Genomic DNA, 57,671 nt, shown 5'->3' on the forward strand with positions numbered 1-57,671 from the left:
TTTCTATCTTTCTGAACTCGATAAAGAAATTGCTGATAGTGATATATGTATTAACACCATTCCATACCCTATCTTAACGGCTAAGACATTATCTAATGTCCCGACCCACGCGCTCATTATTGATTTAGCTTCAAAGCCTGGAGGAACCGATTTCCGCTATGCAGAAAAACGAGGAATTAAAGCTATTTTAGCACCTGGTCTTCCAGGGATTGTGGCTCCAAAAACAGCAGGTCAGATTGTCGCTAATGTATTAGTGAATTTATTAAAAGACGCTGCGGATGCGAGAGAGGAGAAAAAATAATGTCATTAAAAGGTAAAAGAATAGGATTCGGCTTGACCGGATCTCACTGTACGTATGATGCGGTTATGCCGGAAATTGAAAAGCTTGTTAATTTGGGAGCAGAAGTGTTACCGGTTGTTTCTTACACTGTACAATCCACAAATACTCGTTTTGGAGATGGAGAAGACTGGGTGAAGAAAATTGAGGAATTAACAGGTCATGCCGTCATCAATACAATTGTAAAAGCAGAGCCTCTAGGACCAAAGATTCCGCTTGATTGTATGGTAGTTGCCCCAATCACTGGGAATACGATGAGTAAGTTTGCGAATGCAATGACTGAATCTCCGGTACTCATGGCAGCTAAAGCAACGCTTCGTAATAATAAGCCAGTGGTACTGGGAATTTCGACTAATGACGCACTAGGGCTAAATGGTGTAAACTTAATGAGGCTAATGGCGACTAAAAATATTTATTTTATTCCATTTGGTCAAGATGACCCGGTGCTTAAACCAAATTCAATGGTAGCGCGTATGACGATGTTATCAGACACGGTGTACGCAGCGCTTGAAGATAAACAGATTCAGCCTGTTATTGTCGAAAGGTTCCGCGACGGTCAAGAGTCATAGGACATATATGCCTCTTGCTGTTGTATGAATCTGTTCAATACTGCGGCTGTAAGAGAACTCTCAATCTCAAAGAAGAGAAGATTTTAAAAATCTTCTCTTCTTTGACGCAATGAAGCATAATAATATGTTAAAATAGTCAGTATATGCAGATAAATGTTGAGTAGTTGAAAATTGTTGGAGGCGGTATTAAAATGACAAGAGAATTACATGTAGCAGTAGTAGGAGCAACAGGTGCAGTAGGACAACAAATGATTAAAACCCTACAGGAGCGTAATTTTCCAGTTGGTAAATTAACGTTATTATCTTCAGCTCGTTCAGCTGGTAAAAAAGTGTTGTTTAACGGAGAAGAAGTTGTTGTGCAAGAAGCAACTCCTGATAGCTTTGAAGGCGTAGACATTGCTTTATTCAGTGCAGGCGGCAGCATTTCAAAAGCACTTGCACCAGAGGCAGTAAAACGCGGAGCAATCGTTGTAGACAACACAAGCGCTTATCGAATGGATGAAAATGTCCCGTTAGTTGTGCCGGAAGTGAACGAAGATGCATTACACGCACATAACGGAATCATTGCTAATCCAAACTGCTCTACAATTCAAATGGTAGCAGCATTACAGCCATTACGCGAAACATACGGCTTATCTAAAGTGCTAGTATCAACGTATCAAGCCGTTTCTGGAGCAGGCGCTGCTGCAATTAATGAATTAAAAGAACAAGCTAAAGCTATTTTAGAAGAAAAAGAGTTTACACCGGAAATTTTACCGGTTGGTGGAGATAAAAAACATTATCAAATTGCTTTTAATGCCATTCCGCAAATTGATAAATTTCAAGATAACGGTTTTACATTTGAAGAAATGAAAATGATTAATGAAACGAAAAAAATTATGAGCATGCCTGAATTGCCAGTAGCTGCTACTTGTGTTCGTCTACCGGTTGTAACAGGTCATTCAGAGTCAGTGTACATTGAAATTGAAAAAGACGGTGTAACGGTAGCTGATGTGAAAAATTTATTGGCTGATGCACCTGGTATCGTATTGCAAGATGATCCAGAAAATCAAGTATATCCAATGCCAGCAGACTGTGTAGGTAAACGAGATGTGTTTGTCGGCCGTATTCGTAAAGATTTAGATCGCGATAACGGTTTCCATATGTGGATCGTTTCTGATAACTTGTTAAAAGGTGCAGCTTGGAATTCTGTACAAATTGCAGAATCACTTATTAAGCTTAGCTTAGTAAAATAAGCGCAACCAGAGTGTCTCGGAACATGATGAGGTGTAAGTATGAAAATAATCGTCCAAAAATTTGGAGGAACTTCCGTTCGTAACGAAGAAGGAAGAGCAAGAGCAATCTATCATTTAAATAATGCATTAAGTGAGGGTTACAAAGTAGTCGTTGTTGTATCGGCAATGGGACGAAAAGGTGAACCGTATGCAACGGATACATTGCTTTCACTTGTTGATGGAAATAAAGCGTCTCTTAACAAACGTGAGCTTGATATGCTTATGGCATGCGGAGAATTAATTTCATCGGTTGTATTTACAAATTTATTAAACGAAAATGGGATTAAAGCTACAGCATTAAACGGTGCACAGGCAGGGTTTGTGACGAATGATGATTTTACCAATGCCAAGATACTAGAAATGAAATGCGACCGTTTGTTAAAAGAATTAGAAGAATATGATGTCGTTGTCGTAACAGGCTTTCAAGGGGCAACTGCTGAAGGTGATACAACAACGCTTGGACGCGGAGGTAGCGATACATCTGCTTCAGCGTTAGGTGCAGCCCTTATGGCTGATTACATTGACATTTTCACGGATGTAGAAGGTGTGATGACAGCGGACCCGCGTATTGTAGAAGATGCAAGACCGCTATCCGTTGTCACATATAACGAAATATGCAACATGGCTTATCAAGGTGCAAAAGTAGTTCACCCACGTGCCGTAGAGATCGCCATGCAAGCAAAAGTACCGATGCGCGTCCGTTCCACGTATGCTGATTCAGAAGGTACGCTCGTTACATCTCAAGGTGAAGCACAGCAGCGTGGAAGCGATGTGCAAGAACGCCTTGTAACAGGAATCGCCCACGTATCTAACGTGACTCAAATTAAAGTTTTTAGTAAAGAAGGCCATTATGATACGCAAGCAGAGGTATTCAAAGCAATGGCACAAGAAAAAATCAGCGTAGATTTTATCAATATTTCACCGAAGGGTGTTGTATATACGGTAACAGATGAAGCAACTGACAAAGCAATTGATGTGCTTCATGCGCTAGGGTATGAGCCGGCTGTTATTCGCAACTGTGCCAAAGTATCAACGGTTGGAGCAGGAATTGCAGGGGTGCCTGGTGTTACATCTAAAATTGTTACAGCTCTTTCTAGCGAAGGTATTCAGATTTTACAATCTGCTGACAGCCATACGACGATTTGGGTGCTTGTAAAAGAAGAGGATTTAAAGAAAGCCGTTAATGCTCTTCATGGTGCCTTTGACTTGTCAAAAGCACCGCAAAAAAGATAAACTACATGTTCCGTTAGCTATAAGCTAACGGTTCATTACATGAATAGGGATAATGCAATTTCAAGGAGTGAAAACATGATTGATTTTGGGAAAGTCGCAACAGCGATGGTAACGCCTTTTGATCATAAAGGAAATATTGATTTTGAAAAAACAACGCAGCTTATTAACTATTTAATCAGCAACGGTTCAGATGCGTTGGTTATTGCAGGAACAACGGGTGAATCTCCTACGCTTTCAACAGAAGAAAAGCTGGCGCTGTTCCGCCACTCAGTAAAGGTAGTAGATGGCCGTGTACCTGTTGTTGCAGGTACAGGAAGCAATAATACGTATGCATCAATTGAATTAACGAAAAAGGCAGAAGAAATCGGCGTAGATGCGATTATGATTGTAGCACCTTATTATAACAAGCCGAATCAGGAAGGCTTATATCAGCACTTTAAAACAATTGCTGAAAGTACAGAGCTGCCTGTCATGTTATACAATATTCCAGGGCGATCCGTGATCAATATGTCTGTGGATACAATTGTACGCCTAGCTGAACTGCCAAATGTTGTAGCGTTAAAAGATGCAAGCGGCGACCTTGACGCAATGACAGCTATTATCGCACAAACAAGCGATGATTTTGCTTTATACAGCGGTGATGATGGCTTAACACTGCCGGTATTAGCAATTGGAGGAACTGGGATTATTTCTGTTGCCTCTCACGTTATTGGAAATGAAATGCAAGAGATGGTTAAGTTGTATGAGTCAGGAAATCCGAAAGAAGCAGCAAAAATTCATCAGCGTATTGTACCTGTGATGAAATCTCTTTTTGCGGCTCCAAGTCCAACGCCTGTTAAAACAGCTTTACAGCTAAAAGGGTTAGACGTAGGATCGGTACGATTACCTTTAGTTCCGTTAACGGAAGAAGAACGCCAAACGTTAGTCAGCACATTAAATACGCTATAAGCTATAAGTATGTTTTTTAAACGTCTCTTCATTGACCGTATATACGAGTTGATGAAGAGACGTTTTTTTCTTATAAGATAATAGAAGAGCACATGACGGAAATAGACGAATGAAATTTCTTGTATTCCAATTCTTACTTCAGTTATAATGTAAGCAAATGAAATTGTACGGGTGAAAGTAAGTAGGAGGAACTTATGGTACTAGAAAAGACAGAAAATATTAAAATTTCAGCCTTGGGTGGAGTCGGAGAACTTGGAAAAAACATGTATGTGGTGGAAATCAATGAAAACATATATGTGTTAGATGCAGGGTCAAAGTTTCCGGGAGGGGAAATGTTAGGAATTGATATTGTCATTCCTGACATTACATATTTAGTAGAAAATCAGCAGAACGTAAAAGGCATTTTTGTTACTCATGGACATGAAGAGCAAATTGGGGCTATTCCCTTTATACTTCAAAAATTGGACGTGCCGGTATATGGTACAGAATTAACGCTAGCACTTATCAAAGAAAAGTTAAAAGAGTATGGAATTAAAAAATATGAGGCTTTACATCCTATCACTTCGTCAACGGTTTTATCGTTTGAAGGAGTGGATATTTCATTTTTTAGAACGCAGCACAGTATACAAGATTCAGTCGGCATTTGTTTACAAACCAATCAAGGTGCGATTGTATATACAGGTGATTTTAAATTTGATCAAAACTCAGTCAGCATTCAAAGCGCTGATATTGGAAAAATGGCTGCCATTGGGGAAAAAGGCGTCCTGTGTTTGCTTTCAGACAGTACAAATGCGGATAAGCCAGGCTATACAGTTTCCGAGGCCGTCATCGGACAAAATATTACCGACGCTTTTTATAAAAGCAAAGGTCGAATCATTGTTGCTGCATACAGTTCCAATCTGCACCGTATTCAGCAAGTTATTCATGCCGCATATCAGCATGGCCGTAACCTGATCGTTATGGAAAAGAGTATGCTGAAAATCATTGATATTGCAGCAAAACTTGGACATTTGCAGCTGCCTGAGGATTTAATTGTTCCTGTGCAAAAGCTAAAGGATCTTTCAGAACATGAAACGGTTATTTTAACAACAGGTCATCACGGAGAGCCGATTTCAGGTCTTACTCGAATGGCTAAACAGTCCCATAAATTTATTCAAATCAAACAAGATGACACGGTCCTGCTGGCTGCTACACCCGTGGCGGGGCACGAAACGACCTTTTCAAAAACAATTGACGTCATCTTTCGTTTAGGAGCAAGCGTAGTGTTTGCTCAGAAGAAAGTACAGGCTTCCGGACACGGCAGTCAAGAAGAATTAAAATTTATGATTAACTTAACAAAGCCGAAATATGTCATGCCTGTGAATGGAGAGTATCGAAAACAAAAAGCTTATGCAAAGCTAGCCGGTCAATTAGGAATATCAGAAGATCATATTTGTTTGCTTGAAAAAGGTGAGCGAGTTGAGTTTAAAGATGCTCGCATGTACCCTAGCGGTTCTATTCAAGCGGGAAATACGCTCATTGATGGACTAGGCGTCGGCGATATTGGGAATATCGTTCTGAGGGATCGCAGGCTGCTGTCACAGGACGGAATCTTAACGGTAGTAGTTACGATTAATAAACGTCAAAAAACAGTAGTAGCGGGGCCAGAAATCATCTCCCGCGGATTCGTCTATGTAAGAGAATCAGAAAAGCTTTTAGAAGAAGCAACGAAGATTGTTCAGCAAATTTTAGAAAAGTGTATGGAAGACAAAGTGATCGAGTGGTCTTCATTAAAATTAAAAATGAGAGAAAGTTTAAATCAATTTTTATATGAAAAAACCCGTCGTAAACCGATGATTTTACCGATTATCATGGAAATCTAATGTGAAGCCTTCCCGCTGGGAAGGCTTTTTATTTGCAGCTGATGGGGATGTAATAACTATGAGAAGTTCATACTACTACTATCAATAAGTGAAAGGAGCTAGAATATGTTTGAAAATAACGAAAGATTACATTCTGATGAAGCGCCTCAGCAGCCTAATAAAAATGAAGAAAGCAAGGGCGGAATATTAGATAAAATTCAACAATTGGGACAGACCAACGTGGCTCAGCTTCCTCAGGATTCTAATATTCACTGTTTAACGATTGTAGGACAAATCGAAGGGCACATGCAGCTGCCTCCTCAAAATAAAACGACAAAATATGAGCATGTCATCCCGCAAATTGTGGCGATTGAACAAAATCCAAAAATTGAAGGATTGCTTATTATTTTGAATACAGTAGGTGGAGATGTAGAAGCAGGTCTTGCCATTGCGGAAATGATTGCTTCGTTATCCAAGCCTTCTGTGTCCATTGTGCTAGGAGGCGGACATTCAATCGGTGTTCCAATTGCGGTTTCAACTGATTATTCGTATATTGCCGGTACAGCGACCATGACCATTCATCCCATTCGCTTAACGGGTCTTGTTATTGGTGTACCGCAAACATTCGAATACTTAGATAAAATGCAAGAGCGCGTGATTAACTTTGTGAGAGAACACTCTCATATTTCAGAAGAAAAGTTTAAAGAACTTATGTTTTCAAAAGGGAACTTAACGCGTGATATCGGGACAAATGTAGTTGGCGGAGATGCTGTTTCATACGGGTTAATTAACGAAGTAGGCGGAGTTGCTCAAGCAATCAAAAAATTGAATGAACTGATTGAGCAAGGACGTCAGAATGAGGAGCAGCTGCTGCAATGATTTTATATACAATGATGCCACAAGAACTGATTTTTCAGCAGTCTTATCATCAAGAACAATCTCAGCCAAAGCTTATTAATCATAATGGAATCCCGGTTATCGTTGAAGAAAATGAACAAAAACAACAGCAAATTGTGAGGGTTTTAAGCACGAATCCTCAAGATTATTTGAATGAAAATTATTATCCTGGTCAAATTTTGTCGTAAGGATTTCAGTATAATTATGGTGAATATGGTATAATGAATATGACGAAGAAGGCAGCCGCTGTATTGGCTGCTTTTTTATTCAACTGATAAAAGAAACAAAATCAACATAGGGTGTTGGACGTTGATTGGAGTGGAAAAATGGCAAAGAAAAAACGAAGAGGTCAAATAAAAAAGGATGAATGGAAACGCATATTGCGCTTTGAGCTTATTGGCTTATTTTTATTAGCGTTAACGTTAATTGCCATGGCAGGACTCGGTGCTGTAGGACAGGCTCTTGTACTCGTGGTCCGCTTATTTATTGGCGAATGGTATATGCTGTGTTTAATCGGAATGGTTATTCTATCTGTTTATATCATTTGGAAAAGAGAAATGCCTCCTTTAGTGACGCGGCAGCTTATCGGTACATACCTCATTATTTTATCTATTTTACTGTTTAGTCACGTGACGTTATTTGAAAATTTATCGAAAAACGGAACGTTTACAGATCCATCTGTCATTATGAATACGTGGGATTTGTATATGCTCGAAGCAACGGGACAATCGAATCACAGTGATTTAGGGGGAGGGATGATAGGAGCTATTATGTTTGCCATGTTCTACTATCTGTTTGATAGCTTAGGAACAGAACTTATCGCTGCCTTGCTTATTGTGATTGGGGTACTGCTCATTACCGGACGTTCGCTTCACGAAACGGTATTAAAACTTCTGTCACCTCTAGTTAATTTTTTAACAACGGAGTTAAAAGAAGGCTGGCAAGATATTCAGACGTGGAAACATAAGAAGAAAAAAGCCCCTAAAACAACAAAAAAGAGACGCCAAGAAAAAGCTGTTCAAGAACCTGAAGAAAGCGTGGAAATAGAAGTGGAAGCACCTTCGCCTCCAATTATTGAACACTTTGATTATGGAGAGGAAGAGTCTAGTCAATCTTCTGCTGCTCCTGTAGCTCCGGTGCCTCCGGTTATGGAATCGAAGCCTGTAGCTGCTGCACCGCAACAGCCAAGGCCGCAAAAGGAACAGGAAGAAGAAAAAGCTCCTATGATTACCTTTACTGAAACGGAAAATAAAGAGTATGAGCTTCCTCCTATCAAGCTATTGACGATGCCAAAGAAAAGTAACCAGGCAAAAGAGCATAAAAACATTTATAAAAATGCCGAAAAGCTTGAAAAAACGTTTCAAAGTTTCGGCGTAAAAGCAAAAGTGGCAAAAGTTCACCTTGGACCAGCTGTTACAAAATATGAAGTATATCCTGATGTAGGAGTAAAAGTAAGTAAGATTGTCAATTTAAGTGATGATTTAGCACTTGCATTAGCTGCCAAAGATATTCGGATTGAAGCTCCAATTCCCGGGAAATCAGCGGTAGGAATTGAAGTGCCGAACGAAGAAGTAGCGATGGTTTCGCTTAGAGAAGTACTTGAAGCGACTGAAAATAACCGACCTGATAAAAAGCTATTAGTTGGTTTAGGAAGAGATATTTCAGGCGAAGCTGTGCTAGCAGAGCTTAATAAAATGCCTCATATGCTTGTAGCAGGGGCAACAGGAAGCGGAAAAAGTGTGTGTATCAACGGTATTATTATTAGTATTTTAATGAGAACAAAGCCTCATGAAGTAAAATTAATGATGATTGACCCTAAGATGGTTGAGTTGAATATGTACAATGGTATTCCGCATTTATTGGCTCCTGTCGTAACAGATCCGAAAAAAGCTTCTCAAGCATTAAAGAAAGTTGTAAGTGAGATGGAGCGACGTTATGAGTTGTTCTCACACAGCGGAACGAGAAACATTGAAGGATATAACGATTTAGTAAAACGTATGAATGATGATGGAGACGCCGATGCAAAACAGCCGACTCTTCCTTATATTGTGGTGATTGTTGATGAGTTGGCTGACTTGATGATGGTTGCTTCATCTGACGTCGAAGATTCGATCACACGTCTTGCTCAAATGGCTCGTGCTGCCGGCATTCATTTGATTATTGCTACACAGCGACCATCAGTAGATGTTATTACTGGAGTTATTAAAGCAAACATTCCTTCCCGAATCGCTTTTAGTGTATCTTCACAAACTGACTCTCGTACGATCCTAGATATGGGAGGAGCTGAGAAGCTTCTAGGAAGAGGAGATATGCTGTTCATGCCTGTTGGAGCTTCAAAACCTGTGCGTGTGCAAGGTGCCTTTTTATCAGATGAAGAAGTAGAAGAGATTGTTGATTTTGTAATTGCACAGCAAAAAGCACAGTATCAAGAAGAAATGATTCCAACAGATGCCCCTGAACAAGTCGATGATTTTGCAGATGAGCTATATGACGAAGCGGTTCAGCTTGTGGCAGAAATGCAAACAGCTTCTGTTTCTATGCTGCAGCGACGCTTTCGAATTGGCTATAACCGGGCTGCACGTTTAATCGATGCGATGGAAGATCGTGGAGTGGTTGGGCCTTACGAAGGAAGTAAGCCGCGTTCGGTGCTGATTTCTCAGCAAAATGAAGATGTTGGATCTTAATAAGGTTATTAGAAAAGATGGAGCTGGGACAAAAGTATTTTAGCCTAAGTGAAAAACGAATCACTAATCAACATGTCTGATTAGCGGTTCGTTTTTTTTGTTAGGGTGAATATAGGTTTCATCCGTTTCGTTCCTTCTAGCAGTTGACTGAAAGACAAGGTGAAGACTCCTGCGGGAAAAGCGTAAGCGACGAGGAGGCCCATCGCCCGCCCGTGGAAACCGAAGTCTTGCACGGAAATCAACTGCGGTGTCGCAAGCGTTTCAGCTCATGTATCTTATTTGTTTGTCTTTAGATTGGATTTATTTCGTTATGTCTCAACCTCATTTTTTTATGGAAGAAGAGACGGTAAGAATAGTATTACACAAAAATATGTCATGCTAAATAAATAAAATAAAAACGAATATTAAAAAATTTAATGACTAAAATGTTTGGTTTTTATCTAATATTAGAAGAAAAGTAGGTTGTTAGGTATGCTGACATTAAAAAATAACAAAAATTCATTTTTTTAAAAAAATATTAAAAATTTTAACAAAAAATTAATATAACCTATTTATTTATCTGTCGAAAAATGATATATTATTTTCGATTAAGTAGTCGAACATCAGAGGTCTGATGACTTTTTAATATGGAGGAAGAGTGATGTCTATACGTGCGGATAATCGGCACTTGTATTTACAAGTGATTGATAAAATTAAACAAAATATAGAAAAAGGAATTTTTAAAGAAAAGGAAAGACTCCCTTCAGAGTTTGATTTATCAAAGCAGCTAGGGGTTAGCCGCGCAACGCTACGTGAGGCACTTCGCATATTAGAAGAAGAGAATATTATTGTTCGCAGACACGGCGTGGGAACATTTGTCAACACGAAGCCTACTTTTTTGTCAGGGATTGAGCAATTAAATAGTATAACACATATGATTGAACAAGCTGGTATGAAGGCCGGAACAATCTTCTTATCTTCTCAAATACAAGAGTTGTCTGAAAATGATTTAACACGTTTTGCTTGCGGGGAAGACGAACAGATTTTATTTGTTGAACGGGTGAGAACGGCAAACGGAGAGCCTGTTGTATATTGCATGGACAAGGTTCCTCAAAAAATATTGCCTGAAAATTTCGAATATAAACAGGAATCTTTGCTAGAAATTCTTGAAAAACAAGCAGGAAAGCACATTTCATACGCCGTGGCAAATATTGAGCCTCTAGGCTATCATGAAAAAGTTTCTCCTATTTTACAATGCGAGCCAGAAACCGCTTTGCTTGTGCTGAAACAAATGCATTATGACCAGTATGATGAACCCATTTTATATTCCATCAATTATTTTAAAGCAGATCAATTTAGTTTCCAAGTACTGCGTAAACGCGTCTAGTTTTTTTATGGTTAAATGTCAGAAAATTTACAACTATTTAACATTGTCCTTTTAAGGAGGTGTCAAATGTAGGTCACAGGGACGAAATAGAAAATTGGCTTTATACTTTTAAAACTATTCAGGGGGTTAAAACATGTTAAAACGTAAAACGGGACTTGCATTATCACTAGTATTAGCGGCAGGAACACTTTTAAGCGCGTGTGGCTCAAACGACGCAGATAAGAGCAGCGGAGATAAAAAAGCAGCGGATTTTAAAGTGGGAATGGTAACAGATACGGGCGGGGTAGATGATAAATCGTTTAACCAATCTGCTTGGGAAGGTCTAACAAAGTTTGGGAAAGACAACGGACTTGATGAAGGGACTGGATACAAATATTTGCAGTCTACAAAAGCATCTGAATACGAGAGCAACCTTTCTAAATTTGCTGAGAGTGGCTACAACTTGACGTATGGAATTGGCTTTTTGTTAAAAGAAGACATTAAAAAAGCAGCGAAGCAGTATCCAGATGCTAACTTTGCATTAGTAGACGATACGCTAAAGTCAGAAAACTTAGATAACGTGGCGAGCATTTTATTTAAAGAAGAGCAGGGCTCTTTCTTAGTAGGTGTAGTGGCAGCGAAACAAACGAAAACGAACAAAATCGGCTTTATCGGAGGCGTTGAATCTCCATTAATCAAGAAGTTTGAAAACGGATTTAAAGCAGGTGTTAAATCTGTAAACCCAGACGCTGAAGTTATTTCTCAATACGCGGAAAGTTTTAACTCTCCAGAAAAAGGCTCAGCTATCGCTTCTACCATTTACAGCAAAGGCGCTGATATTATTTATCAAGCGGCTGGCGGTACTGGAAACGGCGTATTTACAGAAGCTAAAAACCGTTCAAAAGGCGGTAAAGACAAAAAGGTTTGGGTAATTGGAGTTGACCGCGATCAGCATGAAGAAGGTATGCCTGAAAACGTAACGTTAACTTCGATGGTAAAACGCGTTGACCTTGCTGTAGAAGATGTTGCAAAACAAGCAATGGACGACAAATTCCCAGGCGGTAAAGAGGTTGTGTTTGGCTTAAAAGAAGACGGAGTGGGAATTGCTCCATCACAAGATAATGTAAGCAAAGATGCGTTAAAAGCAGTTGATGAGTATAAGCAAAAAATTCTAGACGGTGACATTACAGTGCCTCAAACGGATAAAGAATTTAAAGAGTTTGAAAAAACGCTTAAAAAATAAGCTGATATCTGTTAAGCAATGATTATATGAGTATAAAAGGCTAGTGAAAACTAGCCTTTTTCATAGCCAAAAAACGGAAGACAGAATCCTGTAGCAGGCAGGAATAGGGAGTGAAAGTAGTGGAATATGTTATTGAAATGCTAGATATTCGCAAAGAGTTTCCCGGTATTGTCGCTAATGACAATATTACACTCCAAGTGAAAAAGGGAGAAATTCATGCTTTGTTAGGAGAAAATGGTGCAGGTAAGTCAACGCTGATGAACGTTTTATTTGGGCTTTATCAGCCTGAAAAAGGACAGATTCGTGTAAACGGCCAAGAAGTCAAAATCACGGACCCTAACGTAGCGAATGACTTAGGAATTGGAATGGTTCATCAGCATTTTATGCTTGTTCAAAACTTTACAGTCACAGAAAATATTATTCTTGGGAACGAACCGACGCGAACGGGGAAAATCAATATTAAAAAAGCAGCTCAAGATATTCAAGAGCTTTCAAATCAATATGGATTATCGGTAGATCCATATGCGAAGATTCAAGATATCTCAGTTGGCATGCAGCAGCGAGTGGAAATTTTAAAAACGCTTTACAGAGGAGCCGACATTCTTATTTTTGATGAACCTACTGCCGCCTTAACACCTCAGGAAATTACGGAATTAATTCAAATTATGAAAAAATTAATTCAAGAAGGAAAGTCGATTATTTTAATTACGCATAAATTAAAAGAAATTATGTCAGTGTGTGACCGCTGTACAATTATTCGAAAAGGTGTCGGGGTTGGTACGGTAAATGTGCGAGAGACCAACCCTGATGAACTTGCTGCTTTAATGGTAGGAAGAGAAGTACATTTTAAAACTGAAAAGAAAACAGCGACTCCAAAAGAAGCTGTGTTAACAATAAAAGAATTAGTAGTAGAAGATAGCCGAGGAGTAGAGGCTGTAAGTTCACTTGATCTAAGCGTTCGAGCAGGCGAAATTGTAGGCATCGCGGGTGTGGATGGAAATGGCCAAACAGAGCTGATTGAGGCAATTACGGGTCTAAGAAAAATAAAGTCGGGCTCGGTCACGTTAAAAAATCAAGAGTTGTCTACGTTATCCACGCGTAAAATTACGGAGTCAGGAGTAGGACATATTCCGCAGGATCGCCATAAGCACGGGCTTGTATTAGATTATACAATTGGTGAAAATATCGGTCTTCAAACGTATTATCAAAAGCCGATGTCTAAATCAGGTATTTTGAATTATAAAGAGCTGTATAAAAAAGCAAAAGAGTTAATTGCAGAATATGATGTGCGAACCCCTAGTGAATATACGCAAGCGCGATCGCTATCGGGCGGAAATCAGCAAAAAGCCATTATTGCCCGTGAAGTAGACCGCAGTCCGGAACTATTAATTGCAGCTCAGCCAACGAGGGGGCTGGATGTAGGAGCCATTGAATTTATTCATAAAAAGCTGATTGAAGAACGAGATAAAGGACGGGCAGTGCTGCTCGTTTCGCTAGAACTAGATGAAGTAATGAATCTAAGCGATCGCATTGCGGTTATTTATGAAGGGAAAATAGTTGACATTGTAGATCCAAAAGAAACGAATGAACAAGAGTTAGGTCTATTAATGGCAGGCGGTACGCGTGAGAAAGCGGGTGGAACAGCATGAATAAACTTGTGAAAAACGAACGTGTAATGATGATTTTGATCCCTGTTGTATCGGCCATATTAGGACTCATTGCCGGAGCGGTTATTATGTTACTAGGCGGCTATGATCCAATGCTTGGCTATCAATCTCTTTTTGACGGGATGTTTGGGACGCCAAAAGCCATTGGAGAAACGATTCGTGCCATGACGCCTCTTGCTCTGGCCGGTATTGCGGTTGCGTTTGCTTATAAAACCGGTCTCTTTAACATTGGAGTAGAAGGACAGCTTTTAGTTGGCTGGTTGGCTTCAGTATGGGTTGGGTATGCGTTTGATTTACCAGCAGTCATTCATATTCCTTTAGCTGTATTAGCAGCAGCTGCAGCTGGAGCAGTTTGGGCGTTTATTCCAGGATTTTTAAAAGCAAAATTTCATGTTCATGAAGTAATTGTTTCCATCATGATGAACTATATTGCCCTTTACACCACGAGCAGCTTAATCCGTACGTATTTATACGCGGGTAATGAAAAATCGTATGATATTAAAGAATCGGCATCTTTAGCATCAAGCTTTTTAGCACAGTTAACCAATAACTCCCGCCTTCATTACGGCATTCTTATTACCATCGCTGCAGCCGTCGTAATGTGGTTTATTTTGAATAAAACAGCTAAGGGCTTCGAGCTAAGAGCCGTTGGTTTTAATCAGCATGCTTCACAGTATGCAGGAATGAATGTAGGCCGAAACATTGTGTTATCCATGGCGATTTCAGGCGCTTTTGCCGGGCTTGCCGGGGCTATGGAAGGGCTTGGAACATTTCAATATATGGGCACATTCACTGCGTTTACGGGTACGGGATTTGACGGTATTGCCGTAGCCCTTTTAGGAGCTAACAGCGCAATTGGAATTTTATTAGCTTCATTCTTTTTCGGAGGACTGCAAACTGCGGCTCCTCAAATGAACTTTATGACAGGCGTACCGTCTGAATTAATTCAAATTGTCATTGCGCTTATTATCTTTTTTGTTGCATCTAGTTATTTAATTCGCTGGGTGCTTGGCCGTGCAGGCAAGGGGGGAGCAAAATGAACTTCTTAGAGGTGTTAGCCATTATTATTCCAGCGGCGCTTTATTCAGCTGCACCGCTTATCTTTACCGCGCTCGGAGGGATATTTAGTGAACGTTCCGGGGTCGTGAACATTGGATTAGAAGGGCTGATGATGTTTGGCGCGTTCACAGGTATTGTTTCAACCCTTTTACTTCAGGATTCATTAGGTGCTTGGGCCCCGTGGGTAGCAATAGTAATTGCGGCTGTTGTTTGCGCTGTGTTCTCGCTGATTCATGCTGTTGCAAGCATTACATTAAAAGCAGATCAAACTGTAAGTGGTGTAGCCCTGAATTTTCTAGCTGCGGGTCTTTCAATCTTTTTAATTAAAAAGATTTTTGGGAAAGGACAAACAGATTTTATTCAATTCCGTATCGATAAAGTAAGTATTCCAGGTTTATCAGACATTCCAGTAATCGGTAAAATTCTGTTTTCGAACGTTCCTATTACGTCTTATATTGCGATTGTGCTAGCTTTTGCTGTATGGTACACCATTTATAAAACGCCGTTTGGTCTCCGTCTTCGTTCAGTTGGTGAACACCCAATGGCAGCAGACACGATGGGGATTAAAGTTGTGAGAATGCGCTACGTTGGCGTTATGATTTCCGGCATGTTCGCTGGAATTGGCGGAGCGGTGTATGCCACGTCTATCGCTACAAACTTTGCAGCGGGAACGATTGCTGGACAAGGGTTCCTTGCTATTGCGGCCATGATTTTCGGGAAGTGGCATCCTATTGGTGCTTTAGGTGCAGCCATGTTTTTCGGATTAGCACAGTCTTTGAGTATCACGGGAGCTCAGATTCCGGTTATTCAAGATATCCCATCCGTCCTTTTAACCATTGCACCGTACGTATTAACAATCTTAGCGCTTACTGGTTTTGTAGGACGTGCTGAGGCTCCTAAAGCGCTGGGCGTTCCTTATGAAAAAGGCCGCCGCTAATAAATCCTCTATACGAGGTCTAACAATGACTAAAGTTGGATAAATATAGAAGGTGGAGACAAAGAAATCATATTCTTTTCTCCGCCTTTTTTTCATTGAGAGAAAGAATATGAAAAGAAATGAGGAAGCGCGCGGCAAGTTACTTGAAAATGTTTCCTTGAATTCGATATAGTGGTTATAAGACTAAAATTAGCGTTAAAGATTCAAAATAGAAGTATTGTCTAGTTAATACATCAAAATTTAAAAGGAGGTTTATATATGAAATTATTGACTGAACAAAAACATGAACTAGAAGGATTGACTGTTCATACCATTCAAACAGCTAAGTACAAAACAAACACGTTCATTTTAAAACTAAATGCCCCTTTAGATAAGAAAACGGTGACAATGCGTGCCCTTTTACCTTATGTGCTTCAAAGCGCTACCGAGTCGCTGCCGTCTACGACAAAGCTTCGTACATATTTAGATGAGCTTTATGGTGCTACTTTACAAGTAGACTTAACAAAAAAAGGTGATAACCACGATATTACGATTCGCATTGATATAGCGAATGAAAAATATTTGAAAGATTCAACTCCGCTTTTGCAAAAAGCGTTAGCTCTTCTTGGCGATATTTTATTAAAGCCAGCAGTTGAAGGGGACTCTTTTTTAACGGATATTATGACAAAAGAAAAGCGTTCGCTTCGTCAGCGAATTCAAGCCGTATTTGATGATAAAATGCGCTATGCTAATTTAAGACTAGTTGAAGAAATGTGTAAGGAAGAACCTTACTCTTTACATGTAAACGGTCAAATTGACGATGTGGAAGAAATTACAGGTGAAAGTTTGTACGCTTATTATCAGCAGGTGTTAAAAGAAGATGCCATTCACCTTTATGCTATTGGAGATTTGCAAGTCGAAGAGGTTTTACAAACAGTAAAAGAAACATTTACTTTACCAAAGCGCGAGCAAAAAGACATTGAAGATTCTATCACGTCTAAAGAGATCTCAAACGTAAATGAAGTGGTGGAAAAACAAGAAGTCAAACAAGGGAAATTAAATATTGGCTATCGTACAAACGTTGTATACGGAGATAGACAGTATTTTGCTCTTCAAGTATTCAATGGGATATTCGGAGGGTTCTCACATTCCAAGCTATTTATTAACGTGCGTGAAAAAGCGAGCTTAGCTTACTATGCTGCTTCGAGAGTAGAGAGTCATAAAGGATTACTAATGGTCATGTCGGGTATTGATGCTAAAAATTACGACCAAGCTGTTACGATTATTAAAGAACAAATGCAGGAAATGAAACAAGGATCGTTTACAGACGGCGAAATCGCTCAAACGAAAGCCGTTATTCACAACCAGCTGCTTGAAACGGTGGATACTCCACGAGGACTAGTAGAGGTTATGTATCATAATGAATTAACGGGTAAAGATATTTCAATTGATGAATACTTAAAGCATATTGATGCGGTATCTAAGCAGGAAATTATTAAAGTGGCTGAGAAAATTGAAATGGATACAATTTATTTCTTAACAGGAACGGGCGGTGAAGAAAATGGAGAAAATTGAATTTTCGCAGCTTCAAGAACAGCTGTATCATGAAAAAATGGATAACGGGCTGCAGGTATACATTTTGCCAAAACCGGAGTTTAACAAAACGTTTGCCACTTTTACAACAAACTACGGATCGATTGACAATCAATTTGTACCGCTAAATGAAAATGAAATGACAAAAGTTCCGGATGGAATTGCCCACTTTTTAGAGCATAAATTATTTGAAAAAGAAGACGGAGATGTCTTTCAGCAGTTTAGTAAACAAGGTGCTTCGGCCAATGCATTTACTTCTTTTACCCGCACAGCTTACTTATTCAGCTGTACATCTAACTTTGAAGAAAATCTTGAAACATTAGTGGACTTTGTACAAGAGCCGTACTTCTCAGAAAAAACGGTAGAAAAAGAAAAGGGCATTATCGGTCAAGAAATTACAATGTATGACGACAATCCGGACTGGCGCTTGTATTTTGGTACCATTCAAAATATGTACAAAAACCATCCTGTTAAAATTGATATTGCTGGCACGATCGAATCGATTTCACATATTAATAAAGATTTACTGTACACATGCTATGAAACGTTTTATCATCCGAGCAACATGCTGTTGTTCATTGTAGGTCCTGTTGATGCGGAAAAAGTAATGAAGCAAGTTCGAGACAATCAGCAGAAAAAAGATTATAAAGAAATCTCTGACATACAGCGTCATTTTGACGAAGAGCCTGAAACGGTGGATCAAGAAAAACAAGTATTAAAAATGCCGGTGCAGTCTTCGAAATGTATGGTGGGTCTAAAAGCGAAAAATCCGCAGCGTTCAGGCGGAGAAATGCTTAAATACGAGTTAGCAATGAATATCATTTTAGATTATGCATTTGGAAAAAGCTCTTCGTACTATGAGGAGTTGTATGCAGACGGACTCATTGATGAAACGTTTGCGTATGATTATACGGAGGAAAGAGGATTTGGTTTTGCTCTTATCGGAGGAGATACGGATCAACCGGAACAGCTGTATGATCGAGTTAAACAAATTTTACTTGAAATGAAAACGAAATCACTAACAGAAGAGGAACTTGAACGTATTCGTAAAAAGAAAATCGGCGGATTTTTACGTTCATTAAACTCACCTGAGTTTATCGCTAATCAGTTTACACGCTATGCGTTTAATGATATGAATTTATTTGATATTGTTGAAACGCTAGAAAAACTGAAGGTAAACGAAATAAAAGATGTGCTAAACGAGATTATTGATGAAAAGAACTTTACGGTTTGTGAAGTAGTACCTAAATAAAGATGATTGTTGCCAAAAAAGCTGATGTTCATCAGCTTTTTTGCATGTAAAGGAGAGAAGGCTATGGAGAAATTTGCCCTTGTGACAGGTGCAAGCGGAGGAATTGGCACAGCGATTGCTAAGCAATTGGCTGAAGATGGATACTCGCTTATTTTGCACTATCATCAACGAAAAGACAAAATAGAGGCGCTTGCACATGAGCTAGCTGAAAAGGTGAAAACCGTGTTTACAGTACAAGCGGATTTATCATGTAAAGAGGGAATGGAGAAGTTTTTAAAGGAGATTATTGTTCCGGTAGAAGTTATTATTCATAACAGCGGACGAAGCGTTAGCGGGTTAATGACAGATGCTTCGGCAAATGAAACCGAAGAAATGATCTATCTTCACATCACGGCTCCCTTTGTTATTACAAAAGCTTTGCTGCCTAAAATGATCAGTGCTAAAAGCGGACAAATTATCATGATTTCTTCCATTTGGGGACTTACAGGAGCTTCGTTTGAAGTTCTTTATTCAATGGTAAAAGGCGCCCAAAATACGTTTGTAAAAGCTTTGGCAAAAGAGGTTGCATTAAGTGGAATTCGCGTCAATGGAGTTGCGCCCGGAGCGATTGAAACGGATATGATGGCCAGCTATTCAAAAGAAGAGGTTAAAGAGCTGGCTGAAGAGATCCCTTTAGGAAGAATAGGATATCCAAAAGAAGTGGCAGATGCGGTTTCATATTTAATATCTTCACGTGCTTCGTATATAACTGGACAAATATTATCGGTTAATGGCGGTTGGTACATATAAAGTGTGCATAAAATTAAAAACAAGGTACAAACTATGATATGAATAAACCTTAAGGAGGGCTACTCATGTCAGTATTAGAAAACTGGGATAGCTGGAAAGATTTTTTAGGCGACCGTTTACATCATGCACAAAACGAAGGAATGCAAGAAGAAGTTATTCATGATCTTGCTTATCAAATTGGTGGATATTTAGCAAACCAAGTTGATGCAAAAAATGATCAAGAGCGAATTTTAGCAGACCTTTGGAGCGTTGCTTCTAAAGAAGAGCAGCATGCGATTGCGAGCAGCATGGTGAAATTAGTTCAAAATAACGGATCAGTAAAATAAGTTATCGTTTCTAAAAAGGAGCTAATTCACCGCGTGTGAAAGCTCCTTTTTTCTTAGAATTAAATAGTACAAATAAATAAGCGCTTACATACATAACAAATGTAGAACTACTTGCCTTTAGGGTTTATAATATAATGGAAATCATTTATAGTTAAACTAGGTGAAAAAAAGGGGGCACCTCTCGAAGGCCAGCCAAGAAATGGGAGGGGTTTGATGGAGAAAATTGAGTGGTATTTAGAATATCAAATACAAAAAAATCGTCCGGGTCTTTTAGGTGATATTTCATCGCTTCTTGGAATGTTGTCAATTAATATTGTCACAATTAATGGAGTGGATGATATTCGCCGTGGATTATTGCTGCGCTGTGATTCACATGAGCAAATAGACAGGCTTGAATCTATTTTGAAAACAATGGATAATATCATTGTGACAAAAATGAGACCGCCTAAATTGCGTGATAAGTTAGCAGTGCGTCACGGTCGCTATATTCAGCGTGACGCAGATGATAAAAAGACATTCCGTTTCGTAAGAGATGAATTAGGTTTGCTCGTAGATTTTATGGCGGAACTGTTTAAACAAGACGGTCATAAGCTTATCGGTATTCGAGGTATGCCGCGAGTAGGCAAAACCGAATCGATTGTAGCAGCTAGCGTATGTGCGAACAAAAGGTGGCTTTTTGTGTCTTCTACACTCTTAAAACAAACGATTCGCAGTCAGCTTATTGCTGACGAATACAACGCTGATAATATTTTTATCATTGACGGGATTGTATCGACAAAACGAGCGAATGAAAAGCACTGGCAGCTTGTTCGAGAAGTAATGAATGTACCCGCGACAAAAATCGTGGAGCATCCGGATGTATTTGTACAAAATACCGAGTATTCGTTAGATGATTTTGCCTACATTATTGAAATAAGAAATGACCCCAATGAGAAGATTACATATGAAATAATGGAAGGTCCTCAAATGTTTCAAGACGGTGGATTATCGATGTTTGATTTTTAGCATAATTGGTAGGTGTTAGCATTGACAGAGTTAGGACAAAGGTTAAGACAAGAACGAGAAAGCAAAGGATTGTCGTTAGAGGATTTACAAAAACTAACGAAAATTCAAAAACGCTATTTACTTGGCATTGAAGAAGGCAATTATGAGGTTATGCCAGGGAAATTTTACGTACGAGCGTTTATTAAGCAATACTGCGAAGCAATTGGGTTGGACACAGATGCTATTTTTGAAGAATACAAATCAGACATTCCTTCAACTCAAACAGAAGACATGCCGCAGCAGCTTTCGCGCGTTCGCAGCCGCAAAGAAATTCCTCAGCATACAAAAGGAGTTTCAAAAGCATATGACTACCTTCCAACTGTTCTAGTGGTGGCGGGAGTTGTAGTTGTTGGGATTATTATTTGGGTAATCGCTCAAAATATCGTCTCGGATAAAAACAAGGAGCAGGCTAATCAAGAAGCTCCAAACAGCGAAGTTCAGCAGTCTAACACGCAGGAAGAAACGAATGAAACTACTGCAAAAAATGACAATAGCAAGTCAGAAGATGAACAAAGTGCTGCTGATAAGAAAGAAAAAGAAAAAGCTGAAAAAGAAAAAGCCGCAAAAGAAAAAGCTGAGAAAGAAAAAGCTGAAAAAGAAAAGAAAGACAGCGGTAAACAAGAATACAAGGAAGTTCAAAAAACAGGCAGAAGTGCTACGTATGCTCTTTCCGGTACAGATGCATTTAACCTAGAAGTAACATCCACTCAAGCAGATACTTGGTTAGATGTGAAAAATGGAAAAGGAAATGCTTTCTTTAGCTCCATTCTAAAAAAAGGTGAAACAAAAGAATTTGATTTGACGAAAGAAACGGAAGCTCGTGTCAACATCGGTTATTCACCTGGAGTAGAGTTAAAAGTAAATGGAAAAGCGGTTGACTTGCCGTTTGATTCATCCAAGCAAGTTCGACAAGTTGTAACGATTCAATATCAGCCGGCAGAAGCACAGTAAACAGCCTGTTTTAAAAAGTGGTCAGGGTGTAAATAAAGATAATATGTGAATTAAACACTCATTCACGCTATAATAAAACCAAAGCCGTGCAAACAACTTCGTTTGCACGCTTTCAGTTTGTAACAGTAATTGGAGGCAGAAGAAGTGAATTTACCAAACAAGATTACCATTTCGCGAATTTTTCTAATTCCCGTATTCCTCATTTTTATGATGGTGCCGCTACCATTTGGCACAGTGGAGGCAGCAGGAAAAGAGATTCCGATCGCTCATCTATTAGGGGCGGCATTATTTATTATTGCATCTACAACAGACTGGATCGACGGATACTATGCAAGAAAGTACGATTTAGTCACGAACTTGGGCAAGTTTTTAGATCCACTAGCAGACAAGCTGTTGGTTTCAGCTGCGCTTGTAGCTATTGTTGACTTAGATTTAATTGCAGGTGCAGGATGGGCTGCTATCATCATTATTAGCCGTGAATTTGCTATCACAGGTTTAAGACTTGTACTAGCAGGGGAAGGAGAAGTTGTAGCAGCCAATATGTTAGGTAAAATTAAAACATGGACTCAAATTTTAGCTATTTCAGCTATTCTGTTGTACAACTTGCCTTTTGAATGGATTTCCATTCCGTTTGCTAGCGTAATGCTTTGGATCTCAGTGATTTTTACGGTTATTTCAGGCTGGGACTACTTTGCTAAAAACAAACAGGCTTTTGTTAATTCAAAATAAGTAAGATGGAGATGATATGATGAACGCTGAAATTATTGGAGTCGGCTCTGAGCTGCTGCTTGGGCAAATTGCCAATACAAACGCTCAGTATTTATCGAAAAAATTAGCCGAACTTGGAATTAATGTTTACTATCATACAGTAGTAGGAGATAATGCACAGCGCTTGAAAGAAGTGATTGTTACAGCTCAAACACGTGCAGAGTTAATTATTTTCACAGGCGGGCTTGGTCCTACAAAAGATGATTTAACAAAAGAAACAATTGCGAGTGTGCTAGGAGTAGAGTTGACAACAAATGCGGAAGCACTTGAAAGCATTGAAGCCTATTTCAAACAGTCAAATCGTATCATGACACCTAACAATAAAAAACAGGCAATTGTACTTGAAGGTTCGACAGTGCTCCCTAATGATTACGGAATGGCTCCAGGTATGGGGCTTACAGTAGAGGGAAAACACTATATGCTATTCCCAGGGCCGCCAAAAGAGCTCTATCCAATGTATGAAGCATATGGTCAAGAATTTTTAGCTCAAAAGCTTGAATTAAAAGAAAGTATTGAATCACGCGTTCTTCGTTTTTTCGGAATAGGAGAATCACAGCTTGAGACGGAAATTGAAGATTTGCTTGATGCGCAAACAAACCCGACGATTGCACCGCTTGCAGGAGATGGAGAAGTGACGCTTCGCTTAACTGCTAAGCACGCTGATGCTGCTGAAGCACAGCGCATGTTAGACGAAGTGGAAAAAACCATTTCAGAGCGCGTAGGCGAGTATTTATATGGATACGAAGCAACTTCTTTACATAATGAATTGGTAAAAGAATTAACGGCACAAGGTTTGACGATTGCTTCAGCCGAAAGTTTAACCGGCGGGTTATTCAGCGAACGTTTAACAACTGTTTCAGGTGCTGGAGAAGTTGTTAAAGGCAGCCTGGTAGCCTATCATTATGAAATCAAGCAAAATATTCTCGGAGTGAGCGAACACACGCTGAATCAGTACGGAGCCGTTAGCGAGCAGTGCGCGGCTGAAATGGCTCAGCGTATTCAACAGTTATACAAAACGGATATTGGCATCGGTTTTACGGGTGTAGCTGGACCCTCTAAACAAGAAGGACACCCTGTAGGAACAGTGCATATAGGGGTCGCTTATAAGGATCAAACTCCTCAAGTTTACAGTTTGCAGCTATCTGGAAGGCGCCAAGGAATTCGTTCACGAACGGTTAATTACGGCTGTCATTACGTATTGAAGACGATAAAAAAATAAAGAAAAAAGGCTGCTTAGTTTTACCAAAGCAGCCTTTTTTTAATTTTATAAAAAACGAACATTTATTCGCTTTTTGCTTGTCAAACGACCCAAAAACTAGTATAGTAAGTTATAGAAAGTTGTTAATTCGACATTGCTACTACATCGTAGTAAGTTTGCAGTTTATAGATGATTTCAAAGAGATAGAGGAGGAAATTGAGTGAACGATCGTCAAGCAGCCCTTGATATGGCTTTAAAGCAAATTGAAAAGCAATTTGGTAAAGGTTCAATTATGAAATTAGGTGAACAAACGGAAAAAAGAATTTCTACAATTCCAAGTGGTTCATTAGCATTAGATATAGCTTTAGGCGTAGGTGGATATCCACGTGGACGTGTGGTGGAAGTATATGGCCCAGAAAGCTCAGGTAAAACAACAGTTGCTCTTCACGCGATTGCAGAAGTTCAACAGCAGGGCGGACAGGCTGCATTTATCGATGCGGAGCACGCGTTAGATCCTGTATATGCTCAAAAATTAGGTGTTAATATTGATGAGCTGTTATTATCTCAGCCTGATACAGGAGAACAAGCTTTAGAAATCGCTGAAGCTTTAGTTCGAAGCGGCGCAGTAGATATTATTGTTGTTGACTCAGTAGCAGCGTTAGTGCCAAAAGCGGAAATTGAAGGAGAAATGGGAGACTCTCACGTGGGTCTACAAGCTCGTTTAATGTCTCAAGCATTGCGTAAACTATCTGGAGCTATCAACAAGTCTAAAACAATCGCTATCTTTATTAACCAAATTCGTGAAAAAGTCGGCGTAATGTTTGGTAACCCTGAAACAACTCCTGGTGGACGTGCGCTTAAATTCTACTCTTCAGTGCGTCTAGAAGTGCGTCGTGCAGAGCAGTTAAAGCAAGGAAATGATATCGTAGGTAACAAAACAAGAATTAAAGTTGTGAAAAATAAAGTAGCTCCGCCTTTCCGTGCTGCCGAAGTAGATATTATGTACGGAGAAGGTATTTCAAAAGAGGGTGAAATTTTGGATATCGCTTCTGAACTAGATATTGTCCAAAAAAGTGGATCTTGGTATTCATATAATGACGAGCGTCTAGGTCAAGGCCGTGAAAATGCAAAGCAATTCTTAAAAGAAAATACTGATATTCGTCAGGAAATTGCGGGACAAGTGCGTGAACATCATGGTTTAGACCAAGATGGAGAGCCAGCTCCTGAGGATGACGATCAAGGCGATTTAAATATTTAATTTGCTGCGAGATAAAAAAAAGACTCCTCTATTTCAAAGAAGGGGTCTTTTTTTTGTAAAAATTGTTAATGCTAGAAAAGTAACATGCGAAATTTCAATATATACTGTAGAGGCAGGCTTGACAATAAAAATGCACAGATTTACAATTAAGATGTATATTTTCCCTTTTTAAAACATTTTAGCGTTTAAAAGCCTTTGTGTGTATATTGAAAGGTGAATACGATGTACATGCCGACATGAAATTTAAAACTTACAAGTTTATAGCAAGGGGAGGTGAAATGATGGATACTAATACAATCATCTTCGCTTTGCTTGGCCTAATCGTCGGTGCAGTTGTTGGCTTTTTTGTTTGTAAATCGATTGCTGAAGCTAAAATTGCGGGAGCAAAGTCTAGTGCAGAACAAATTATTGATGAAGGAACCCGCGAGGCGGAAGCTTTGAAAAAAGAAGCTTTACTAGAAGCGAAGGATGAAATCCATCAGCTTCGTACAGAGGCAGAACAAGATATTCGTGATCGTCGAGCAGAACTTCAAAAACAAGAAAATCGATTAATGCAAAAAGAGGAAAATCTTGATCGTAAAGACGAATCACTTGATAAACGTGAAGCGTTACTTGAAAAGAAAGATGATTCTCTTACTGTTAAACAACAGCATATTGAAGAGATGGAAAGCAAAGTTGAAGAAGTAGTACGTGCACAGCAAACAGAGCTAGAGCGCATTTCAAGCTTAACAAGAGAAGATGCAAGAGCGATTATTTTAGATCGTGTTGAAAATGAACTTTCTCACGACATTGCAATAATGGTAAAAGAAACAGAAAACCGTGCAAAAGAAGACGCCGATAAAAAGGCGAAAGAAATTCTTTCACTTGCTATTCAGCGTTGCGCAGCAGATCATGTTGCTGAAACGACTGTCTCAGTTGTTAACTTGCCAAATGACGAAATGAAAGGCCGAATTATCGGTCGAGAAGGTCGAAACATCCGTACGCTTGAAACTTTGACAGGAATTGATCTTATTATTGATGATACGCCAGAAGCAGTTATTTTATCAGGATTTGACCCAATTCGTCGTGAGACAGCAAGAATTGCACTTGATAAACTCGTTCAAGATGGTCGTATCCATCCCGCACGTATTGAAGAAATGGTTGAAAAATCTCGCCGCGAAGTGGACGAATATATTCGTGAAGTCGGTGAACAAACGACGTTTGAAGTCGGTGTTCATGGGTTGCACCCAGACTTGATGAAAATTCTTGGTCGCTTAAAATTCAGAACAAGCTATGGTCAAAATGTGCTGAAACATTCAATGGAAGTAGCGCATTTATCAGGACTTATGGCTGCTGAATTAGGTGAAGATGAAACGTTAGCCAAACGAGCAGGGTTGTTACATGATATTGGTAAAGCAATTGACCATGAGGTAGAAGGAAGCCACGTAGAAATCGGTGTTGAATTAGCTACAAAGTATAAAGAACATCCGGTTGTTATTAATGCGATTGCTTCTCACCATGGAGATACAGAACCAACATCAATCATTGCTGTACTAGTTGCAGCAGCGGATGCATTATCTGCTGCAAGACCAGGTGCTCGCAGTGAGACGTTAGAAAACTACATTCGTCGTCTTGAAAAGTTAGAAGAAATTTCAGAGTCTTATGAAGGCGTTGAAAAATCATTTGCAATTCAAGCAGGGCGTGAAGTTCGTATTATGGTGAAACCAGATACGATTGGTGATCTAGAAGCGCATCGACTTGCTCGAGATATCCGAAAACGAATTGAAGATGAGCTGGATTATCCTGGCCACATCAAAGTAACGGTTATTCGCGAAACAAGAGCAGTAGAGTATGCAAAATAAAAATGAAGTGGCGTTTCGCCACTTTATTTTTTTTCGTAGAGATGAAGATGCAGATTAAGAATGAAGTATAGGAGCTTTTACATGAGAATTTTATTTATTGGAGACGTAGTTGGTTCTCCAGGCCGTGAAATGGTTGAAGAATATTTACCGAGATTAAAAAGAAAATACTCTCCGGGACTTACAATTGTGAATGGAGAAAATGCAGCTTCAGGAAAAGGAATTACCGAAAAGATTTATCGTCAGTTCTTACAAGCAGGGGCTAACATTATTACTCTTGGTAACCATGCGTGGGACAAACGTGAAATTTTTGATTTTATTGACGATGCAAAAAATCTTGTTCGTCCAGCAAATTTTCCTGAAGGTACACCTGGCAAAGGAATTACGTATTTTACGTACAATCAGCTTGAGGTAGCCGTGATTAATTTACAAGGGCGTACGTTTATGGCTCCGCTCGATTGTCCATTTCAAAAAGCAGATGAATTAATTGAAGAAGCACGCCAGCGCACTCCGCTTATTTTTATTGATTTTCATGCTGAAACAACAAGTGAAAAGCAAGCGATTAGCTGGTATGTGGACGGTCGTGTCAGCGCTGTTGTCGGCACTCATACGCATGTTCAAACAGCTGACAATCGTATATTGCCAAAAGGAACAGCCTACATCTCTGACGTAGGAATGACGGGACCTTATGACGGCATTTTAGGGATGGAGCGCGAAGCAGTTATTAAGCGTTTTTTAACGTCTCTTCCTGTTCGATTTGAAGTGCCAAAAGAAGGAAGAACGCAGCTTAGTGGAATCGTTATTGATATTGATCAAAAGACGGGGAAAGCAACAAAAACAGAGCGAATTTTAATTAACGAAGATCATCCGTTTTTTGAATAAAGGGAAAAAGTCAATGTGTCGAAAGGCGATACATTGGCTTTTTTATTTTGTCAAAAACGTAAAAAGAAAAAAGAAAGGTGTAGAAATATAAGTTTTTGAATATTTAGGAAAAACAAGCAGGAATACGTTTGACATATCGTGAATATAGTAACATTGAAATCAATTAAGTCATTGGTCTAATGATCTCTCATCATACATTGTAAAGAATAAGGAGGAGCTAGATATGGAAATATTAAAAGTTTCAGCAAAGTCTAATCCAAATTCAGTTGCTGGTGCCTTAGCAGGCGTGCTGCGCGAACGCGGCGCAGCAGAAATTCAAGCCATTGGGGCCGGGGCACTTAATCAAGCAGTAAAAGCTGTAGCAATCGCAAGAGGGTTCGTTGCACCAAGTGGGGTTGATTTAATCTGCATCCCAGCTTTTACAGATATTCAAATTGATGGAGAAGAGCGAACAGCCATTAAATTAATTGTAGAGCCGCGATAATTATAAAAACCACGGACCTGTAAAGCATAGAAGCCAAACAGGTCCTTTTTGTATAGAGTTAAAGGGGTGTTGGTTGTGATATTTGATGCTCATTGCGATGTATTAATGAAGCTCTGGTTAAATAAACGTTTATCTTTTACATATGATTCAGCGCTGCATGTTACGTTAGAAGGCATAAAAAAAGCAAAAGGGAAAGTTCAGCTATTCGCTATTTATATTCCAGAAGCGGTTCCGGCAGCTCAGCGCTTTGATGTTGTGTTAGAAATGATTCAGCTGTTTCAGAGTCATATTTTATCGCTTCCCGGTGTAAAATGGGTTCGTTCAAAGCACGATATAGATAGCTTGAAAAAAGGTGAACTTGGAGCCATGCTGACGCTTGAAGGGTGCGATGTCATTGATACAAGTTTAGTTCGCTTAAAGACACTTTTTTCACTGGGTGTACGTTCAGTAGGCTTGACATGGAATTACAGCAATGCTGTATGTGACGGTATTTTAGAACCTCGAGGCGCGGGGTTATCTTCTTTTGGAAGAGAAGTTGTTGAATTGAATAATGAACATAAAGTGTGGACGGATGTCTCTCATTTATCGGTAAGAGGTTTTTGGGATGTGATTGAGCTAGCGCAATATGTAGTGGCTACTCATTCCAATTCACACGTATTGTGTTCTCATCCCCGGAATTTAAGAGACGATCAAATTCATGCTTTAATAAAGCGAAACGGCGTGATTGGCATTACGTTTGTCCCTGAATTTTTAACGAGCTCTGCCAAAGCGCAAATAGCGGATGTGATCCGTCACCTTGATTACATGTGTGAAAGAGGAGGCGAATACTCCGTTGGTTTTGGCTCTGACTTTGACGGCATTGACAAAACGGTTCATCGTCTCGGAAGATATGAACAGTATACGAATTTAATCGAAGAACTCCTTAAGCATTACACTGAGGAGCAGGTAAAACGTTTTCTGTTTCAAAACTTTGCTGATCGTGTATGCAGCTAATAAAAAAAGAGCTTTTTCTTCTTGGGAAAGCTCTTTTTTTATAGAAGATATTTATATACTAATGCCTCATTTGAAGACAGAAAAGATCATTAAAAAACTTCATCTTATTCATTAAATATAAATATAATTAAAACGATTGAGAATTCAATGGAAAGGGTTGCATTTTTCTGGCAATCGGAATAAAATTGAAAACGGATTATGGAGCTGCTCAAGCAGAAACGTATCCTGTACAGCGACAAGGTGCTGTGGGAGTTTTGCGAATGATTTTGGTTCGTGAAATGCAGAAGCAAATGAAATCGTTTGCTAATTTACTTTTTTCAGTTTTTATCAATAAAATAGATTTCTATATTAAGAGCAATTAAAGGAGTGGCGTTGATTTATGGTACAGCAACTTTCATGGAAAGTTGGCGGACAGCAGGGTGAGGGAATCGAAAGCACGGGAGAAATCTTTTCAACCGCTTTAAATCGATTAGGTTATTACTTATACGGCTATCGTCATTTTTCTTCTCGTATCAAAGGTGGACATACAAATAATAAGATCCGAGTGAGTACAACTCAGGTTCGATCTGTGTCAGATGATTTAGATATTTTAGTTGCGTTCGATCAGGAAACAATCGATGTAAACGTCCATGAGCTGCGCGTAGGAGGCGTTGTAATTGCAGATGCGAAATTCAACCCAAGTCTGCCCGAAACATGTACAACTGCTACGCTATACGCTGTTCCGTTTACAGAAATTGCAACGGAACTAGGAACGTCGCTAATGAAGAACATGGTTGCTGTAGGCGCTTCAAGTGCTGTGCTTCATATTGACACAGAAATATTTGAAGAAGTAGTGCTTGAAATCTTCGGTAAAAAGGGCCAAAAAGTTGTACAAAAAAACATGGAAGCTATTAAAAAAGGTGCAGATTACATTCGTGAACAGTTAGGCGAACAATTAGAAACAATGAAACTAGATCCAGCGGATGGTAAAAAACGTATGTTTATGATTGGAAACGATGCGATTGCACTAGGTGCTTTAGCCGGTGGGGCTCGTTTTATGCCAGCATATCCAATTACCCCTGCTTCAGAAATCATGGAATACTTAATTAAAAAGCTTCCTCAATTCGGTGGAACCGTTATTCAAACAGAAGATGAAATCGCAGCATGTACGATGGCTATCGGAGCTAACTATGCAGGCGTACGTGCGCTGACAGCATCAGCTGGACCTGGTCTATCATTAATGATGGAGTCGATTGGATTAGCGGGCATCACTGAGCAGCCTGTTGTGATTATTGATACGCAGCGCGGCGGTCCAAGTACAGGGCTTCCAACTAAGCAAGAACAGTCTGACTTAATGGCTATGATTTACGGTACGCACGGTGAAATTCCGAAGATCGTCATGGCGCCAAGTACGGTTGAAGAAGCATTCTACGATACGATTGAAGCGTTTAACTTAGCAGAAGAATATCAGTGTCCAGTTATTATGCTAACGGATTTACAGCTTTCACTTGGGAAACAGTCGGTAGAACCGCTTGACTATAACCGCGTTGAAATCCGCCGCGGCAAGCTTCAGCAAGGAGAGCTAGAAGAGTTGGAAGAAAAACAATACTACAAGCGCTACCGCGTAACAGAAGACGGCGTATCACCACGCGTCATTCCAGGAATGAAGCATGGCATTCATCACGTAACGGGAGTAGAACATGATGAGACAGGAAAGCCATCTGAATCTCCGGTGAACCGCGATGATCAAATGAATAAGCGTCTTCGTAAAACAAAAGGAATTCGTTTTAATACGCCAATTCATGTTCACTCTCAAGAAAAAGAGTCTGATATTTTATTTGTTGGATTTAATTCGACGCGTGGAGTCATTGAAGAGGCAATGGAACGTTTGGAACAGGATGGTATAAAAGTCAACCATGCTCACATTCGTTTGATTCATCCTTTCCCAGCTGACGAACTGCTTCCTTACGTGCAAGGAGCTAAAAAAGTAGTCGTCGTTGAAAACAATGCTACTGGACAGCTTGCTAATATTTTAAAAATGAATATCGCAAGTCATGATAAAATTCAAAGCGTATTGAAGTACGATGGAAATCCATTTCTTCCGCAAGAAGTATACGCAAAAAGTAAGGAGATGTTTGTGTTAAATGGCAACGTTTAAAGATTTTCGTAACAGTGTAAAACCTAACTGGTGTCCGGGGTGTGGAGATTTCTCCGTACAAGCAGCCATTCAACGCGCATCTGCTAACGTAGGTTTAGAACCTCATGAGCTTGCTGTTATTTCAGGTATTGGATGTTCTGGACGTATCTCTGGTTATATTAATTCATATGGTTTTCACGGTATTCACGGACGTGCGCTTCCAATCGCTCAAGGTGTAAAAATGGCTAATCGTGACTTAACCGTTATCGCATCTGGCGGTGATGGAGATGGGTTTGCTATCGGTATGGGACACACGGTACATGCGATTCGCCGAAACATCGATGTAACGTATATCGTAATGGATAACCAAATCTATGGTTTAACAAAAGGACAAACATCTCCTCGCAGTGAAGTAGGATTCAAGACAAAAAGTACGCCTGAAGGATCAATCGAGTCGTCTTTATCTGTCATGGAGCTGGCGTTAACTTCTGGAGCAACGTTTGTAGCGCAAAGCTTTTCAACGAATTTAAAAGAGTTAACAAGCTTAATTGAACAAGGCATTCAGCATAAAGGTTTTTCTTTAATTAACGTATTTAGCCCGTGCGTAACGTATAACAAAGTGAACACGTATGATTGGTTTAAAGAAAATCTAACTAGTCTTAGCACAATTGAAGGTTATGATGCAAACAATCGTATGCAAGCTATGCAGACGTTAATGGAGCATAATGGCTTAGTAACAGGGCTTATTTATCAAAATGCGCATCAGCCGTCGTATCAGCAGCTTGTTCACGGCTATAGTGAAGAGCCGCTGTCAAAAGCAGACTTAGGTATGACTGAGGAAAAATTTGATGAGCTAGTGGCTGAATTTATGTAAAAGAGGCTGCAATAAAAGCAGTTTAGTAGAGGGAAAATCCGAACGGTAAATTGAGATTCTTAATGGAGAATTCAGCTCGTTCGGATTTTTTCATAGTCATAGGTATAGAAAATAGGTATATGATTGTGTTCGCTACTTGAAAGTTATATACTATGTTAATGTGATGAGTTTTATGCATAAGCATAAGGCTGTCACATTTTTTTGCGATTTACAGGTGCAACGTGCCAATTGTCATGGCGAAAGGAGATTTTTTTATGAACGAAAAACAACGTTTAGAAAGCAACCAAGTTAATCCAGCGGACAAAAAATCCGAAAAGGATTACAGCAAATATTTTCAAACAGTATACATGCCACCTTCTTTAAAAGATGCGAAAAAACGAGGAAAAGAAGAAGTTTCCTATCACAACGATTTTGCAATCGATGAACAGTTTCATGGAATGGGACAGGGACGTAAGTTTTATATCCGTACGTACGGCTGTCAAATGAATGAGCACGATACAGAAGTAATGGCTGGTATTTTTCTAGGCCTTGGCTACGAGCCGACTGACTCTGTTGAAGATGCTCATGTTATTTTATTGAATACGTGTGCGATCCGTGAAAATGCGGAAAATAAAGTGTTTGGTGAATTAGGACACTTGAAGGCCTTAAAGCGCGAGCGTCCTGAGCTATTAATCGGCGTCTGCGGATGTATGTCTCAAGAAGAGTCAGTTGTAAATAAAATTTTACAAAAACATCAGCACGTGGATATGATTTTTGGTACACATAACATTCACCGTTTGCCTCACATTTTGAACGAAGCATACTTAGCAAAAGAAATGGTGATTGAAGTATGGTCTAAAGAAGGGGACGTTATTGAAAACCTTCCAAGAGCACGTAAAGGCAGCGTCAAAGCATGGGTTAACATCATGTACGGCTGTGACAAGTTCTGTACGTACTGTATCGTTCCGTATACGCGAGGAAAAGAACGAAGCCGCCGTCCAGAAGATATTATCCAAGAAGTACGTCATTTAGCTGCTCAAGGCTACAAAGAAATTACGCTTCTAGGCCAAAACGTTAATGCATACGGAAAAGATTTTGAAGACATGACGTACGGCTTAGGCGACTTAATGGACGAAATCCGTAAAATTGACGTTGCTCGTATCCGTTTTACAACAAGTCATCCTCGTGACTTTGATGATCGTTTAATTGAAGTTCTTGCTAAAGGTGGAAATCTTGTCGATCACATTCACTTGCCTGTTCAATCAGGAAGCAGTGATATCTTAAAAATTATGGCACGAAAATATTCTCGTGAACATTATTTAGAGCTTGTTCGTAAAATTAAAGAAGCCATTCCAACGGCATCATTAACAACTGATATTATTGTTGGTTTCCCAAATGAAACGGATGAGCAGTTTGAAGAAACAATGTCGCTATATCGTGAGGTTGAATTTGATAGTGCTTATACGTTTATTTATTCACCTCGTGAAGGTACGCCGGCTGCTAAGATGCAAGACAACGTACCAATGGAAGTGAAAAAAGAGCGTCTTCAGCGTTTAAATGCTCTTGTAAATGAAATTTCTGCAAAGAAATTGAAGGAATATGAAGGTAAAGTTGTCGAAGTATTAGTAGAAGGTGAAAGTAAAAATAATCCGGAAGTACTAGCAGGCTACACGGAAAAAAGTAAGCTTGTAAACTTCAAAGCACCTAAGTCAGTGATTGGGCAACTTGTAAAAGTAAAAGTTACAAAAGCCAAAACATGGACATTAAACGGGGAAATGGTAGAAGAAACAGCAGAGGTGAAGTAATATGGCGCAGTATAACAAGAGTGACGTAATTAAACGTGCTCAAGAGCTGGCAAAAATGATTGCTGAAACGGAAGAAGTAGATTTCTTCAAGCGTGCCGAAGCTCAGCTTAACGAAAATCAAAAAGTGCGTGAAACCATTGCAAGCATTAAAAGTTTGCAAAAACAAGCTGTTAATTTCCAACATTATGGTAAAACAGAAGCGTTAAAACAAGTGGAGGCAAAAATCGATCGTTTACAGGAAGAACTGGATGAACTGCCGATTATTCAGCAGTTTCAAGAGTCTCAAATAAACGTGAATGATTTGCTTCAACTTGTCGCTAACACTATTTCAAACACAGTAACAGATGAAATTATTGTGTCAACAGATGGTGATTTACTGCGTGGTGAAACAGGTTCACAGGTGCGAAACAGCCCTGGATCTAGCTGCTCATAAAGAAAAAATGCCTTAGCAAATTGCTGAGGCATTTTTTTGTGCATCACGTGTGCATTATGTGGCATGAAAATTGGGCAGATTTTCTCTCTAATAATTGTCACGTTTTTCTATATCCTTGCATACAATGGAACATAGGTTTTTTATGCCTTAAACCTAGTTTCTTAAAAATAATGTGCAAACAAGTGAATGAGCCTGCATAGGATGAAATGAAGATAGTTTGAGGAGGGTATGCTCACATGTCACAACACTATAGAGAAATTATTACAAAAGCAGTCGTAGGTAAAGGTCGCAAGTTTACACAATCGTCTCATACGCTTGCACCGAAAAATCGACCAACAAGCATCTTAGGATGCTGGGTGATTAACCATGAGTACAAAGCAAAGAAAAGCGGCAGCAATGTAGAAGTTGACGGCAGATATGATATTAACATCTGGTATTCTTACAATAATAATACAAAAACCGAAGTTTGGACGGAAACCGTATCATACAAAGATAATATTAAGCTGCGCTATAAAGACGAAGATTCGATTGGAGACGATTACGAAGTAATTGTTCGCGTGCTGCAGCAGCCAAATTGCCTAGAGTGCACAATTTCACCAAATGGCAATAAAACGATTGTTCAAGTAGAGAGAGAATTGTTGGCGGAAGTGATTGGCGAAACCAAGGTTTGTGTTGCAGTAAATCCGAAAGGCTGCGATGATGAAGACGAGTTTGATTTAGACGTAGATGACGATGAATTTGAAGATTTAGATCCTGATTTTATATTAGGAGACGATGAGTAACTAGGAAGAAGTTCTTCCTAGTTTTTTTATTTTTACTATTTTAAGAAAATTCTTATAAAAATAAAAAAATATATTGCTTTTTGTCGAATGCGCAGTGTATAGTAAATCTAAAGAAAATAATGCATTAATTTTCAGAAAATTTAGTTATATCAGATAAGTATTTTTTGGGGGTTTACTATGAGCTTATTTCGTAAAAAATCAATTCAAACGTTAATTAGTGAAACCAACTCTAAAGGTGTTAAATTAAAAAAGGATTTAGGCGCTTTCGATTTAACAATGTTAGGAATTGGAGCCATTATCGGAACCGGAATTTTTGTATTAACGGGCGTAGCCGCCGCTGAACATGCCGGTCCAGCTTTAGTTATATCTTTCATTATGTCAGGACTTGCGTGTGTGTTTGCAGCTCTTTGTTATGCGGAGTTTGCCTCAACAGTTCCCGTTTCAGGAAGTGCATACACTTACAGTTATGCAACATTTGGTGAATTAATCGCTTGGATTTTAGGGTGGGATCTGATCTTGGAATACGGTCTTGCTTCTTCTGCTGTAGCGAGCGGATGGTCGGGATATTTCCAAGGATTGTTAGCAGGGTTTGGCATACATTTTCCAAAAGCTTTAACAAGTGCATACAATCCTGCAAACGGCACGTACGTTGATATTCCAGCAATTATGATTGTTTTCTTAATTACCTTGCTTTTAACACAAGGAGTAAAAAAATCTTCACGTTTTAATGCTATCATGGTTATTATTAAACTGGCTGTTGTACTTCTGTTTATCGTAGTAGGAGTTAGCTATGTTAAGCCAGAAAACTGGACGCCGTTTATGCCGTTTGGTTTCTCGGGAGTAGCGACAGGAGCAGCAACTGTATTCTTCGCCTACATTGGATTTGATGCTGTAGCAACAGCGGCCGAGGAAGTACGTAAGCCTCAGCGAGATATGCCGATCGGAATCATTGCATCTCTTGCGATTTGTACAGTCCTTTATATCGTCGTATCGCTTATCTTAACAGGGATCGTACCTTATACAGAATTAAATGTCAAAAACCCTGTAGCATTTGCTTTAAGCTACATTAACCAAGACTGGGTAGCAGGATTTATTTCATTAGGTGCAATTGTTGGTATTACAACGGTATTACTCGTTATGATGTATGGACAAACTCGTTTATTTTATGCGATCAGTCGAGATGGTCTATTGCCGAAGCCTTTTTCAAAAATCAGTGAGAAAAAACAAACGCCAGTAGTAAATACGTGGATTACATGTTTACTAGTATCTATCTTCTCTGGTTTAGTACCATTAGGAAGATTAGCAGAGTTAACAAATATCGGTACTCTTTTTGCTTTCATGACTGTATCAATTGGAATTTTATATTTACGTAAATCAAAACAAACTTCAGAATCGACTGGTTTCCGCGTACCATTCGTGCCGGTGATTCCAATTTTAGCTTTTGTGTTCTGTTTATACTTAGCACTTCAGCTTCCAAAGTTAACATGGATTAGTTTCGTAATTTGGCTTGTACTAGGGCTAGTGGTTTACTTCTTATACGGACGTAAGCATAGTCATTTGAACAGCAGTAAATAATGAAAAGCTTCGGACAAGCTTCTTCCTTCGTCCGAAGCTTTTTTATTTGTTTGATGAAAAGAAATTGAAGATTGTTCTATTTGAATAAATTAAGTTTAAGAAAGACTTATGTTATAATACGTGTAGCAAAAACGCACAACTAGATGTGGTATGGAGGAATAGTATGGCAGCGTATACGCCAATGATACAGCAATATTTGAGAATTAAGGCAGAGTATCAAGATGCCTTTTTATTTTTTAGATTAGGTGATTTTTATGAAATGTTCTTTGAAGATGCTACGACAGCTTCTCAAGAACTTGAAATAACATTAACAAGTCGAGACGGAGGAGGACAAGAGCGAATTCCGATGTGCGGGGTTCCGTATCACTCTGCTCCTACGTATATCGAGCGTTTAATTGAAAAGGGATTTAAAGTAGCTATTTGTGAGCAGGTAGAAGACCCTAAGCATGCAAAAGGTGTTGTAAAGCGAGAAGTGGTGCAGGTGATTTCACCCGGAACACTGATGAACGAACGCGGACTGCATGAAAAGGAAAATAACTATATTTGTTCTGTTACTGCGTTCGAGGATCAAACGTTTGGTCTTGCTCTTTCTGATTTGTCTACAGGAGAAAACAGCGTAACGCTTGTTAGTTCGTTTCACGATATCGTCTCAGAAATTTATGCAAAAGAAGCAAAAGAAGTTGTTGTAAGCTCTGAGTTTCCTGCTGACTTATTACAAACACTAAAAGAGCGCATGACGATTACCATTTCTTATGAGAATAGTACAGATCAAGTAGAAGGACTAGATTATTTAGTAGAGTCGCTTCAGCAGCAAAAGCTTATTACAACGTTTGCGCGTATTCTTCAGTATTTAACTCGCACGCAGAAGCGTTCGCTTGAGCACTTACAGCCCGTGCAGTTTTATCAAATCAATGAATATATGAAAATTGATTTGTTCTCTAAGCGAAACCTAGAGTTAACCGAAACGATTCGTTCAAAAGGAAAGAAAGGCTCGCTTCTATGGCTATTAGACCAGACCGTTACGGCAATGGGCGGCCGTTTATTAAAAAATTGGATTGACCGTCCGCTTTTAAAACAAGCGGATATTGATAATCGTTTGAATATGGTAGATGTCTTAATGAAACAGTTTTTTGAACGAGAAGAACTGCGTGAGTTGCTAAAAGACGTATATGATTTAGAACGCTTAGCTGGTCGAGTAGCTTTTGGGAATGTAAATGCTCGTGATTTAATTCAATTAAAAAAATCATTGCAAAATGTGCCTCATATTCAAGAGGTTGTGAATCGTTTGAATCATCCTTATGCCACAAAGCTTGTTGAAGACATTGATCCTTGTGAGCGATTAGCTAATCTTCTTGAAAGAGGATTAAAAGAGCACCCTCCTTTGTCAATTAAAGAAGGAGACATTATTAATGACGGCTATCATGAACAGCTTGATCAATACCGAGATGCAAGCCGAAACGGAAAAACGTGGATTGCGTCACTTGAACAGCAAGAGCGTGAGAAAACAGGGATTCGCTCACTGAAAATTGGTTATAATCGCGTGTTCGGCTATTATATAGAAGTAACGCGGGCAAATCTGCATCTTTTGCCTGAAGGAATGTATGAACGAAAACAGACGTTAACCAATGCAGAACGTTTTATTACGCCTGAGCTGAAAGAAAAAGAAGCGCTGATTTTAGAAGCGGAAGAGAAAATTGTAGAGCTGGAATATGAATTGTTTTTACAAATTCGTGAAGAAGTAAAAGCATATATTCCAAGGCTGCAAGAACTTGCTAAAAAAGTAAGTGAGCTTGACGTACTGCAGTGCTTTGCAAAAATCAGTGAAGAACGTCATTACACGAAGCCTATTTTTTCAAGTGAAGACATTTCGATTCAAAATGGACGCCATCCAGTAGTAGAAAAAGTAATGAATTCGCAGGAATATGTGCCAAACGACTGTCAAATGACGGATGATAGTTCAATTTTACTGATTACAGGACCAAATATGTCTGGTAAAAGTACGTACATGCGTCAGGTCGCTTTAACGGCGATATTAGCTCAAATTGGCTGTTTTGTGCCAGCTGACGAAGCGGTTCTGCCGATTTTTGATCAAGTGTTTACGCGTATCGGAGCGGCTGATGACTTAATTTCAGGCCAAAGTACGTTTATGGTCGAGATGCTAGAAACGAAGAATGCAGTGACAAATGCCACTCAGTCGAGTCTGATTCTGTTAGATGAAATTGGACGGGGCACGTCTACGTATGACGGAATGGCTCTTGCTCAAGCAATTATTGAATACGTTCATGAACATATTGGCTGTAAGACACTATTTTCTACTCATTATCATGAATTAACCGTACTCGATGAGTCGCTTCCTGCGCTTAAAAATGTTCATGTAAGCGCGGTTGAAAAAAATGGGAAAGTCGTCTTTTTACACAAAATCAAAGATGGTGCCGCAGATAAAAGCTATGGTATTCACGTAGCGGAACTAGCAGAACTTCCAGATCCGCTTCTGGAGAGAGCTCGCGTCATCTTACACGATTTAGAACAATTTTCTGAGCGTGAACCTGTACGTCAGGCTCCAAAAAGAGAAGAGATAACACAACAAGTTCCACAAGAAGGTGCTTCTTTGGTTCAAGAAGAACGTGCAGATCGTAAAAAAGCAGATGAAGCCAATCAGCTTTCGTTCTTTGAAATAGAAGAGAAAAAAGAAAAGCCTGCGCTTTCAAAACGTGAAAAAGCAATTATCGATCGTTTAAAAGAGCTCGATATTTTAGAAATGACGCCTTTAGACGCAATGAATGCGATGTATGAACTGCAAAAATCATTAAAAAAGAAATAGATTGAGAGGAGTGAGTCTGTGGGTAAAATTGTGCAGCTTTCAGACGAACTTTCAAATAAAATTGCTGCCGGAGAGGTTGTTGAACGACCTGCTTCGGTGGTGAAAGAACTAGTCGAAAATGCTATTGATGCAAACAGTACAGTTATTGAAATTGAACTAGAAGAAGCTGGGCTTTCAAAAATTCGTATATTGGATAATGGAGACGGCATTGCTTCTGAAGACTGCTTGACCGCTTTTAAAAGACATGCGACAAGTAAAATCAAAACAGAACAAGATTTATTTCGAATTCGAACGTTAGGATTTCGCGGTGAAGCTTTGCCAAGTATTGCTTCGGTTTCAATGCTTGAACTCAAAACGAGTACGGGAGAAGAAGCCGGCACTCACCTTAAACTTAGAGGCGGAGAAATCGTTCATCACGAATTAACGTCAAGCCGAAAAGGTACCGAACTTGTTATTGAAAACCTATTTTTTAACACACCTGCACGTTTAAAATATATGAAGACGGTAAACACGGAGCTTGGTAACGTAACGGATGTCGTCAATCGCCTTGCGATGTCTCATCCTGAAGTTTCAATTCGGCTGATGCATCAAGGAAGACAGCTTCTGTATACGAACGGAAGCGGAGATGTGCGCCAAGTGCTTGCAGCTATTTATGGAATGGCAGTGGCTAAAAAAATGATTCCGATTAACGTTCAGTCTCTTGATTATGAAGTGAATGGTTACGTTGCTCTTCCTGAAATTACACGAGCTTCTCGCAACTATATGTCCACCATTATTAACGGTCGTTTTGTTAAAAACTACGGGTTGTTAAAAGCGGTACAGCAGGGCTATCATACCCTTTTACCTATCGGCCGTTTTCCAATCGTGTTTTTAACCATTACAATGGACCCTTTGTTAGTGGACGTGAATGTTCATCCAGCGAAACTAGAAGTGCGTTTAAGTAAAGAAGCGGAGCTGTTTGAGCTTATTGAACAAGGAGTAAAAGCTGCTTTTAAAAAGCAGCAGTTAATTCCGGATGCTGTAGTACCAACCAAGTCAAAATCAGCTGTGCAGCCAACTGAGCAGCAGACCTTTACATTTGATCATCAGTCTAAACCGTCTGGCTATCAGCCGTCTGATACGGTTCGCGAGCCTAGCTTTAAGGAGACTACCGCTCGTGTAGACGAGATCATGCCGCCTGTTAAAACAGAGGTCATACGTCAAGATGAAGAACTTGAGCCAACGTTTCGAGAAATAGAACACTATGAAGAATCGGTGGAAGAAAACGCACCTATTCCAGAACCAAACCGTTCAGCTAAAGAGCAGCCAGAACCGCGTGTTCCTGCGATGTACCCAATTGGACAAATGCACGGAACGTATATTTTGGCACAAAATGAAAAAGGATTATTTATTATTGATCAGCACGCGGCGCAGGAGAGAATTAAGTACGAATATTTTAAGCGAAAGCTTGGAGAAGTAGATTCAGAAGTTCAAGAACTGCTTATGCCGCTTACGCTGGAGTTCTCGGGAAATGAAGCCTTGATTTTAGAAGAATACAAAGACATGCTTGCTGAAGTAGGAGTTTTTTTAGAACCGTTTGGACAAAACTCCTATATCGTTCGCTCACATCCGCAGTGGTTTCCAAAAGGAGAGGAACAGGAAACCATTGAAGAAATGATTCAGCAAATCTTTACGATGAAACGAGTCAATATCGAGAAGTTACGAGAAGAAGCGGCTATTATGATGAGCTGTAAAGGATCGATTAAAGCGAATCATCATTTGCGAAACGATGAGATTTTTGCTTTACTTGAAACGTTAAGAAAAACAACGGATCCATTTACGTGTCCGCACGGACGACCAATTATTATTCATCATTCGACGTATGAAATGGAAAAAATGTTTAAGCGAGTGATGTAGGCAAAGCGGCTAGCTGCAGCTAGCCGCTTTGTTGAATAAATCATGACCATTTGGATAAAATGGAATGATGTGAATGCCTATAGATGAAAGTAGTGTTGTTATGACGGGAGAGAAACCAAAACTTATTGTCATTATTGGACCAACTGCGGTTGGTAAAACAAAATTAAGCATTGAACTTGCCAAACAGTTAGACGGAGAAATTATTTCAGGTGATTCGATGCAAATTTATAAAGGGATGGATATCGGAACAGCAAAGGTGTCAGAAGAAGAGATGCAGGGTGTTCCCCATTACCTGATCGATATTAAGGAGCCGGATGAATCGTTTTCTGTGGCAGAATTTCAAGAGATTGTAAGAAAACAAATCGATGATATTCATGCTAGAGGAAAAATGCCGATGATTGTTGGAGGGACGGGTCTTTATATTCAATCCGTTATTTATGATTATCAGTTCACAGAAACGCCTAGTGATGAAAAAGTTCGTGAACGAATGGAAGTATTTATTAAAGCTCATGGCATTGACCCCCTGTATGAGAAGCTCAAAGAAATTGACCCAGACAGTGCGGCTGCTATTCATAAAAATAACCATCGCCGTGTAATTCGAGCGCTTGAAGTTTATGAAGTAACCGGCAAAAAATTCAGTGACTATACAAAAGAACAGTCGCAAGAGTTATTATACGATGTAACCATTATTGGACTTACAATGGATCGAGACGTATTATATGAGAGAATTAATCACCGAGTCGATATGATGATGCAGGCTGGACTGCTTGAGGAAGTCAAATCATTGTACGAAAGTGGTCTGCATGATGTACAATCAATTCAAGCTATCGGCTACAAAGAGCTTTATGCTTATTTTGAGGGACGCTGTACGCTCGAAGAAGCCGTTGAACAGTTGAAACAAAATTCACGCAGATATGCAAAGCGTCAGTTAACATGGTTTCGAAATAAAATGCCTGTAAAATGGATAGAGATGGAAGTTGACAAATTTCCCGAAAAGTTTGCTGAAATTTTTACATATATTGCAGGAAAGCTGAAGAAAGAAGCGAATTAAGTAAACAGATAGAGAAACGAGGAGGCCGAATAATGAAACAATCAGTTAATATTCAAGATCAATTTTTAAATCAATTACGTAAAGAAAATATCTATGTGACGGTATTTCTTTTAAATGGTTTTCAATTAAGAGGACTAATTAAAGGATTTGATAATTTTACTGTGCTAATTGAATCTGAAGGAAAACAGCAGCTGATTTATAAACATGCGATTTCGACATTTGTACCAAATAAAAATATTACAGTAGAACTTGAATAGAGATTAAAGAGAAGCATCCGCATATTCGGATGCTTTCTTTATGTAAATAAAGGCTTAGAAAAGTTTCTTAACATTGTTTTTACTCATTGAACATAAACCTTATAATAGACGATTATTTCTTCGGTAATAAGAGATCATTGTCTTCGTATCGTTCATCGCATGCAGCTATGCGATACAGAGAAGTGGGATGAAACGAGAGGTGAACATGGTGGAACAGCCGATAACTCTTAAAAATAATGGGCAAATTAATATCATTTTAAATAATGAAACAAAAAAGGAAAAATCGTATACGACATCAATTCCGCGTCCTGCCAAAAAAGCTGTGATAAATCATGAGCCGCTTCGGGAAATTGAACGAGAAATGAGCGGACTGGTTGGAATGGAAGAATTGAAAAAAATGATAAAAGAAATATATGCGTGGCTATATATTAACAAAAAAAGAGAGGAACAGGGCTTAAAAGCGGGAAAGCAGGCGCTGCATATGATGTTTAAAGGAAATCCAGGAACAGGGAAAACGACGGTAGCCCGCCTGCTGGGTAAATTATTTTTGAATATGAACATCTTGTCTAAAGGACATTTAATTGAAGCAGAGCGTGCAGATTTAGTTGGAGAATACATTGGTCATACCGCTCAGAAAACGAGAGATCTTGTAAAAAAAGCGCTTGGAGGTATTTTATTTATCGATGAGGCTTATTCTCTTGCAAGAGGGGGAGAAAAAGATTTTGGAAAAGAAGCGATTGATACATTGGTCAAACATATGGAAGATTCAAATGATAAGTTTGTATTGATTTTAGCTGGTTATCCAAGAGAAATGGAAAATTTCTTAAGTCTTAATCCAGGACTGCGCTCTAGGTTTCCGTTTATTTTTGATTTTCCGGATTATGATGTTAATGAACTGATGGACATTGCGGGTCATATGATGAATGACAGGCAGTATCAGTTTAGTACAGAGGCCTATAAAAAGCTAAAAGATCATTTTATGGACGTGAAGTACAATCAGACGCCTAGGGATTTTAGTAACGGTCGATATGTGCGAAACATTATTGAACGTTCCATACGTACTCAATCCATGAGGCTTTTAGAAGAAGAAAGCTTTGAACGTAACGAGCTTTTAACTTTAACGTCAAGCGATATTCAGCTGTAAAAAAAAGCCTTTCGTCATGAAAGGCTTTTTTTTACATATTTGGTTGTCGAATCGTTTTAATCGGCAGGCGCCATTTGTAAATGTATGAACACATCCGAAGGCCTACAAGCAAGATAAATAACGTATAAAGTTCTACAGGCGTGTTTGTAATATGGAGCCCTACGCTAAATCCTGCGATAATCGCCCATACGGCATAAATTTCATCCTTAAGAACAGTAGGCTTTCGGCGTGCTAATAAATCTCGGATAATCCCCCCGCCGCTTCCTGTTAAGACCGCAGCTACAATAACCGCGCTAAGCGGATGGTTCATATGAGTGGCATAAAGCGCTCCTTGAATCGCGAATGCTGCAAGGCCAATGGCGTCCGAAAAGTTTCCCCATCGCTTCCAATGTTTTAAGATATTGTTTGGAAATAAAAAAGTGGCAGTGATAGATAATAAAGCAATTTGAAAAAAGAGTCCTTGTTCCCAAAGGGCAGACACCGGTACACCGATAAGCAGGTTTCGAATGGCTCCTCCGCCAAAAGCCGTTACGATTCCGAGTATGTAAACGCCTAAAATATCATATTCCTCTTCCATCGCAATGAAAGCTCCGCTGATTGCAAAAGCAATCGTTCCAATAATGCTAAGTACGTCCCAAGTCATGATGCTATCCCCTTTATTCTGTTTTCACCAAGTAGCGACTATTATTTTAAAATCAGGCAGCCTGATTCAAATTTCGATAAGTAAACCAATTCAAATTGTATACAGAATTTCGTGATATTTCAATGTTTTTTTAATCATCGTTTTATAGATTTTAAAAAGGGTGTTAAACTAGTAAAAGACAATGTATTCTGTCTCTTTTGCAAAGATGGAGAAATGGAGATTTTTTTGATATGATATGAATGATTTGTCAATTTAATAGTAAGGGAAGGAAAAATCTTTGACAGCAGAAATGAATACTGAACTTGAACGCGTAATTTTAGTCGGATGTCAGCTTCATGACGATGACGAACGTTTTGAATATTCAATGGATGAGCTAGCATCTTTAACTGAGACTGCAAAAGGCGAAGTGCTGGTAAGGTTAACGCAAAAGCGCGATCGCATTCATCCAGCTACTTATATTGGAAAAGGGAAAGTAGAAGAACTTGTAGCTCTTGAAGAAGAGTTAGAGCCTGATTTAATTGTATTTAATGATGAATTGTCACCGAGTCAAATCCGCAATTTGTCAGCAGGGTTATCTGCGCGTGTTATTGACCGCACGCAGCTGATTTTGGATATCTTCGCACAGCGTGCTCAAACGCGAGAAGGAAAAATGCAGGTGGAACTTGCTCAATTAAATTATCTGCTGCCTAGGTTAGTAGGACAAGGTACCGCTTTGTCGCGTCTTGGAGGCGGAATTGGAACAAGAGGTCCTGGTGAAACGAAACTTGAAAGTGACCGCAGACATATTCGCCGTAAAATTGATGAAATTAAGCGTCAGTTAAAGACAGTGGTAAGTCACCGCGAACGTTATCGAGAAAGACGTAAGCGTAATCATGTCTATCAAATTGCAATTGTGGGCTATACGAACGCTGGTAAATCGACGATCTTTAACCGCTTAACAGAAGCTGGTATTTTTGAAGAAAATCAGCTGTTTGCAACTCTTGATCCAACGACAAGACAGTATACGCTTCCGTCAGGATTAACCACGCTGTTAACGGATACGGTTGGATTTATTCAAGATCTTCCAACAACGTTAGTAGCCGCGTTCCGTTCAACACTTGAAGAAGTAACTGAAGCTGACCTTGTTCTGCACGTGGTAGATTCATCTAATCCAGATTACAACAACCACGAAAAAACAGTGCATCGCTTACTAGAAGAGCTTAACGTAACGGACATTCCGATGCTGACAGTTTACAATAAAGAAGATATGCAGCATGAACTATTTGTCCCATCCGCTTCAACATCGTTATCAATGAGCGCTTTTAAAGCTACGGATTTAGTGAAGCTTGGGGAAAGAATTCAAGAAGAAATGAAAAAAGAAATGGCGTTTTTTCATGTGCTGCTGCCGGCTTATGAAGGAAAAATGCTCGCTGAACTAAAAACGGTCTCTATTCTTGAGTCGTTAAAGTTCAATGAAGAAACTGAGAAGTATCAGTGCAAAGGGTATATTGCAAAAGAGCATCCCCTTTACAAAAAGCTACAAACGCTTGAAGAAAGTTGAGGAACAAAGAAATGATGTTTGATCAGTTAAAAAACGGGGCACGCATTCGGGAACTTGCTGCAAAAGTAGAAAAGCAGATTAAGCCCGTACATGAGAAAATTGACGAGCGTATTGAAGCAAATCAATTTCGAGTGCTGCAAAGCTTTCAGCAAAACCGAGTGAGTGATTCACATTTTAATCCGACAACGGGGTATGGCTACGACGATCTAGGCCGCGATACGTTGGAGAAAGTATATGCGGACGTTTTTGGAACAGAAGCATGTCTAGTGCGTCCGCAAATTATTTCAGGCACGCATGCAATCGGCATTTCGCTGTTTGGTGTACTGCGTCCTGGAGATGAACTATTATATATAACCGGAAAGCCTTATGACACGCTTGAAGAAATCGTTGGCATACGAGGAAGCGGTGTAGGTTCTTTAAAAGAATATAACATTAGCTATAAATCAGTAGATTTAACTGAGGAAGGTCAAGTGGATTTTGAAGAAGTGAAAGCGTCTATTCATGAGCATACAAAGATGATAGGCATTCAGCGTTCAAAAGGGTACGGCATTCGTCCTTCTTTTACAGTCGCTCAAATAAAAGAAATGATTTCGTTTGTAAAGAGCATTAAGCCTGACGTTGTTGTATTTGTTGACAACTGCTACGGTGAATTTGTAGAAACAATCGAGCCAACGCATGTAGGAGCAGATTTGATGGCGGGGTCGCTTATTAAGAACCCTGGTGGAGGTCTCGCTAAAATCGGTGGCTATATTGCAGGACGAAAAGACCTAGTGGAAGCTTGTTCATACCGAATGACAACTCCTGGAATCGGTGCAGAAGCTGGAGCGACGCTGTATAGCTTGCAAGAAATGTATCAAGGGTTCTTCTTGGCGCCGCATGTAGTAGGTCAAGCCTTAAAAGGAGCGGTTTTCTCATCCGCTATGTTTGAAGAGCTTGGTATGCAAAGTGAACCGAAGTGGGACAGTGAACGAACAGATTTAATTCAATCCGTTCAGTTTGATGACCGCGATAAAATGGTGGCTTTTTGTCAGGCAATTCAATTCGCTTCGCCAATTAATTCACACGTAACGGCGTATCCTGCTTATATGCCAGGGTATGAAGATGATGTGATTATGGCAGCAGGAACGTTTATACAAGGAGCGAGCCTCGAACTTACGGCAGATGGTCCTATCAGGCCGCCTTATGTCGCTTACGTGCAGGGCGGATTAACGTATGCTCATGTAAAAGTAGCAATATGCATGGCGGTAGATCAATTACTGACAAAAGAACTTTTATAAGATAGAAAGATTATTTCTCCCCGTTAAGAAGGAAAAAATAAGCTATAAAAATAAACGAAGTGCTATTTATTTGTATAGAAAAAATGTTCAGAAAAATTTATGTTAGAATTACTAACATTCGGTTGACAGGTGAACTAACATAGCATACAATGTAAATAGTTAATCCAAAGGAGGAACTGAAATGAGTGACAACATTCGAAGAAATACGCCACTTTTCCCGATTGGAATTGTGATGCAGTTAACTGAGTTGTCTGCTCGCCAAATTCGCTACTATGAAGAACATGAATTAGTTGCACCGGTAAGAACAGAGGGAAATCGACGACTATTCTCATTTAACGATGTTGATAAGCTGCTTGAAATCCGCGATCTAATCGAACAAGGTGTAAACTTAGCAGGTGTAAAACAGCTGTTTCATCTTCAAAAGGAGCAAAAAGGGCATAAGCAAGAAGAAAAAGTTGTGGCAGAAACAGCAAAGCCAGAATTAACGGACGATGAGTTGCGAAAAATGCTTCGTGCAGAACTTATGCAAGCAGGCCGTTTTAATCGAGCAACTTTAAATCAAGGAGATATGTCCAGGTTCTTTCATTAATAAAGTTATCAATATTTATGCCGTTCGTATATGAGGGGTATAGATTATAAATATTATATAGAGATTTAGGGGAGGATCACACGATGGCAAAGTACACAAAAGAAGATATTTTCCGCAAAGTTCAAGAAGAGAATGTAAAATATATTCGTCTTCAGTTCACTGACATTTTAGGAACAATTAAAAACGTTGAAATTCCAGTAAGTCAATTAGAAAAAGCGTTAGACAACAAAATGATGTTTGACGGTTCTTCTATTGAAGGGTTTGTACGTATTGAAGAATCAGATATGTACCTATTCCCGGATATTGATACATTTGTTATTTTCCCTTGGACATCTGAAAAAGGTAAAGTAGCACGTTTTATTTGTGACATCTACAATGCAGATAGAACTCCGTTTGATGGCGATCCACGTAATAACTTAAAACGTGTGTTAAAAGAGATGGAAGAGTTAGGATTTACTGATTTTAACCTTGGACCTGAGCCAGAGTTCTTCTTATTCAAATTAGACGAAAAAGGCGAACCTACATTAGAATTAAATGATAAAGGTGGCTACTTCGACTTAGCGCCAACTGACCTTGGTGAAAACTGCCGTCGTGACATCGTATTAGAGCTTGAAGAAATGGGCTTTGAAATTGAAGCATCTCACCATGAGGTAGCTCCTGGACAACACGAGATCGACTTCAAATATGCTGCTGCATTAAAAGCTTGTGATGATATCCAAACGTTCAAACTTGTTGTAAAAACAATTGCACGTAAACATGGCTTACATGCTACATTTATGCCAAAACCATTATTTGGTGTGAACGGTTCAGGTATGCACTGTAACGTTTCATTATTCAAAGATGGCCAAAACGCATTTTATGATGAGAACGGTAATCTAGAGCTAAGTGATACTGCTCGTCAATTTATCGCAGGTATCATCAAGCACGCACACAGCTTTACAGCAGTAACAAATCCTACTGTAAACTCTTATAAGCGTCTAGTACCTGGATATGAGGCTCCTTGTTATGTTGCATGGTCTGCTCGCAACCGTAGCCCATTAATCCGTATCCCAGCTTCTCGCGGCGTAGGAACTCGTGTTGAAGTACGTAGCGTAGACCCAGCTGCTAACCCATATTTAGCAATGGCTGTTCTATTAAAAGCTGGTTTAGATGGAATCAAGAACAATCTTGAAGCTCCAAAACCTATTGATCGTAATATCTATGTAATGACAAAAGAAGAGCGTGTTGAAGAAGGTATCGTAGATTTACCTGCAACATTAGCTCAAGCTTTAGATAGCTTCCAATCAAACGAAGTGATGGTTTCTGCATTAGGTGAACACTTAGCAGAGCACTTCGTTGAAGCGAAAGAAATCGAGTGGGATATGTTCCGTACACAAGTTCATCCTTGGGAACGTGACCAATACATGAGCCAATATTAATTTTTAAAAGTCGGAGAGATCGTTTGTACGTTCTCTCCGACTTTTTTTGTTTTTCACAATGAATAAATAACATTCTGCATACGTAAATTGAATAATATAGCTTGTTTATAAAAAAGCTGCCTGTCGTATAATTTACAGGGAGCTTTTTTATTGTTTTGTTACATACAAGAAAGAATTTGTTTACATGAATCAAAAAGGATGAGCTTTTTGTCTCATTGAATCTATAAGTAAAAGTAGTGTATAACAGATAGTGAGATTGTTTATGTGTTCACTCTGCACTGTATTTCAGTATAACTTCAGAGAGTTTTCAGCCAATCATAGTATCGTTAGAAAATACTGTTGGAGAGGAATGTAATAAAAATGAAAGAAGGAAATTTCTTTAAAGGTTTAGTGATAGGGATATTGATAAGCATTCCAATTTGGATTATTCTCATTGTTGTAGGCGTTCTGCTTTTTAAATAGGTCCTAACGTTATAAATAATAGACCCTCCTGATCTATACTTTAATCAACCAGAATAGAATTTGGACCAAAAGTATGTTAGGGGGGAGGGAACCGCACGATGAATTGTGCGGATTTTTTTATTGGTAGGGTAAACGTAGATTTCATCTATTTAGTTGCTTCTAGCAGTTGATTGGAGGCTCACCAGCCCCCCCGCGGAAAGCGAAGCCTTGCACGGAATTCAACAGCGATGTAACAAGCCATCCATACTAGCGCATTTATCCTATTTGTTCGTTTTTAGATTGAAGTGATTTCGTTATGTCTCAATCTCCTTTTTTAGTAATTTTTCACTAAGTAGGCTAGTATACGTAGCACTTTTTTCCCTCATGCATATGTTAACAATAAGGAGGGACAAGTAATATGAAAAAAATCTATCTTGATGCAGGACATGGTGGGGCAGATGCAGGAGCAGTTGGAGCAAGCGGACTGTATGAAAAAAACTTAGTGTTAAAAATTCAACAATATTTAATAAGCTATTTAAATAGCACTTACAGTGACTTTACGATTAAAACCACCCGTACCACAGATACTTTTTTATCGTTATCTCAGCGAGCTTCTCAAGCTAACTCGTGGGGAGCAGATGCATTTATGTCTATTCACGTAAATGCCGGTGGAGGAACAGGATACGAAGATTATGTTTATAGAAGCGCTAGCAATGCTAGTAAAACGTTTCAATCGATTGTGCACGGGCAAGTACAGCCAACGCTGCTGTCGTATAATCATCCGAATCGCGGACGAAAATCGGCCAATTATGCGGTGCTTCGCTTAACAAATATGCCTGCAGTATTAACTGAAATAGCTTTTATTGATAGGAGCGCCGATGCAGCACTTCTTCAAAATGAAGCTTTTTTAAAAAGCATGGGTGAATCGTATGCAAAAGGAATTGCCGTATATTTAAATTTACCTCGTCGTGCAGTTCCAAATCCATCGCCATCTCCAACACCGACACCAAATCCATCACCTTCTGAACCAGGTGAAAAAACGTATACAATTAAGCAAGGAGATACGCTGTACAGTGTTGCACAGAAGTACGGCATAACAGTACAGGAGCTTCAAGAAGCAAATACAGGGCTTTCGGATCCTTTAACCCTAAAGGTTGGAAAAACAATTGTTATTCCTTCAGGAACTTCACCAAACCCATCTCCAACACCGTCACCAACTCCACCTTCTGAACAATATCCACTTCCCAATGGAATTTTAAAACAAGGCGATTCTGGAGAAGCAGTGAAACAGCTTCAAAGAGCATTAAACGCGGTTAATTTTAAAGTAGGGTCAGTAGACGGAATATATGGAGTACAAACGAAAGATGCAGTCAGACGTTTTCAACTTGTGTATCTTCCTTATGATGTAGATGGCATTTATGGTCCTCAAACGAAAAACAAGCTAGCAGCCGTTTTAAAAGCAAAAAGTTAAAGAAAGCAGGTCTTCTGTAAGCAGGCAGAAGGCCTTTTGTTTTCCCCTTAAAAGCGCCTTAAGTACTATTTTATCGTTTACGTAAAATAATGCTTTACAAACCATTTGTACGGGAGTATATTATCTAAGAACAAAGGATAGTTATGAAAGAAACATGTTATCGATCATACTCTTTAACCGAAAATTATATTGACCTGTTATCGCTTAATTCGTCAGAAGTGGGGGACCCAAATTTGTGCATTGTCACTTGGGGTGAATCCTTTTTTAAAAGGTAGGGCTACTCTCATAGCCCGAATCCGACAGCTAACCCCATAAGCGTTTTGGAGAGGAGGTTTAAGCTGTGTAAAAACGCTGAGAACCCTTAGTGTTTTTTTTGTGCGCTTTTTTAACATAAAAAGGTATTTTTTAGGGATAATATCACTTATTCATGAACTTGTAACGGAGCTTAGCAACGAACAGTGAATAGTAGCTAAGCAATCATCGGAGGGAAATTACGTGAACTATTCAGTTCTCAAGAGATTATTGATTGGAAAGCCGCTCAAAACAAAAGAGTTAGGCGATCAAAAGCTTAGTAAGCTTAAAGCGCTGGCTATTTTATCATCAGATGCCTTATCTTCAGTGGCTTATGGAACAGAACAGATTTTGATTGTCCTTGCAACAGTGGGCGTGCTTGCCTATTGGTATTCGATTCCAATTGCGATTGGGGTATTGGTGCTGCTGACGGCTTTAATTCTTTCATATCGTCAAATTATTTATGCGTATCCGCAAGGCGGAGGAGCTTATATTGTTTCGAAAACCAATTTAGGAGAAAATCCTGGACTTATCGCTGGGGGATCACTGTTAGTAGATTATATTTTAACAGTTGCCGTGAGTGTTTCAGCAGGAACCGATGCTTTAACTTCGGCTTTTCCAACGCTGCATCACTATAACGTAGTAATTGCGTGTTTGCTGGTGATTTTTATTACGGTTTTAAATTTACGAGGTGTAACAGAATCCGCTTCTGTCTTAGCTTATCCGGTTTATTTATTTGTGATTGCTCTTATTTTGTTAATAGCGGTGGGCTTCTTCAAAATAGTGACAGGTCAAGTTTCACCTGAGCTTCATACATCTCTCGGTACCGTGGTGCCAGGTATTAGTTTGTTTTTATTATTAAAAGCTTTTTCATCAGGCTGTTCGGCATTGACTGGTGTAGAAGCTATTTCGAATGCAGTGCCTAACTTTAAAGATCCAGGTGCAAAAAATGCTGTTCATACATTAATGCTGATGGGCGGTATTTTAGCCGTTTTATTTTCTGGCATCACGTTTTTAGCTTATTGGCTTGGCATTTCTCCAAAAGCAGATGAAACGGTTGTATCACAAATTGCATCGAGTGTATTTGGACGAAATGGGTTTTATTATTTTATTCAAGGCACCACAGCTCTGATTTTAGTGCTAGCGGCGAATACAGGTTTTTCAGCTTTCCCTTTGCTTGCCGTAAACTTATCGTCTGATAAATACATGCCAAGAATGTTTCAAATTCGCGGCGATCGACTAGGCTATTCAAATGGAATTGTGACCCTTGGAATTGCTTCTATTGTCTTACTTGTCGCTTTTAAAGGAGCGACGGAACAATTAATTCCTCTTTATGCAGTTGGAGTGTTCATTCCATTTACGCTTTCTCAAACAGGCATGATTGTCAAATGGCTTAGAGAAAAGCCGGCCGGCTGGCAAGGAAAGCTAACCATTAACTTAATTGGTGCCCTCATTACCTTAACGGTGCTAATCATTTTGTTTACAACGAAGTTTTCACAAGTATGGTCCGTGCTCGTTTTCTTACCGGTTATCGTTTATATTTTTCATCGCATTCATACGCATTATGAAGCGGTAGGAGAGCAGCTTCGTATTAAGCAAGGAGAAAAGATTGGAAAGCTTGAAGGAAGTGTGGTCATTGTTCCTGTAGCAGGAATGACAAAGGTAGTGGAAAATTCATTGAACTATGCAAGAACGATTGGTGATACCGTTATTGCGGTGCACGTTGCTTTTGACCGAGAAAGCGAAAAGAGAATGGAAGAGAAGTGGGAAAAGTGGCAGCCTGATATTCGTATTGTTACGTTTCACTCTCAATACCGCAGTCTTGTGCGTCCGCTGTTTCGATTCATCGATATGGCTGAAGAAAAAGCCCGGGAAAATAATATGGCTATTACGGTTGTTATTCCGCAGTTCATCACGAAAAAAAGCTGGCAAAACATCCTTCATAATCAGTCCAGTCTGCTGTTAAAAGCACATTTGCTTTACCGTAAAAACGTAATCGTTACAACGGTACCTTATCGTTTTAAAAAATAATGAAACATGACTAAAAACCTCCAACTTATATGTTGGAGGTTTTTAATTTTTAAATTCACATACACTAACCATAATTGAATCTCATCAAAGGCACAAACGGAGGGATTGCATGAGTGAATTAATTAAGTTATTGCGAAAAGGAAATAAATCGGCCATGATGGCCGCTATAGTTAATACCATTATATCCATTATTAAAGGGATTGCTTTTGCTTTAACGGGAAATGTAGCGATGTTTGCTGAAACGATGCACAGCTTAGGAGACGCAGCAAATCAGTTCTTTGTTTTTATAGGTTCAGCATTAAGCAAAAAAGCTCCGACCAAACGATTTCCAAACGGATTTGGACGATTGGTTAATCTCGTTTTATTAGGGGCGGTTCTTGTAGTAGGAATTATGGCATTTGAAACGATTAAAGAAGGGTATCATCATATTCTTCATCCGACGAAGTCTTCAGGCTTTATTTTAAATATTGCAGTACTTGGCATCTCGGTATTACTTGAGATGTTTGTCCTCTTTAAGGCAATGAAAGAAATTTTGCACGATGTCGGAATGAATACTGCAGAGGTCAATGTTTTTACGCAAAGCTTTGTTCATCTAAAGAAAGCAAAGCCAGCAACTAAGCTTGTTTTTATGGAAGATCTGGTAGCCACTGGAGGAGGCGTATTGGCTTTAATCGCCGTTTTTATTTCGCGATTTACGCCTTTTCATCAAGCTGAAGGAATTGCTTCTATGCTAATTGGTCTTATGATGTTTTTTGTAGTAGGACGAGTATTTTTAGATAACGCTGCCGGAGCGCTTGGTGAAGCAGATAAAGAAATGGAAATGAAAATTGGTGCCATTGTTATGCAAGATGTACAAGTGCGTGATATTCAAACGTTAATGGTGATGAAAGAAGGAGAAGAGCTTCACGTTGAATTAAAAGTAGAAATTGATCCTTCTTTAACAGTAGCAGAAGCGGATGATATTAAAGATCGTCTGGAAAATCGTATTTTACAGGAAAAAGGAATAACGGATGTCATTATTGAATTTGATGAAGATGATGGAATTCCTGACTGGGTGACAAGCGATTTACAGCTTCAAAAAGAATAAAAAACAAGGAAGAAAACAGTTGTTTTCTTCCTTGTTTTTTTAGCTATATACTTTTTCACGCACGTTTTGAGAATCTGTTGAAGCCGCAGAAAAGTTAATAGTTTCACGTACAACGTAAATAGGTCTATTTTTACTTTCATCGTAAATTCTTGCGATGTATTGTCCCACTAGACCTAAACCAAGTAGCTGAATACCGCTAAAGAAAGTGATAGCTACCATAATCGAAGTCCAGCCGGGCTGGATATTTTCACCTATCAGCCAAACAACAATCGAATAACTTAAAACGAGAAGTGATACAAAAACTGATAACAAGCCAATAACCATTACTAAACGTAAAGGTTTCGTTGAAAACCCAATAATTCCATCTGAAGCAAACTTGATCATCTTTTTTAAAGGATATTTTGTTTCACCAGCAAAACGCTCATCGCGCTCATATTCTACATATGTTTGCCTGAAGCCGATCCAAGACATCATTCCTCTTACGAAACGATTGCGTTCAGTCATTTTTTTGAATACGTCCGCAACTTTTCGGTCGATAATACGAAAATCTCCCGTGTCTTTTGGGATTTCAATATCGGACATATAATTTAAAAAGCGATAAAAATACTTAGCCGTTGTCAATTTAAAAAAGGTCTCTCCGCTTCGCTTCTTGCGCTTTGCGTATACAATTTCATAGCCTTGCTGCCATTTAGCAATTAATTCAGGAATCATTTCAGGTGGATCCTGTAAGTCAGCATCAATAATTACGATAGCATCACCTTGAGCATAGTCAATACCTGCTGTGACGGCAGTTTGGTGCCCGAAATTACGGGCAAAATCAATAATTTTTACGTTAGAATCCATAGCTGCTACGTCCTTTAAGATTTCAATTGTTCGGTCTGTACTGCCGTCATTGACGAAAATGAATTCATAGTTAATGTGATTTTCATGCATGACGGAAAGCAAGCGATTATAGCATTCATTAGCTACTTCTTCTTCAAAATACATAGGTACCACGATTGAAATTAGTTCTTTCATGCTTTACCTCCTATCGAGTGATTGTTTGTGTGCTTAAACGTCCATATTTTATTAAGAAAAAAATTAAAAAACATTCCTATACAAGTAGACAACAGTTGTCCAATTATCGGATTAGCAGGTGTATAGTGTACAAGAAGGAATAAGCAAGATGTATTAATTGCTAAAGTAATAAGGTTTACGATGAAAAATTGAGCTAACATCCATTTATGTACAGTTGCTTGAAACACCCACGATTTGTTCCAATAGTAGCTGTTTATGACGCCAATGAAATAGGATAGTACGTTAGCCAATATATAATTCATATCAAAATGAATGAGTGCTAAGTAACTGATAATAGTGAGCAGGGTATTCATTATACCTACGAATCCGAATTTCAGGAATTTTATCACGGTTGCATAATCCCTTCCATTTAATTTATCTCTTCACATTTTGCCTGTGGCTTATTTTTAGTAAACCGTACTAGTAAATAAGATAGAATCACTGAAATACCAAACCCTTCGAGCAGCATAAAGCTTGGAAAAATAAAGAATCGATAGCGAGTTTGAATTTCAATAAGCAAGTGAATAAGAACGTATCCTATGATTAGTAATAAAAACAGTGTATACGGATATTTATCCTGCTTCTTCAGGAATAAACATATAAGTCCAATAATGGAAAGAATAGTAGTTGAAACGTAAATGATTCTTTCATAACTTTGAGCAGCACTAATTAATTTCTCTTTATTAAAAGGTACATCTTCTTGAGGAGTTAATGAAATACTCCAAAATGTAGATGCATCCGTTCCTCCCCACATATTCAGGAATTTAATGTGAAAGAGATCTAAAAGTTGCTCTTTATCTGCTACTCGCTCTTTAATTACTTCTTTTTCTGCTTCAGCTCGTTTTTCTCCAATTGGCATACCCATAAAACGACTAGCATCCTCTGAAGAATAAGAACCGCTTGTTTCATAATTAAAGCCAATAACGAATTTCCATAAAGGATCTCTGTTACTTAAAGGATATTTAGAAATACCGCTCGCTACAAAAGAGTAGTTGATCAGCGCATTTGCAATAAAAAAAGTAGCCAGTACGCCTACGAGGTTTTTTCCTATTTTCTTTCGACGAGTTTTTAACTCAGCAGCATCCTTCGCTTCAATGTAAGGTTGAAGAATTTGCAAGATGAAATAAATGAAAACAGCAACGATAATAATGGGTCCCAGAGGGCGCATTAAATTTCCTAACGACAATAGAAGACCAATATAAAGCCAGCTAAACTTGTTATGAGCAAATCTTTTTATAATAAGGTAAAAAGCTGCATAAAATAAAAAAGTAGCTAAATGCTGATTGGTTAACACTGAGCTGTAGAGAATGTTCGGAATGTAGAACGCATATAGGAAAGCTGCCATTCTCCCAGCAAGTTCGTTAAATACTTTAGCGCCAATTAGATAAATAAAAATAACGGTTCCAGTAGAATAAAAAATATTTAACAATTTTAATGTGAAAATGCTATCTCCAAAACAGCGAATAACAATAGATTCATAGAATAAAAAGCCTAGCTGATATACCCATGTAGTGAAATAAACGCTTTGGTTAAATTCATAATTTCCTTTTGCGATATTACGTGCGGCATCTAGCATGACAAGAAAGTCAGATTTTACAGGTGTTTGAACAGAAAGCATCCATGCTAATCGAACACCTAAGGTCAAAACAATCAGTGAAATAAAAAAAACAGTTTTGTTCATGTATCTACTTGCAATAGCTATTAG

At 39.1% G+C, this 57,671-nt stretch carries 50 protein-coding genes and 1 riboswitch (2 of these 51 running past the window's edge); of the genes, 46 read left to right on the plus strand and 4 right to left on the minus strand.

Features of this window, described 5'->3' with window-relative positions:
• The 39 genes from dpaA to spoVK form a co-directional block, all read left to right on the plus strand.
• Window positions 1–301 carry the final stretch of a dipicolinic acid synthetase subunit A gene (gene dpaA, locus ACNHOZ_RS03920; protein ID WP_013058826.1) on the plus strand. 599 nt of this gene lie to the left of the window's left edge, so the window shows 301 of its 900 coding nt (coding positions 600–900); the start codon falls outside the window, past its left edge; its stop codon occupies window positions 299–301.
• Complete coding sequence (locus tag ACNHOZ_RS03925) at window positions 301–906, plus strand: dipicolinate synthase subunit B (RefSeq protein ID WP_013058825.1); 606 nt, start codon at window positions 301–303, stop codon at window positions 904–906. The genes dpaA and ACNHOZ_RS03925 overlap by 1 nt, the downstream gene beginning before the upstream one ends.
• A gap of 191 nt (window positions 907–1,097) precedes the next feature.
• On the plus strand, window positions 1,098–2,141 hold the full coding sequence (gene asd, locus ACNHOZ_RS03930; protein ID WP_013058824.1) for an aspartate-semialdehyde dehydrogenase: 1,044 nt from the start codon (window positions 1,098–1,100) through the stop codon (window positions 2,139–2,141).
• A 39-nt stretch (window positions 2,142–2,180) separates the two neighbouring features.
• Window positions 2,181–3,413 (plus strand): aspartate kinase, encoded by a 1,233-nt coding sequence (gene dapG, locus ACNHOZ_RS03935; protein WP_028411393.1) that lies wholly within the window; start codon window positions 2,181–2,183, stop codon window positions 3,411–3,413.
• A 75-nt stretch (window positions 3,414–3,488) separates the two neighbouring features.
• Entirely contained in the window at window positions 3,489–4,361 is an 873-nt protein-coding gene (gene dapA, locus ACNHOZ_RS03940) for a 4-hydroxy-tetrahydrodipicolinate synthase (RefSeq protein WP_013058822.1), read from the plus strand.
• A gap of 194 nt (window positions 4,362–4,555) precedes the next feature.
• The gene (locus tag ACNHOZ_RS03945; RefSeq protein WP_047749913.1) at window positions 4,556–6,223 is read left to right on the plus strand and encodes a ribonuclease J; all 1,668 of its coding nucleotides are present in this window, start codon (window positions 4,556–4,558) and stop codon (window positions 6,221–6,223) included.
• Between the two features lie 105 nt (window positions 6,224–6,328).
• Window positions 6,329–7,081: a ClpP family protease gene (locus ACNHOZ_RS03950; RefSeq protein WP_013058820.1), complete on the plus strand. Its 753-nt coding sequence runs from the start codon at window positions 6,329–6,331 to the stop codon at window positions 7,079–7,081.
• Window positions 7,078–7,287 (plus strand): YlzJ-like family protein, encoded by a 210-nt coding sequence (locus ACNHOZ_RS03955; protein ID WP_028411391.1) that lies wholly within the window; start codon window positions 7,078–7,080, stop codon window positions 7,285–7,287. Before ACNHOZ_RS03950 ends, ACNHOZ_RS03955 begins: the two co-directional genes overlap by 4 nt.
• A 138-nt stretch (window positions 7,288–7,425) precedes the next feature.
• Window positions 7,426–9,783, plus strand: a complete 2,358-nt coding sequence (locus ACNHOZ_RS03960) for an FtsK/SpoIIIE family DNA translocase (RefSeq protein WP_048019859.1) — start codon at window positions 7,426–7,428, stop codon at window positions 9,781–9,783.
• A 640-nt stretch (window positions 9,784–10,423) separates the two neighbouring features.
• Entirely contained in the window at window positions 10,424–11,149 is a 726-nt protein-coding gene (locus ACNHOZ_RS03965; protein ID WP_028411389.1) for a GntR family transcriptional regulator, read from the plus strand.
• A 133-nt stretch (window positions 11,150–11,282) separates the two neighbouring features.
• On the plus strand, window positions 11,283–12,371 hold the full coding sequence (locus ACNHOZ_RS03970) for a BMP family lipoprotein (RefSeq protein WP_028411388.1): 1,089 nt from the start codon (window positions 11,283–11,285) through the stop codon (window positions 12,369–12,371).
• 119 nt (window positions 12,372–12,490) lie between these two features.
• The gene (locus ACNHOZ_RS03975; RefSeq protein ID WP_048019860.1) at window positions 12,491–14,020 is read left to right on the plus strand and encodes an ABC transporter ATP-binding protein; all 1,530 of its coding nucleotides are present in this window, start codon (window positions 12,491–12,493) and stop codon (window positions 14,018–14,020) included.
• Window positions 14,017–15,078, plus strand: coding sequence for an ABC transporter permease (locus ACNHOZ_RS03980; protein ID WP_014458483.1), 1,062 nt, complete (start codon window positions 14,017–14,019; stop codon window positions 15,076–15,078). The genes ACNHOZ_RS03975 and ACNHOZ_RS03980 overlap by 4 nt, the downstream gene beginning before the upstream one ends.
• Window positions 15,075–16,034 carry an ABC transporter permease gene (locus ACNHOZ_RS03985; protein WP_048019861.1) on the plus strand — a complete coding sequence of 320 codons (960 nt, stop codon included), beginning with the start codon at window positions 15,075–15,077 and terminating at the stop codon, window positions 16,032–16,034. The genes ACNHOZ_RS03980 and ACNHOZ_RS03985 overlap by 4 nt, the downstream gene beginning before the upstream one ends.
• Before the next feature lie 258 nt (window positions 16,035–16,292).
• Window positions 16,293–17,588: an EF-P 5-aminopentanol modification-associated protein YfmF gene (gene yfmF, locus ACNHOZ_RS03990; protein ID WP_028411385.1), complete on the plus strand. Its 1,296-nt coding sequence runs from the start codon at window positions 16,293–16,295 to the stop codon at window positions 17,586–17,588.
• Entirely contained in the window at window positions 17,575–18,858 is a 1,284-nt protein-coding gene (gene yfmH / locus ACNHOZ_RS03995) for an EF-P 5-aminopentanol modification-associated protein YfmH (RefSeq protein ID WP_025750276.1), read from the plus strand. Before yfmF ends, yfmH begins: the two co-directional genes overlap by 14 nt.
• A 63-nt stretch (window positions 18,859–18,921) precedes the next feature.
• A complete protein-coding gene (gene ymfI / locus ACNHOZ_RS04000; protein WP_048019862.1) occupies window positions 18,922–19,647 on the plus strand; it encodes an elongation factor P 5-aminopentanone reductase in 726 nt (241 codons plus the stop codon).
• Window positions 19,648–19,712: 65 nt separating this feature from the next.
• Window positions 19,713–19,973 (plus strand): DUF3243 domain-containing protein, encoded by a 261-nt coding sequence (locus tag ACNHOZ_RS04005; RefSeq protein ID WP_013058809.1) that lies wholly within the window; start codon window positions 19,713–19,715, stop codon window positions 19,971–19,973.
• 213 nt (window positions 19,974–20,186) lie between these two features.
• The gene (locus ACNHOZ_RS04010; RefSeq protein WP_013058808.1) at window positions 20,187–20,978 is read left to right on the plus strand and encodes a DUF3388 domain-containing protein; all 792 of its coding nucleotides are present in this window, start codon (window positions 20,187–20,189) and stop codon (window positions 20,976–20,978) included.
• A 21-nt stretch (window positions 20,979–20,999) separates the two neighbouring features.
• Window positions 21,000–21,968 (plus strand): helix-turn-helix domain-containing protein, encoded by a 969-nt coding sequence (locus ACNHOZ_RS04015; protein WP_048019863.1) that lies wholly within the window; start codon window positions 21,000–21,002, stop codon window positions 21,966–21,968.
• 144 nt (window positions 21,969–22,112) lie between these two features.
• Window positions 22,113–22,697, plus strand: coding sequence for a CDP-diacylglycerol--glycerol-3-phosphate 3-phosphatidyltransferase (gene pgsA / locus ACNHOZ_RS04020; RefSeq protein ID WP_028411382.1), 585 nt, complete (start codon window positions 22,113–22,115; stop codon window positions 22,695–22,697).
• Between the two features lie 16 nt (window positions 22,698–22,713).
• On the plus strand, window positions 22,714–23,955 hold the full coding sequence (locus tag ACNHOZ_RS04025) for a competence/damage-inducible protein A (RefSeq protein ID WP_048019864.1): 1,242 nt from the start codon (window positions 22,714–22,716) through the stop codon (window positions 23,953–23,955).
• A 199-nt stretch (window positions 23,956–24,154) separates the two neighbouring features.
• Window positions 24,155–25,192 (plus strand): recombinase RecA, encoded by a 1,038-nt coding sequence (gene recA / locus ACNHOZ_RS04030; protein ID WP_013058804.1) that lies wholly within the window; start codon window positions 24,155–24,157, stop codon window positions 25,190–25,192.
• Window positions 25,193–25,473: 281 nt separating this feature from the next.
• Complete coding sequence (rny, locus tag ACNHOZ_RS04035; RefSeq protein WP_013058803.1) at window positions 25,474–27,033, plus strand: ribonuclease Y; 1,560 nt, start codon at window positions 25,474–25,476, stop codon at window positions 27,031–27,033.
• An 81-nt stretch (window positions 27,034–27,114) separates the two neighbouring features.
• Window positions 27,115–27,912, plus strand: coding sequence for a TIGR00282 family metallophosphoesterase (locus ACNHOZ_RS04040; RefSeq protein ID WP_028411380.1), 798 nt, complete (start codon window positions 27,115–27,117; stop codon window positions 27,910–27,912).
• A gap of 223 nt (window positions 27,913–28,135) precedes the next feature.
• Window positions 28,136–28,396, plus strand: a complete 261-nt coding sequence (gene spoVS / locus ACNHOZ_RS04045) for a stage V sporulation protein SpoVS (RefSeq protein WP_003181955.1) — start codon at window positions 28,136–28,138, stop codon at window positions 28,394–28,396.
• A 75-nt stretch (window positions 28,397–28,471) separates the two neighbouring features.
• Entirely contained in the window at window positions 28,472–29,389 is a 918-nt protein-coding gene (locus ACNHOZ_RS04050) for a dipeptidase (RefSeq protein WP_048019865.1), read from the plus strand.
• Window positions 29,390–29,574: 185 nt separating this feature from the next.
• A complete protein-coding gene (locus ACNHOZ_RS04055) occupies window positions 29,575–29,751 on the plus strand; it encodes a hypothetical protein (protein WP_014458494.1) in 177 nt (58 codons plus the stop codon).
• Window positions 29,752–29,768: 17 nt separating this feature from the next.
• Complete coding sequence (locus ACNHOZ_RS04060) at window positions 29,769–31,526, plus strand: 2-oxoacid:acceptor oxidoreductase subunit alpha (protein ID WP_048019866.1); 1,758 nt, start codon at window positions 29,769–29,771, stop codon at window positions 31,524–31,526.
• Window positions 31,513–32,379, plus strand: coding sequence for a 2-oxoacid:ferredoxin oxidoreductase subunit beta (locus ACNHOZ_RS04065; RefSeq protein WP_013058799.1), 867 nt, complete (start codon window positions 31,513–31,515; stop codon window positions 32,377–32,379). The genes ACNHOZ_RS04060 and ACNHOZ_RS04065 overlap by 14 nt, the downstream gene beginning before the upstream one ends.
• 254 nt (window positions 32,380–32,633) lie before the next feature.
• Entirely contained in the window at window positions 32,634–34,163 is a 1,530-nt protein-coding gene (gene miaB, locus ACNHOZ_RS04070) for a tRNA (N6-isopentenyl adenosine(37)-C2)-methylthiotransferase MiaB (RefSeq protein ID WP_025601388.1), read from the plus strand.
• A gap of 1 nt (window position 34,164) precedes the next feature.
• Complete coding sequence (locus ACNHOZ_RS04075; RefSeq protein ID WP_013058797.1) at window positions 34,165–34,596, plus strand: RicAFT regulatory complex protein RicA family protein; 432 nt, start codon at window positions 34,165–34,167, stop codon at window positions 34,594–34,596.
• Window positions 34,597–34,832: 236 nt separating this feature from the next.
• A complete protein-coding gene (locus tag ACNHOZ_RS04080; RefSeq protein ID WP_013058796.1) occupies window positions 34,833–35,378 on the plus strand; it encodes an outer spore coat protein CotE in 546 nt (181 codons plus the stop codon).
• A 177-nt stretch (window positions 35,379–35,555) separates the two neighbouring features.
• Window positions 35,556–36,953 carry an amino acid permease gene (locus tag ACNHOZ_RS04085; protein ID WP_048019867.1) on the plus strand — a complete coding sequence of 466 codons (1,398 nt, stop codon included), beginning with the start codon at window positions 35,556–35,558 and terminating at the stop codon, window positions 36,951–36,953.
• Between the two features lie 163 nt (window positions 36,954–37,116).
• Window positions 37,117–39,774, plus strand: a complete 2,658-nt coding sequence (gene mutS, locus ACNHOZ_RS04090) for a DNA mismatch repair protein MutS (protein ID WP_028411377.1) — start codon at window positions 37,117–37,119, stop codon at window positions 39,772–39,774.
• A gap of 18 nt (window positions 39,775–39,792) precedes the next feature.
• Window positions 39,793–41,670 carry a DNA mismatch repair endonuclease MutL gene (mutL, locus tag ACNHOZ_RS04095; protein WP_028411376.1) on the plus strand — a complete coding sequence of 626 codons (1,878 nt, stop codon included), beginning with the start codon at window positions 39,793–39,795 and terminating at the stop codon, window positions 41,668–41,670.
• A gap of 100 nt (window positions 41,671–41,770) precedes the next feature.
• Window positions 41,771–42,721 (plus strand): tRNA (adenosine(37)-N6)-dimethylallyltransferase MiaA, encoded by a 951-nt coding sequence (miaA, locus tag ACNHOZ_RS04100; RefSeq protein WP_048019986.1) that lies wholly within the window; start codon window positions 41,771–41,773, stop codon window positions 42,719–42,721.
• Window positions 42,722–42,753: 32 nt separating this feature from the next.
• On the plus strand, window positions 42,754–42,978 hold the full coding sequence (gene hfq / locus ACNHOZ_RS04105) for an RNA chaperone Hfq (protein ID WP_013058791.1): 225 nt from the start codon (window positions 42,754–42,756) through the stop codon (window positions 42,976–42,978).
• A gap of 205 nt (window positions 42,979–43,183) precedes the next feature.
• The gene (spoVK, locus tag ACNHOZ_RS04110; protein ID WP_223546698.1) at window positions 43,184–44,122 is read left to right on the plus strand and encodes a stage V sporulation protein K; all 939 of its coding nucleotides are present in this window, start codon (window positions 43,184–43,186) and stop codon (window positions 44,120–44,122) included.
• 31 nt (window positions 44,123–44,153) lie between these two features.
• On the opposite strand, the gene ACNHOZ_RS04115 is transcribed toward spoVK, so the two are convergent.
• Complete coding sequence (locus tag ACNHOZ_RS04115; protein ID WP_013058789.1) at window positions 44,154–44,765, minus strand: trimeric intracellular cation channel family protein; 612 nt, start codon at window positions 44,763–44,765, stop codon at window positions 44,154–44,156.
• Window positions 44,766–45,042: 277 nt separating this feature from the next.
• On the opposite strand from ACNHOZ_RS04115, the gene hflX reads away from it, so the two are divergent.
• The 7 genes from hflX (at window position 45,043) to ACNHOZ_RS04150 (ending at window position 54,910) form a co-directional block, all read left to right on the plus strand.
• Window positions 45,043–46,305, plus strand: a complete 1,263-nt coding sequence (hflX, locus tag ACNHOZ_RS04120) for a GTPase HflX (RefSeq protein ID WP_080968623.1) — start codon at window positions 45,043–45,045, stop codon at window positions 46,303–46,305.
• A gap of 14 nt (window positions 46,306–46,319) precedes the next feature.
• Window positions 46,320–47,582 (plus strand): methionine gamma-lyase family protein, encoded by a 1,263-nt coding sequence (locus ACNHOZ_RS04125; protein WP_033579808.1) that lies wholly within the window; start codon window positions 46,320–46,322, stop codon window positions 47,580–47,582.
• Between the two features lie 181 nt (window positions 47,583–47,763).
• On the plus strand, window positions 47,764–48,171 hold the full coding sequence (locus tag ACNHOZ_RS04130) for a MerR family transcriptional regulator (protein ID WP_014458504.1): 408 nt from the start codon (window positions 47,764–47,766) through the stop codon (window positions 48,169–48,171).
• Between the two features lie 83 nt (window positions 48,172–48,254).
• Complete coding sequence (gene glnA / locus ACNHOZ_RS04135) at window positions 48,255–49,589, plus strand: type I glutamate--ammonia ligase (protein ID WP_013084732.1); 1,335 nt, start codon at window positions 48,255–48,257, stop codon at window positions 49,587–49,589.
• 859 nt (window positions 49,590–50,448) lie between these two features.
• The gene (locus tag ACNHOZ_RS04140; RefSeq protein ID WP_048019868.1) at window positions 50,449–51,501 is read left to right on the plus strand and encodes an N-acetylmuramoyl-L-alanine amidase; all 1,053 of its coding nucleotides are present in this window, start codon (window positions 50,449–50,451) and stop codon (window positions 51,499–51,501) included.
• A 191-nt stretch (window positions 51,502–51,692) separates the two neighbouring features.
• Window positions 51,693–51,834, plus strand: a riboswitch (cyclic di-AMP (ydaO/yuaA leader).
• A 162-nt stretch (window positions 51,835–51,996) separates the two neighbouring features.
• A complete protein-coding gene (locus ACNHOZ_RS04145) occupies window positions 51,997–53,823 on the plus strand; it encodes an APC family permease (RefSeq protein WP_028411372.1) in 1,827 nt (608 codons plus the stop codon).
• 109 nt (window positions 53,824–53,932) lie between these two features.
• Complete coding sequence (locus tag ACNHOZ_RS04150) at window positions 53,933–54,910, plus strand: cation diffusion facilitator family transporter (protein ID WP_028411371.1); 978 nt, start codon at window positions 53,933–53,935, stop codon at window positions 54,908–54,910.
• Window positions 54,911–54,949: 39 nt separating this feature from the next.
• Here the strand turns inward: ACNHOZ_RS04150 and ACNHOZ_RS04155 are convergent, their stop codons facing one another.
• The 3 genes in view from ACNHOZ_RS04155 to ACNHOZ_RS04165 are tightly spaced (at most 20 nt apart) and all read right to left on the minus strand, a layout consistent with a single transcriptional unit that may run on beyond the window.
• Window positions 54,950–55,927, minus strand: a complete 978-nt coding sequence (locus ACNHOZ_RS04155) for a glycosyltransferase family 2 protein (protein WP_028411370.1) — start codon at window positions 55,925–55,927, stop codon at window positions 54,950–54,952.
• Window positions 55,924–56,316 (minus strand): GtrA family protein, encoded by a 393-nt coding sequence (locus ACNHOZ_RS04160; protein ID WP_028411369.1) that lies wholly within the window; start codon window positions 56,314–56,316, stop codon window positions 55,924–55,926. Before ACNHOZ_RS04160 ends, ACNHOZ_RS04155 begins: the two co-directional genes overlap by 4 nt.
• Before the next feature lie 20 nt (window positions 56,317–56,336).
• Window positions 56,337–57,671: the 3' portion of an ArnT family glycosyltransferase gene (locus ACNHOZ_RS04165; protein ID WP_447697047.1), read on the minus strand. It continues 171 nt past the right edge of the window; only the last 1,335 of its 1,506 coding nucleotides appear in the window; the start codon falls outside the window, past its right edge — the gene reads right to left on this strand; the stop codon is at window positions 56,337–56,339.

Source organism: Priestia sp. D51 (assembly GCF_053345675.1).

Excerpts from the sequence above, each read along its gene's own strand:
- ACNHOZ_RS03925 (WP_013058825.1), top strand. The coding sequence starts at position 301 with ATGTCATTAAAAGGTAAAAGAATAGGATTCGGCTTGACCGGATCTCAC.
- asd (WP_013058824.1), top strand. The coding sequence starts at position 1,098 with ATGACAAGAGAATTACATGTAGCAGTAGTAGGAGCAACAGGTGCAGTA.
- dapG (WP_028411393.1), top strand. The coding sequence starts at position 2,181 with ATGAAAATAATCGTCCAAAAATTTGGAGGAACTTCCGTTCGTAACGAA.
- dapA (WP_013058822.1), top strand. The coding sequence starts at position 3,489 with ATGATTGATTTTGGGAAAGTCGCAACAGCGATGGTAACGCCTTTTGAT.
- ACNHOZ_RS03945 (WP_047749913.1), top strand. The coding sequence starts at position 4,556 with ATGGTACTAGAAAAGACAGAAAATATTAAAATTTCAGCCTTGGGTGGA.
- ACNHOZ_RS03950 (WP_013058820.1), top strand. The coding sequence starts at position 6,329 with ATGTTTGAAAATAACGAAAGATTACATTCTGATGAAGCGCCTCAGCAG.
- ACNHOZ_RS03955 (WP_028411391.1), top strand. The coding sequence starts at position 7,078 with ATGATTTTATATACAATGATGCCACAAGAACTGATTTTTCAGCAGTCT.
- ACNHOZ_RS03960 (WP_048019859.1), top strand. The coding sequence starts at position 7,426 with ATGGCAAAGAAAAAACGAAGAGGTCAAATAAAAAAGGATGAATGGAAA.
- ACNHOZ_RS03965 (WP_028411389.1), top strand. The coding sequence starts at position 10,424 with ATGTCTATACGTGCGGATAATCGGCACTTGTATTTACAAGTGATTGAT.
- ACNHOZ_RS03970 (WP_028411388.1), top strand. The coding sequence starts at position 11,283 with ATGTTAAAACGTAAAACGGGACTTGCATTATCACTAGTATTAGCGGCA.
- ACNHOZ_RS03980 (WP_014458483.1), top strand. The coding sequence starts at position 14,017 with ATGAATAAACTTGTGAAAAACGAACGTGTAATGATGATTTTGATCCCT.
- ACNHOZ_RS03985 (WP_048019861.1), top strand. The coding sequence starts at position 15,075 with ATGAACTTCTTAGAGGTGTTAGCCATTATTATTCCAGCGGCGCTTTAT.
- yfmF (WP_028411385.1), top strand. The coding sequence starts at position 16,293 with ATGAAATTATTGACTGAACAAAAACATGAACTAGAAGGATTGACTGTT.
- yfmH (WP_025750276.1), top strand. The coding sequence starts at position 17,575 with ATGGAGAAAATTGAATTTTCGCAGCTTCAAGAACAGCTGTATCATGAA.
- ymfI (WP_048019862.1), top strand. The coding sequence starts at position 18,922 with ATGGAGAAATTTGCCCTTGTGACAGGTGCAAGCGGAGGAATTGGCACA.
- ACNHOZ_RS04005 (WP_013058809.1), top strand. The coding sequence starts at position 19,713 with ATGTCAGTATTAGAAAACTGGGATAGCTGGAAAGATTTTTTAGGCGAC.
- ACNHOZ_RS04010 (WP_013058808.1), top strand. The coding sequence starts at position 20,187 with ATGGAGAAAATTGAGTGGTATTTAGAATATCAAATACAAAAAAATCGT.
- ACNHOZ_RS04025 (WP_048019864.1), top strand. The coding sequence starts at position 22,714 with ATGATGAACGCTGAAATTATTGGAGTCGGCTCTGAGCTGCTGCTTGGG.
- rny (WP_013058803.1), top strand. The coding sequence starts at position 25,474 with ATGGATACTAATACAATCATCTTCGCTTTGCTTGGCCTAATCGTCGGT.
- ACNHOZ_RS04040 (WP_028411380.1), top strand. The coding sequence starts at position 27,115 with ATGAGAATTTTATTTATTGGAGACGTAGTTGGTTCTCCAGGCCGTGAA.
- spoVS (WP_003181955.1), top strand. The coding sequence starts at position 28,136 with ATGGAAATATTAAAAGTTTCAGCAAAGTCTAATCCAAATTCAGTTGCT.
- ACNHOZ_RS04060 (WP_048019866.1), top strand. The coding sequence starts at position 29,769 with ATGGTACAGCAACTTTCATGGAAAGTTGGCGGACAGCAGGGTGAGGGA.
- ACNHOZ_RS04065 (WP_013058799.1), top strand. The coding sequence starts at position 31,513 with ATGGCAACGTTTAAAGATTTTCGTAACAGTGTAAAACCTAACTGGTGT.
- miaB (WP_025601388.1), top strand. The coding sequence starts at position 32,634 with ATGAACGAAAAACAACGTTTAGAAAGCAACCAAGTTAATCCAGCGGAC.
- ACNHOZ_RS04075 (WP_013058797.1), top strand. The coding sequence starts at position 34,165 with ATGGCGCAGTATAACAAGAGTGACGTAATTAAACGTGCTCAAGAGCTG.
- ACNHOZ_RS04080 (WP_013058796.1), top strand. The coding sequence starts at position 34,833 with ATGTCACAACACTATAGAGAAATTATTACAAAAGCAGTCGTAGGTAAA.
- ACNHOZ_RS04085 (WP_048019867.1), top strand. The coding sequence starts at position 35,556 with ATGAGCTTATTTCGTAAAAAATCAATTCAAACGTTAATTAGTGAAACC.
- mutS (WP_028411377.1), top strand. The coding sequence starts at position 37,117 with ATGGCAGCGTATACGCCAATGATACAGCAATATTTGAGAATTAAGGCA.
- miaA (WP_048019986.1), top strand. The coding sequence starts at position 41,771 with ATGACGGGAGAGAAACCAAAACTTATTGTCATTATTGGACCAACTGCG.
- hfq (WP_013058791.1), top strand. The coding sequence starts at position 42,754 with ATGAAACAATCAGTTAATATTCAAGATCAATTTTTAAATCAATTACGT.
- spoVK (WP_223546698.1), top strand. The coding sequence starts at position 43,184 with ATGGTGGAACAGCCGATAACTCTTAAAAATAATGGGCAAATTAATATC.
- ACNHOZ_RS04115 (WP_013058789.1), bottom strand. The coding sequence starts at position 44,765 with ATGACTTGGGACGTACTTAGCATTATTGGAACGATTGCTTTTGCAATC.
- ACNHOZ_RS04125 (WP_033579808.1), top strand. The coding sequence starts at position 46,320 with ATGTTTGATCAGTTAAAAAACGGGGCACGCATTCGGGAACTTGCTGCA.
- ACNHOZ_RS04130 (WP_014458504.1), top strand. The coding sequence starts at position 47,764 with ATGAGTGACAACATTCGAAGAAATACGCCACTTTTCCCGATTGGAATT.
- glnA (WP_013084732.1), top strand. The coding sequence starts at position 48,255 with ATGGCAAAGTACACAAAAGAAGATATTTTCCGCAAAGTTCAAGAAGAG.
- ACNHOZ_RS04140 (WP_048019868.1), top strand. The coding sequence starts at position 50,449 with ATGAAAAAAATCTATCTTGATGCAGGACATGGTGGGGCAGATGCAGGA.
- ACNHOZ_RS04150 (WP_028411371.1), top strand. The coding sequence starts at position 53,933 with ATGAGTGAATTAATTAAGTTATTGCGAAAAGGAAATAAATCGGCCATG.
- ACNHOZ_RS04155 (WP_028411370.1), bottom strand. The coding sequence starts at position 55,927 with ATGAAAGAACTAATTTCAATCGTGGTACCTATGTATTTTGAAGAAGAA.